51 protein-coding genes and 1 tRNA gene (1 of these 52 only partly in view) are annotated in these 55,929 nt (G+C 63.4%); 32 read left to right on the forward strand and 20 right to left on the reverse strand.

Going from position 1 to position 55,929, the window contains the following annotated elements; all coding sequences use genetic code 11:
- Positions 1-190: 190 nt before the first annotated feature.
- Both BR00_RS08130 and BR00_RS08135 read right to left on the reverse strand, forming a co-directional pair.
- Positions 191-1,594: a sigma-54-dependent transcriptional regulator gene (locus BR00_RS08130; protein WP_496477091.1), complete on the reverse strand. Its 1,404-nt coding sequence runs from the start codon at positions 1,592-1,594 to the stop codon at positions 191-193.
- Positions 1,563-4,013, reverse strand: a complete 2,451-nt coding sequence (locus BR00_RS08135; RefSeq protein WP_496477092.1) for an ATP-binding protein — start codon at positions 4,011-4,013, stop codon at positions 1,563-1,565. The genes BR00_RS08130 and BR00_RS08135 overlap by 32 nt, the downstream gene beginning before the upstream one ends.
- A 125-nt stretch (positions 4,014-4,138) precedes the next feature.
- On the opposite strand from BR00_RS08135, the gene BR00_RS08140 reads away from it, so the two are divergent.
- From BR00_RS08140 to BR00_RS08165, 6 genes are all read left to right on the forward strand, one after another.
- Positions 4,139-5,029: a patatin-like phospholipase family protein gene (locus BR00_RS08140; protein ID WP_496477093.1), complete on the forward strand. Its 891-nt coding sequence runs from the start codon at positions 4,139-4,141 to the stop codon at positions 5,027-5,029.
- A gap of 112 nt (positions 5,030-5,141) precedes the next feature.
- Positions 5,142-5,807 (forward strand): TetR/AcrR family transcriptional regulator, encoded by a 666-nt coding sequence (locus tag BR00_RS08145; RefSeq protein WP_496477094.1) that lies wholly within the window; start codon positions 5,142-5,144, stop codon positions 5,805-5,807.
- Positions 5,804-6,793 carry a TRAP transporter substrate-binding protein gene (locus BR00_RS08150; protein WP_496477095.1) on the forward strand — a complete coding sequence of 330 codons (990 nt, stop codon included), beginning with the start codon at positions 5,804-5,806 and terminating at the stop codon, positions 6,791-6,793. Before BR00_RS08145 ends, BR00_RS08150 begins: the two co-directional genes overlap by 4 nt.
- Before the next feature lie 97 nt (positions 6,794-6,890).
- On the forward strand, positions 6,891-7,364 hold the full coding sequence (locus tag BR00_RS08155) for a TRAP transporter small permease (protein ID WP_496477096.1): 474 nt from the start codon (positions 6,891-6,893) through the stop codon (positions 7,362-7,364).
- Positions 7,361-8,677 carry a TRAP transporter large permease gene (locus tag BR00_RS08160; protein ID WP_496477097.1) on the forward strand — a complete coding sequence of 439 codons (1,317 nt, stop codon included), beginning with the start codon at positions 7,361-7,363 and terminating at the stop codon, positions 8,675-8,677. Before BR00_RS08155 ends, BR00_RS08160 begins: the two co-directional genes overlap by 4 nt.
- On the forward strand, positions 8,674-10,098 hold the full coding sequence (locus BR00_RS08165) for a glycosyltransferase family 39 protein (protein ID WP_496477098.1): 1,425 nt from the start codon (positions 8,674-8,676) through the stop codon (positions 10,096-10,098). Before BR00_RS08160 ends, BR00_RS08165 begins: the two co-directional genes overlap by 4 nt.
- A gap of 165 nt (positions 10,099-10,263) precedes the next feature.
- Here the strand turns inward: BR00_RS08165 and BR00_RS08170 are convergent, their stop codons facing one another.
- From BR00_RS08170 to sucD, 4 genes are read right to left on the reverse strand one after another with little or no spacing between them, the layout of a single operon-like run.
- Positions 10,264-11,457, reverse strand: a complete 1,194-nt coding sequence (locus BR00_RS08170; RefSeq protein ID WP_496477099.1) for a GAK system CofD-like protein — start codon at positions 11,455-11,457, stop codon at positions 10,264-10,266.
- A 10-nt stretch (positions 11,458-11,467) separates the two neighbouring features.
- Positions 11,468-12,913 (reverse strand): TrkH family potassium uptake protein, encoded by a 1,446-nt coding sequence (locus tag BR00_RS08175; protein ID WP_496477166.1) that lies wholly within the window; start codon positions 12,911-12,913, stop codon positions 11,468-11,470.
- Positions 12,913-14,277, reverse strand: coding sequence for a Trk system potassium transporter TrkA (gene trkA, locus BR00_RS08180; RefSeq protein ID WP_496477100.1), 1,365 nt, complete (start codon positions 14,275-14,277; stop codon positions 12,913-12,915). Before trkA ends, BR00_RS08175 begins: the two co-directional genes overlap by 1 nt.
- A gap of 60 nt (positions 14,278-14,337) precedes the next feature.
- On the reverse strand, positions 14,338-16,407 hold the full coding sequence (gene sucD, locus BR00_RS08185) for a succinate--CoA ligase subunit alpha (RefSeq protein ID WP_496477101.1): 2,070 nt from the start codon (positions 16,405-16,407) through the stop codon (positions 14,338-14,340).
- Positions 16,408-16,534: 127 nt separating this feature from the next.
- On the opposite strand from sucD, the gene BR00_RS08190 reads away from it, so the two are divergent.
- The 4 genes from BR00_RS08190 to BR00_RS08205 all read left to right on the forward strand — a co-directional run bounded on the left by BR00_RS08190 (position 16,535) and on the right by BR00_RS08205 (position 22,603).
- A complete protein-coding gene (locus tag BR00_RS08190) occupies positions 16,535-17,086 on the forward strand; it encodes a DUF4390 domain-containing protein (protein WP_496477102.1) in 552 nt (183 codons plus the stop codon).
- Positions 17,087-17,166: 80 nt separating this feature from the next.
- Entirely contained in the window at positions 17,167-19,302 is a 2,136-nt protein-coding gene (locus BR00_RS08195; protein WP_496477103.1) for a sensor histidine kinase, read from the forward strand.
- Positions 19,299-20,645, forward strand: a complete 1,347-nt coding sequence (locus tag BR00_RS08200; protein WP_496477104.1) for a sigma-54-dependent transcriptional regulator — start codon at positions 19,299-19,301, stop codon at positions 20,643-20,645. Before BR00_RS08195 ends, BR00_RS08200 begins: the two co-directional genes overlap by 4 nt.
- Positions 20,646-20,707: 62 nt before the next feature.
- A complete protein-coding gene (locus BR00_RS08205) occupies positions 20,708-22,603 on the forward strand; it encodes an Hpt domain-containing response regulator (protein ID WP_496477105.1) in 1,896 nt (631 codons plus the stop codon).
- A gap of 4 nt (positions 22,604-22,607) precedes the next feature.
- On the opposite strand, the gene BR00_RS08210 is transcribed toward BR00_RS08205, so the two are convergent.
- Positions 22,608-22,685 (reverse strand) — tRNA-Arg (locus BR00_RS08210).
- A 97-nt stretch (positions 22,686-22,782) separates the two neighbouring features.
- On the opposite strand from BR00_RS08210, the gene BR00_RS08215 reads away from it, so the two are divergent.
- Positions 22,783-24,123 carry a tetratricopeptide repeat protein gene (locus BR00_RS08215; protein ID WP_496477106.1) on the forward strand — a complete coding sequence of 447 codons (1,341 nt, stop codon included), beginning with the start codon at positions 22,783-22,785 and terminating at the stop codon, positions 24,121-24,123.
- Positions 24,124-24,176: 53 nt separating this feature from the next.
- Positions 24,177-25,817 carry a phosphoglucomutase (alpha-D-glucose-1,6-bisphosphate-dependent) gene (gene pgm / locus BR00_RS08220; protein WP_496477107.1) on the forward strand — a complete coding sequence of 547 codons (1,641 nt, stop codon included), beginning with the start codon at positions 24,177-24,179 and terminating at the stop codon, positions 25,815-25,817.
- A gap of 19 nt (positions 25,818-25,836) precedes the next feature.
- Here the strand turns inward: pgm and BR00_RS08225 are convergent, their stop codons facing one another.
- The gene (locus tag BR00_RS08225) at positions 25,837-26,514 is read right to left on the reverse strand and encodes a Smr/MutS family protein (RefSeq protein WP_496477108.1); all 678 of its coding nucleotides are present in this window, start codon (positions 26,512-26,514) and stop codon (positions 25,837-25,839) included.
- Positions 26,515-26,586: 72 nt separating this feature from the next.
- On the opposite strand from BR00_RS08225, the gene BR00_RS08230 reads away from it, so the two are divergent.
- Complete coding sequence (locus tag BR00_RS08230; RefSeq protein ID WP_496477109.1) at positions 26,587-27,552, forward strand: response regulator transcription factor; 966 nt, start codon at positions 26,587-26,589, stop codon at positions 27,550-27,552.
- 87 nt (positions 27,553-27,639) lie between these two features.
- On the opposite strand, the gene BR00_RS08235 is transcribed toward BR00_RS08230, so the two are convergent.
- The 9 genes from BR00_RS08235 to BR00_RS08275 form a co-directional block, all read right to left on the reverse strand.
- On the reverse strand, positions 27,640-29,049 hold the full coding sequence (locus BR00_RS08235; protein WP_496477110.1) for an aspartate kinase: 1,410 nt from the start codon (positions 29,047-29,049) through the stop codon (positions 27,640-27,642).
- A 68-nt stretch (positions 29,050-29,117) separates the two neighbouring features.
- Entirely contained in the window at positions 29,118-30,509 is a 1,392-nt protein-coding gene (locus tag BR00_RS08240; protein WP_496477111.1) for an MATE family efflux transporter, read from the reverse strand.
- Positions 30,510-30,521: 12 nt separating this feature from the next.
- Positions 30,522-30,998: a chemotaxis protein CheX gene (locus tag BR00_RS08245; protein ID WP_496477112.1), complete on the reverse strand. Its 477-nt coding sequence runs from the start codon at positions 30,996-30,998 to the stop codon at positions 30,522-30,524.
- A gap of 55 nt (positions 30,999-31,053) precedes the next feature.
- Positions 31,054-31,422 (reverse strand): response regulator, encoded by a 369-nt coding sequence (locus BR00_RS08250; protein ID WP_496477113.1) that lies wholly within the window; start codon positions 31,420-31,422, stop codon positions 31,054-31,056.
- The gene (locus BR00_RS08255; RefSeq protein WP_496477114.1) at positions 31,400-33,301 is read right to left on the reverse strand and encodes an ATP-binding protein; all 1,902 of its coding nucleotides are present in this window, start codon (positions 33,299-33,301) and stop codon (positions 31,400-31,402) included. The genes BR00_RS08250 and BR00_RS08255 overlap by 23 nt, the downstream gene beginning before the upstream one ends.
- Positions 33,298-34,221: a phosphate/phosphite/phosphonate ABC transporter substrate-binding protein gene (locus BR00_RS08260; protein ID WP_496477115.1), complete on the reverse strand. Its 924-nt coding sequence runs from the start codon at positions 34,219-34,221 to the stop codon at positions 33,298-33,300. Before BR00_RS08260 ends, BR00_RS08255 begins: the two co-directional genes overlap by 4 nt.
- A gap of 131 nt (positions 34,222-34,352) precedes the next feature.
- Entirely contained in the window at positions 34,353-35,138 is a 786-nt protein-coding gene (locus BR00_RS08265) for an ABC transporter ATP-binding protein (protein ID WP_496477116.1), read from the reverse strand.
- Entirely contained in the window at positions 35,135-36,019 is an 885-nt protein-coding gene (locus tag BR00_RS08270; protein WP_496477117.1) for an ABC transporter permease, read from the reverse strand. Before BR00_RS08270 ends, BR00_RS08265 begins: the two co-directional genes overlap by 4 nt.
- Positions 36,016-36,612, reverse strand: coding sequence for a TetR/AcrR family transcriptional regulator (locus BR00_RS08275; RefSeq protein WP_496477118.1), 597 nt, complete (start codon positions 36,610-36,612; stop codon positions 36,016-36,018). The genes BR00_RS08270 and BR00_RS08275 overlap by 4 nt, the downstream gene beginning before the upstream one ends.
- 137 nt (positions 36,613-36,749) lie before the next feature.
- Between BR00_RS08275 and BR00_RS08280 the strand changes: the two genes are divergently transcribed.
- Genes BR00_RS08280 through BR00_RS08315 form a run of 8 tightly spaced genes read left to right on the forward strand, consistent with a single transcriptional unit; the run spans position 36,750 to position 43,866 of the window.
- Positions 36,750-37,691, forward strand: coding sequence for a cation diffusion facilitator family transporter (locus tag BR00_RS08280; RefSeq protein WP_496477119.1), 942 nt, complete (start codon positions 36,750-36,752; stop codon positions 37,689-37,691).
- A complete protein-coding gene (locus BR00_RS08285; protein WP_496477120.1) occupies positions 37,652-37,804 on the forward strand; it encodes a hypothetical protein in 153 nt (50 codons plus the stop codon). Before BR00_RS08280 ends, BR00_RS08285 begins: the two co-directional genes overlap by 40 nt.
- A 39-nt stretch (positions 37,805-37,843) precedes the next feature.
- Positions 37,844-38,344: a peptidylprolyl isomerase gene (locus BR00_RS08290; protein ID WP_496477121.1), complete on the forward strand. Its 501-nt coding sequence runs from the start codon at positions 37,844-37,846 to the stop codon at positions 38,342-38,344.
- Between the two features lie 9 nt (positions 38,345-38,353).
- Positions 38,354-39,541 (forward strand): S1 RNA-binding domain-containing protein, encoded by a 1,188-nt coding sequence (locus BR00_RS08295; protein ID WP_496477122.1) that lies wholly within the window; start codon positions 38,354-38,356, stop codon positions 39,539-39,541.
- A gap of 9 nt (positions 39,542-39,550) precedes the next feature.
- Entirely contained in the window at positions 39,551-39,709 is a 159-nt protein-coding gene (locus BR00_RS08300) for a rubredoxin (protein WP_496477167.1), read from the forward strand.
- Positions 39,710-39,762: 53 nt separating this feature from the next.
- The gene (locus BR00_RS08305; protein WP_496477123.1) at positions 39,763-41,133 is read left to right on the forward strand and encodes an aminopeptidase; all 1,371 of its coding nucleotides are present in this window, start codon (positions 39,763-39,765) and stop codon (positions 41,131-41,133) included.
- Positions 41,124-43,028: a selenocysteine-specific translation elongation factor gene (gene selB / locus BR00_RS08310; RefSeq protein WP_496477124.1), complete on the forward strand. Its 1,905-nt coding sequence runs from the start codon at positions 41,124-41,126 to the stop codon at positions 43,026-43,028. The genes BR00_RS08305 and selB overlap by 10 nt, the downstream gene beginning before the upstream one ends.
- Positions 43,029-43,077: 49 nt before the next feature.
- Positions 43,078-43,866 (forward strand): histidine racemase CntK family protein, encoded by a 789-nt coding sequence (locus tag BR00_RS08315; RefSeq protein ID WP_496477125.1) that lies wholly within the window; start codon positions 43,078-43,080, stop codon positions 43,864-43,866.
- On the opposite strand, the gene BR00_RS08320 is transcribed toward BR00_RS08315, so the two are convergent.
- Entirely contained in the window at positions 43,863-45,389 is a 1,527-nt protein-coding gene (locus BR00_RS08320) for a flagellar hook protein FlgE (protein WP_496477126.1), read from the reverse strand. The two genes, BR00_RS08315 and BR00_RS08320, sit on opposite strands and share 4 nt — an antisense overlap.
- A gap of 179 nt (positions 45,390-45,568) precedes the next feature.
- On the opposite strand from BR00_RS08320, the gene pilM reads away from it, so the two are divergent.
- The 5 genes from pilM (at position 45,569) to BR00_RS08345 (ending at position 50,462) form a co-directional block, all read left to right on the forward strand.
- Complete coding sequence (pilM, locus tag BR00_RS08325) at positions 45,569-46,624, forward strand: type IV pilus assembly protein PilM (RefSeq protein ID WP_496477127.1); 1,056 nt, start codon at positions 45,569-45,571, stop codon at positions 46,622-46,624.
- On the forward strand, positions 46,621-47,208 hold the full coding sequence (locus BR00_RS08330; RefSeq protein WP_496477128.1) for a PilN domain-containing protein: 588 nt from the start codon (positions 46,621-46,623) through the stop codon (positions 47,206-47,208). The genes pilM and BR00_RS08330 overlap by 4 nt, the downstream gene beginning before the upstream one ends.
- Complete coding sequence (locus BR00_RS08335) at positions 47,201-47,824, forward strand: type IV pilus inner membrane component PilO (RefSeq protein ID WP_496477129.1); 624 nt, start codon at positions 47,201-47,203, stop codon at positions 47,822-47,824. Before BR00_RS08330 ends, BR00_RS08335 begins: the two co-directional genes overlap by 8 nt.
- Positions 47,821-48,345, forward strand: a complete 525-nt coding sequence (locus tag BR00_RS08340; protein WP_496477130.1) for a pilus assembly protein PilP — start codon at positions 47,821-47,823, stop codon at positions 48,343-48,345. The genes BR00_RS08335 and BR00_RS08340 overlap by 4 nt, the downstream gene beginning before the upstream one ends.
- A gap of 182 nt (positions 48,346-48,527) precedes the next feature.
- Entirely contained in the window at positions 48,528-50,462 is a 1,935-nt protein-coding gene (locus BR00_RS08345; protein ID WP_496477131.1) for a type IV pilus secretin PilQ, read from the forward strand.
- A gap of 90 nt (positions 50,463-50,552) precedes the next feature.
- Here BR00_RS08345 and BR00_RS08350 read toward each other — a convergent pair whose 3' ends face one another.
- On the reverse strand, positions 50,553-51,398 hold the full coding sequence (locus BR00_RS08350; RefSeq protein WP_496477132.1) for an HDOD domain-containing protein: 846 nt from the start codon (positions 51,396-51,398) through the stop codon (positions 50,553-50,555).
- A 99-nt stretch (positions 51,399-51,497) separates the two neighbouring features.
- Here BR00_RS08350 and BR00_RS08355 point away from each other — a divergent pair, with 99 nt between their 5' ends.
- From BR00_RS08355 to miaA, 4 genes are read left to right on the forward strand one after another with little or no spacing between them, the layout of a single operon-like run.
- Positions 51,498-53,147: an MBL fold metallo-hydrolase RNA specificity domain-containing protein gene (locus BR00_RS08355; RefSeq protein WP_496477133.1), complete on the forward strand. Its 1,650-nt coding sequence runs from the start codon at positions 51,498-51,500 to the stop codon at positions 53,145-53,147.
- Complete coding sequence (gene rsmD, locus BR00_RS08360) at positions 53,148-53,690, forward strand: 16S rRNA (guanine(966)-N(2))-methyltransferase RsmD (protein WP_496477134.1); 543 nt, start codon at positions 53,148-53,150, stop codon at positions 53,688-53,690.
- Positions 53,675-54,166 (forward strand): pantetheine-phosphate adenylyltransferase, encoded by a 492-nt coding sequence (coaD, locus tag BR00_RS08365; RefSeq protein ID WP_496477135.1) that lies wholly within the window; start codon positions 53,675-53,677, stop codon positions 54,164-54,166. The genes rsmD and coaD overlap by 16 nt, the downstream gene beginning before the upstream one ends.
- Positions 54,163-55,083 carry a tRNA (adenosine(37)-N6)-dimethylallyltransferase MiaA gene (gene miaA / locus BR00_RS08370; protein ID WP_496477136.1) on the forward strand — a complete coding sequence of 307 codons (921 nt, stop codon included), beginning with the start codon at positions 54,163-54,165 and terminating at the stop codon, positions 55,081-55,083. Before coaD ends, miaA begins: the two co-directional genes overlap by 4 nt.
- A 34-nt stretch (positions 55,084-55,117) precedes the next feature.
- Here miaA and BR00_RS08375 read toward each other — a convergent pair whose 3' ends face one another.
- Positions 55,118-55,315, reverse strand: a complete 198-nt coding sequence (locus BR00_RS08375; protein ID WP_496477137.1) for a twin-arginine translocase TatA/TatE family subunit — start codon at positions 55,313-55,315, stop codon at positions 55,118-55,120.
- A gap of 148 nt (positions 55,316-55,463) precedes the next feature.
- Here BR00_RS08375 and BR00_RS08380 point away from each other — a divergent pair, with 148 nt between their 5' ends.
- Both BR00_RS08380 and BR00_RS08385 read left to right on the forward strand, forming a co-directional pair.
- On the forward strand, positions 55,464-55,826 hold the full coding sequence (locus BR00_RS08380; RefSeq protein WP_496477138.1) for a hypothetical protein: 363 nt from the start codon (positions 55,464-55,466) through the stop codon (positions 55,824-55,826).
- A gap of 74 nt (positions 55,827-55,900) precedes the next feature.
- On the forward strand, positions 55,901-55,929 hold the start of the coding sequence (locus tag BR00_RS08385; protein WP_496477139.1) for a hypothetical protein. It continues 667 nt past the right edge of the window; only the first 29 of its 696 coding nucleotides appear in the window; its start codon is at positions 55,901-55,903; its stop codon lies off the right edge, out of view.

Below are 55,929 nucleotides of genomic sequence, written 5' to 3' on the forward strand. Positions count from 1 at the left end.
CGACCTTAACATCTCTGAATGCATGGCCCGAGTTGAGGGGGTGAAGACGCAAGAGACGGAAACTTCGTGTGCGTTTCCTCTCCTTGGTCTTGGGATGCTTCAAAGCCCAGAGGACCTCTGCGTTGCGCAGGGGTTTTCTGGGCTTTTTCAGTTGGTGGCCGTGTGGAGCGTTGGCCGGGGGGGATGGCTGTTATTCGGGAAAAGGCGAAGCGCTGTCGTGACCTTTGTCCGGGGCTGTCAGCAGTTTGGCGCGGCGGTAGCGGAAGGTGTCTCGGGTGAGCTGCAGCAGGCGGGCGGCTTGAGATTCGTTGCCCTGGGCGAGGGCCAGGGCCTGGGAGAGGTAGTGGCGCTCCACCTGGGCAAGCAACCGGGGCAGATCCAACCCCTCTGGCGGCAGCGGCGGCAAGGCGGCTGCCGGGTGCCGGGAGGGCGTTTCGATCCCCAGGTCCTCGGGGGTGATTTGGGGCCCGCGGGCCAGTAGTGCGGCGCGCTCCATGAGGTTTTTGAGTTCGCGCACGTTGCCGGGCCAGGAGTGGGCAAGCAGGCAGGCTTCGGCCTCCGGCGTCAGCCCGGCAAGTTCCTTGCCGAACTTGGAGGCGAATTCGTGGAGAAAGGCTCGGGCCATGGGGAGGATGTCTCCTTGGCGCTCCGCCAAGGAGGGCACGCGGATGCGCACCACTGCCAGGCGGAAGAAGAGGTCCTGGCGGAAGGTGCCTTGGGCGACGCACTCTTCGAGGTTACGGTTGGTGGCGGCGATGATGCGGGTTTGCACCGTGCGCGGCCGCGTGGCGCCCACGGGGTAGAATTCGCCGCTTTGCACGAAGCGCAGGAGCTTGGCCTGGACCTCCAGGGGCAGTTCCCCCACTTCGTCGAGAAACAGGGTGCCGCCGTCGGCCGTGGCCACGAGTCCGGCCTTGCCGCGGCGTTCCGCCCCGCTGAAGGCGCCGGGCGCGTAGCCGAAGAGTTCGCTTTCCACCAAATCCCGCGGGATGGCCGCGCAGTTGAGGCTCACCAGCGGGCCGCGGAAAAGCGGGCTGCGCAGGTGGATGGCGCTGGCGAGGAGTTCTTTGCCCGTGCCGGTCTCGCCCTCTACGAGCACCGGGGTGTCCGGGCTTTGAGCCACGCGGCCCACCAGGTCCATGACTGCGGTGATGGCGTCGCTTTCGGCGATGAAAAAGGGCATGTGCTCGCGCAGCGCCCGCTCCTGGAGCAGCCGCGCTTCTTTGCCCAGGCGCAGGAAACTGGCGGTGCGGCCAAGGGCGGCGGAAAGGGCCTCCAGGCGCACGGGTTTGACCAGGTAGTCCACGGCCCCGGCCTTCATGGCGCTGATGGCCGTGCGCACGTCTTCGTAGGCCGTGATGACGATGATGGCCGCGTGCGGGGCGGATTGCCGCAGTTCGGGCATGATTTCCAGGCCGCTTTGGTCCGGCAATCCAATATCGAGGAGCACGATGTCCGGAGGGTCCTTGCGGGCGAGTTCCAGGCCCTGGCCGGCCGTGGCCGCGGTGGCCACCTGGTAGTCCCGGCCCAGGGTCAGGGCGAGGCTGTCGCGGATGGACTCTTCATCGTCGATGATCAGAATGCTCATGCGCATGGGGCACGTCCGTTTCGGGTTGGAGGCGTGGGGGCGCGGCGGATGCGGTGGGGAGATCCACCACGAAAGCCGCGCCGCCCAGGGGACTGTCGGTGACCTGGACTGCGCCGCCGTGGTCCGCCAGGATGCGCTGCACGATGGAGAGCCCGATGCCGGTGCCGTCCACGGCGGTGGTGTAGAAGGGGTCGAAGATGCGCTCCCTCTCTTGGATGGGCACCCCGGGGCCGCTGTCTTCCACGCTGATGCGGGCATGGGCTGCGTCTTTTCCCACCGTGATGCGGATGCGTGGGCGTCGGCCAGGGACTCCTCGGGCCGCCCGGGCGGCGTTGTCGGCGAGGTTGACCACCAATTGCTCGAGCAGCGTGGGGTCGCCCCGCACCCAGACGGGTTCGGGGGGCAGTTCGGTCTGGAGTTCGACCCCGTGCTTGCGCAGCGTGGTGGCCATGAGCCCCACGGCCTCGGTGACGGGATTGCGCAGGTCGAGGTGCTGAAAATGGGGCGTCGAAGGCTTGGAGAAGTCGAGGACCCGGCGGATGACCGCCTCGATCTTGCCGGCAGCGGCGCCAAGTTTGGCGGTGAGGGAGCCAAGCGTGCGCGCCGTCTCTTCGGGAAGCTCCTGCGCCATGGCCTCCAGGGCATAGAGGTAGCCGAGGATGCCGGAGAGGGGGTTTCGGATCTCATGGGCCAGCCCTGCGGCCATGCGGCCGAGGGAGGTGATCTTGTCCAACAGCAGGACCTGGCGGGCGAGGCGTCGGGTCTCGGTGACGTCGGCCAGGAAGACGGCCAGGCGTCCGCCGGCGCTGTCCTGGGTGCGCACCAAAGTGACGCGGACATCGTAGTCTTGGGGAGGGCCGGTTTGGCTCACGCTTTGGACTTCGCCGGTGGCGAGCGCCCTGGCCATGGCCGTGTGACAGGTGGCGGCCAGGGCTTCGTCGAGCACGTCCGCAAGACGCATGCCCAGGAGCGACTCGCGGTTGCCGCCGATGCGCTGGGCCGCGGCGTCGTTGATCTCGAGGATGACGCCGTCTTCGTCCACCAGGAACAGGGACTCGGAGGGGGCGTCGAGCAAGGCCCGGGCCTTGGCCTCGCGGTCGCGCAGCAAGGCCTCGGTCTGGCGGCGCTGTTCGATTTCGAAGGCCAGGTCCCGGGTGCGGCGTTCCACTTCGATGGTGAGCCCGGCCTGGGCCTTGCGCAGGGCGTTTTCCGCCTGGATGCGCTCGGCCACCTCCCGCTCCAGTTCGGCGTTGGCCTCGCGCAGGTGGCGGGTGCGTTCGGCCACCGCCAACTCCAGGTGAGCGGCATGGCGCTCCAGGGCCGCTTGGGAGGCGCGCCGCAGGCGCAAGGCCAGCATGGACAGGGCGAGCATGGCACACAAAAGCGCCACCCCGAGGGCGGCGGCCCAGGTCCATTCCTTGGGGATGCTGTAGAATCGAGGCGGCGCGAAGAGGATGCGGGAATTGGGGGGGAGTTTGGCGTGCGGGATGTCGAAGCGGAGCAGTTGGCGGTCGTCGAACATGGGCACCGTGGGGGTCTTTTCCACCACCGGCGGCAGGGCGCCGGTGCCAAGGACCTCCGTAGCCATGACTCCGGCGGCGTGGCCGTGGGCGTAGGCCTCGATCATGACGCCGCCAAGACAGCCGCTGCCCAGCTCGAAGTCCCAGAAGCCGTAGATGGGGACCTGGGCGTACTGGGCGAGAAAACGGTTTTTGTCCCGGTAATCGAGGAGGATGCCCTCTTCATTGCGCAGTACGCCGTGCACCAGGATCACCTGGCCTGCGCTGAGAGTGGGCAGGCGCCGGCGCAGGGTGGCGGCGTCCAGGTTGTTCCAGAAGGTGAAGGTGACGGGTGCAAATTGGGGGGCCGTGGCGCGGAGCTCCCGGTCCGTGATGTCGTCCGGGGAGACCTGATCGCCGCCGATGATGACAAACTCCCGGGTGCCCGGATGCAGGCGGAGCGCCAGACGGATGGTCTCGGCCAGGGCCGGAGTTTCCGCCAGGCCCGTGACGCGGGCAAGGCCGGCGAGCATGTGTGGCGTAAAGCCATTGACTCCGCAAAAGACTACCGCGGCCTGCGGAAAGTGCGGGGCCAGCTCGGTGCGCACGAAGTCCAAGGCCACATTGTCGCAGGCCAGGATGAGATCGAAGCGCTGGCCACGGAGCTTGGCGCGTAAGAGTTCGGCCAGTCGGGTAAGGTATTCGGGGCTGGGGTTGCGTTTGGTGTCGAGGTATTCCACCCACAAGAGGGCTTCGGGGAGCTTTTCGTGAAAGGCATCGAGGATGCCGCGGGTGAGCTCGTCGGTCCAGGTGAGTCCGGGATGATAGGATTGGAGCACGAGCACACTGGGCCGCGCCGCGTGCGTCACAGCGGCTGGGGCGAGCAGCATGAGGAGGACGGCGAAACACCAGAGAAACCGCGCCATGGCCGCAGACGTACGGGCTTTGGCCGCAGGCTTCAAGGTCCGAGGTCATTGACCTGATGCAGAAAGCGGGTACGGAGCCGCACAGCATTTTTGCTGCAGAGTCGTGGAACACATAAGGAGAGAGCATGGCGCCAACATGGGCAGTCGCCTTGGGCGGCGGGGCGGCCCGGGGATGGGTGCATATCGGCGTGCTGCAGGCCCTTGTCGAGGCGGGCCTGGCGCCGCAGGTGGTGTGCGGCACCTCCATCGGAGCGGTGGTGGGCGCGGCGTACGCAAGCGGCAACCTGGAACGCCTGACCGCGTGGGTGACGTCGTTGACCAAGCTGGAGGTGGCGCGGTTCTTCGAGCTGGATTTTTCCCTGCGCGGCGTGGTGGATACAGATCGCCTGCGCCGTTTCCTCGCCCAGCATGTGGCGTCGGAGGACTTGGATATCGCCGATCTTCCGGTGCGTTTCGCCACCGTGGCCACGGACATGGAGAACGGGCGGGAAATCTGGCTCAAAAAAGGCGGCGTACTGGACGCTGTGTGGGCTTCCATCGCCTTGCCGGGGCTTTTCCCGGCCATTCGCCACCGTGGCCGGTGGCTGGTGGACGGCGGGTTGGTGAACCCGGTGCCGGTATCCGTATGCCGGGCCTTGGGGGCGGAGGTGGTCTTGGCCGTGAACCTCAACGCCGACATCGTGGGCAAACACCTTCGCCGCCGCAAGGCGGAGTCCGGCAAAAACGGTCGCTTTCCGGCGTGGATCACCGAGTACGCCAAAAGCGTCTTTCCCGGCATGGCCGCGGACGACCCGCCGAGCCTTTTCGAGGCCGTGGCCGCCAGCGTCAACATCATCCAGGACCGCATCACCCGCAGCCGCATGGCGGGGGACCCGCCGGAGGTCCTGCTCGCTCCCAGGCTTGGGCATTTGGGGCTGTTGGAGTTCCATCGCGCCTCCGAGGCCATTGCCGAGGGCCGACGCGTGGCGCAGCGGGCCATCGAGGAACTCCAGCGCCTCCTTGCCGCCGACGCGTAGTACGCCTCGCACGGCGTGCCCCAGGCGCGTGATTTTTGTGTTTGACAGCTTTGGGGACCGCACGGTAACGCGGGTCATCTTTTGACCGATGGTCATTTTTTGACGAGGCGTCATGGCACGACGGCAGCAGGAAAAATCCGCCCAGACCCAGCAGGAGCTTTTGGAGGCTGCGGAGCGGCTCTTTGTGGAGAAGGGCTATCTCGCCACCACGGTGCAGGAGATCACCGAGGCCGCAGGCTATGCCAAGGGTAATTTCTACCGCTACTGGGCGAGCAAGGACGAACTCATGCTGGAGATCATCGCCAGCAAGATGCGGCAGTACCGCGCCATGCGCGACGCGCGGGTGCGTGAGGCCCGCAGCCTTGCCGAGGTGATGGACGGCGTCCTCGATTTTCTCGCCCGCATCCACCAGGATCGCGGCTGGTCTTTGGTGTTTTTGGAGTTCACCATCTATGCGGCGCGCAAGCCTGAGCTGCGCGCCCGTCTCTCGGAGGCGCACTACCGCCTCTCCAACGAAATCTTTGCCGCGCTCGTGGGTCCGTTTCTGCCGCCGGGGTGCGATGGTCAGGCCATGGGCGCCCTCAACACGGCGTTGTTCGAAGGTTTTGTGATTCATGAACTCATGGGCACCGGCGTACTCCATTGGGAGGATTTTTGTCGGGTCGCCCGGAAGTTGGCCTTGGAATGTGCGGCGTCCCGCACCCTTTGCCCTGAGGCAGAGGCTTCCCCAAACCGTCCGGTCGTGGGGCCGGGCACTGTTTCTTCGGAGGAATCATGATGGCGCGGATCGTTTTTCTGCTGCTGGCGGTAAGCGCCGCAGCTTCGGCATGGGCGGAGCCCATCCGGTTGACCTACAGCAATTTTTTCCCCCCCACCCATGTGCAGTCCAAGCTGGCGGAAGAGTGGTGTCAGGAAGTGGCGCGACGCACCGGCGGCGCCGTAGTCATCGACTACTACCCCGGCGGCACGCTGACCAAGCCGCAAAACGCCTATGACGGCGTGGTGGAAGGGATTTCGGATATCGCCATGTCCGCGTTCGCCTATACCAAGGGGCGTTTCCCGTTGCTCTCGGGGCTGGATTTGCCCTTGGGCTACCCCACCGGGGCCTTGGCCACCCGCGTCGCCAATGAGGCCTTGGCCCGCTTTGCGCCCAAGGAAGTGAACGATGTCCATGTGCTGTACCTGCACGCCCATGGCCCGGGGATTCTCCATACCGTGGCCAAGCCCGTGACCCGCTTGGAGGACGTCTCCGGCCTCAAGATCCGTGCCACGGGCTCCAGTGCCGCCGTGGTGGCGGCCTTGGGCGCAAGTCCGGTGGCCATGCCCATGAACGACGCCTATCAGGCCCTGCAAAAGCGGGTGGTGGACGGGAGCATGTATCCCGTGGAGACCAACAAGGGCTGGAAGATGGCCGAGGTGGTGGATTTCATGATCGACACCCGGGCCACGGCCTACACCACGGTCTTCTTCGTGGCCATGAACAAGGCCGCCTGGGACCGCATCCCTGTCGAGCACCAGCGCACCATCACCGCCCTCTGCCAGGAATGGGCCGCCAAGCATGGCGCGGCCTGGGACGAAAGCGACCGGGAAGGCCGGAAGTTCTTTTTGGAAAAAGGCAAAAAGATCATCACCCTGAGCGCGGAAGAAGAAGGGCGGTGGCGGGCGGCCATGGAGCCGGTGCTTGCCCAGTACATCGAAGCCTGTCAGAAGGCGGGCCTCGACGGCGCGGGGCTGGTGTCTTTCGTGCAGGAGCGGCTGCGCTGAAACGTGTGCGCCGGCGGCCTGAACGCTGACGAGAACAGACAAAACCATGCGGCAGGGGACTTCCTCTGCCGCATGTGCGTGAGGGGAATTCGAGGGGATGCAGAAAGTGCAGGAGATGGTGGTCCGCCTGACTCGCGCTGTGGCCACGGCCGCGGTGCTCCTCATGATGGCTGTCACCGTGGTGAGCGTGGTGGGGCGGCTTGTCGGCGTGCCGCTCTTTGGTGCGGAAGAGATGGTGGCCTTTCTGTGTGTGGCCGTGGTGGCGGCGAGTCTCCCCTATTGCCAGGAGCACCGGGCGCATATCGGGGTGGAGCTCGTGGTGCGGCGCCTGTCGCCGCGCTGGCAGCGGCGCCTGAAATTTGTCCGTGATCTCGGTTCGTTGGGACTCTGGCTGGCCATGGCTTGGGCGGTGGGGGCCTATGCCGTGGCCAAGTGCCGATCCAGTGAGGTCTCGCTCAACCTGGGCTGGCCGGAAGGCGCTGTGGTGGGGCTGCTTGCCGCAGGCCTTGCGGTGACCGCGCTCCTCATGGTCGCCGAGTTCATCCACTGGCTGCGCAGGAGGGATGCATGACCCCGGCATGGACGGGATGTGTGGGCATCGTGGTGATGCTCGTGCTCTTTGCCACGCGTATGCCCGTGGCCTTTGCCATGACCCTGGTGGGGACCGCAGGCTTTGCGGTGCTCATCTCGCCCTCGGCAAGCCTCGGTATGCTTGCCCGCAGTCTCTACACGACCTTTGCTTCGTACGATCTCTCCACGGTGCCGCTTTTCGTGCTCATGGGGCAACTTGCCTTCAACGCCGGGATCAGCCGGCGTCTTTTTGCCTGCGCGTACCGCTTTTTGGGACACGTCCACGGCGGACTGGCCATGGCCACGGTGGTCTCCTGCACCGCTTTTGGCGCGGTGTGCGGATCGAGTCCGGCCACGGCGGCCACCATGGCCACGGTGGCCTTCCCGGAGATGAAGCGCTTCGGCTACCGCAACCGTCTGTCCGCCGGTGCGGTGGCGGCGGGCGGCGGGCTCGGCATGATCATGCCGCCGAGCGTGGTTCTGATCGTCTACGGCGTGCTCACCCAGCAGTCCATCGGCGCGCTCTTCGTGGCCGGAATCTTGCCGGCCCTTCTCATCACGCTGCTTTTCCTCGTGGCCATCGCTTGGGTGTGCTGGCGCGACCCCTCTCTGGGCCCGCCTGGAGAGCGCTCTTCCTGGGCCGAGCGGCTGCGCTCCCTCGGGGGGCTCGTGGACATCGTGGTGGTCTTTGGCGTGGTCATGACCGGGCTTTTCCGCGGTTGGTTCACGCCCACCGAGGCTGCGGCCGTAGGCGCCTTTGCGGTGCTCGTGCTGGGACTCGTCCAAGGGCAGCTCTCCTGGGCCTTGATCGTGAAGTCCGTGCACGAGACTCTGCGCACCTCCGCCATGGTGCTCTTTTTGGTGGCCGGCGCCACGGTGTTCGGCAAGTTTTTGGCGGTTACCCGCATCCCCTTCGATGTGGCGGGCTGGATTGGCGGCCTTGCCCTGCCGCCGGTGCTGATCCTTGCGGTCATCGTGGCGGTGTATTTCGTGGGCGGCTGCTTCATGGATTCCCTTGCCCTGGTCATGCTCACCATCCCGGTGTTCTACCCCGTGATCACGGGCTTGGGATATGACCCCATCTGGTTTGGGGTGCTCATTGTCCTGGTGACCGAGATGGGAGTCATCACCCCGCCGGTGGGCATCAACGTGTACGTCGTCTATGGAGCCATCACCGGCATGCGCGAGCTCATCACCCTGGAGGCCATCTTCCGCGGTATCGTGCCGTTTTTGGCGGCGGTGCTGGCGGGGATCGTGCTCATCACCGTGTGGCCGGAAATCGTCTTGGTGCTTCCCCGATGGCTGCATCCATGACGCCGAAGCCTTGGAGCGACACCCCTGCCGCCGCGCAGCCGTGGCTCGCGCAGCACCCGGTGGCCGCCTGGCTAGCCTTGGCCGCGGTGGCGGTGATCGTGGCCTTGGGCGCGAACCTCTCCCGCGGGCTCTTGGAGACCACTGAAGGCCGCTACGTCCTGTGCGCCCAGGAGATGCTGCAAAGCGGCCAGTGGCTGGAGCCCACCTTGGACGGCAGGCCGCACTGGACCAAACCGCCGTTCACCTATTGGGTGCTGGCCGCGGGCATGGCCGCCGTGGGTCAGGTGGAGGAGGGCGCACGCCTGGCCCAGGCCGTGGTGTTTTTGGCCCTTGTGGGGGCCGTGGCGCTCCTTGCCCGGCAATGGGGGGACGCTCGGTGTGCGTGGTGGGCGGTGGCGGCGACTTTGACCTCGCTCTTGCCGGTGCTCGGCGTGACTTTTCTTTCCACGGACCTCTTGCTCACCTTGTGGGAGACCTTGGCTGTGGCCTGCTATCTGGCGAGCCTGCAGCGGCCTCGGCCGCACATCTGGCTTGCCGGCATGGGGCTTTTCTGGGGCCTGGCCTTTCTCACCAAGGGGCCGCCGGCCCTGGTGCCGCTTGTGGCCATCCTCCCGTGGCATTGGTGGCGCCGCCGTCATCGGCCTGTGGTCACTGCGGCGGGGCTCGGCCTTTTTGCGGTGGCGGGGCTCGGCTGGTACGTTTTCGAGGCCCTGCGGCATCCGGAGTTGGTCTCCTATTGGCTGGGGCAGGAAGTGGTGGCGCGTCTTACCTCGGACACCTTCCACCGGAATCCCCAGTGGTGGAAGCCTTTTGTCCTCTACCTGCCGCTTCTGGCCGCAGGACCGTTGCCGTGGATGGCGCTCACCCGTGTTCCTGTGCGGCAATGGTGGCAGCAGGGGGCACGGCCCGACCGGGATTTTTTGGCCTTGTGGGTGCTCGTTCCCCTCGTGATCTTCTTTGTGGCCAAGAGCCGCTTGCCGCTCTATGTCCTGCCCCTTTCCATCCCTTTGGCCGTGATGCTGGCCGGCACCCTGACACACGTGCCGCTGTCCGGGAGGGCTGTGGCCGGGATGCTGGCAGGCGTGCTGATCGTTACCCTCGCCGGCCGTCTCGTGCTGACATATGTGCCGCTCACCCCCAACATGCGCCAGCTTTTCAGCGTGGTGCAGTCCTTTGCGCCCCAGAAGGTGCTGCTCGTGGAGGAAAACAAACTCTACGGTTTGCAGGCCTACGCCAATGCTGCCGGCATTCCGGTGCAGCGGGTCTCGGCCAACGCCCTGGGGCCACTTGCTCCGGGCAGTGTGGCCGTGGTGGCGCGCAAGTGGGCCGCCCTGGTGCAGGAGCGCCTGCAGGCGGCGGATCTGCACACCGAGTCGTGGGCCGGATGGGTGGTCATGGCGGTTTCTGATAGGACCGACTGAAGGCGCATGCCTCAGGCGGCGGTTTCGTTTCCCCGTTTTTTCCAAGAGCGCCCCAGCGAAGTGTTGGGGGCAGACGCTTGCCAGAGGCCATCCCCTGGGCTTTCTTCCTGCTGGGGACGGCGGTTTTTTGTCTTCCTGAGTCGTCGTTTGAGCCCCTGGAGCGCGCTAGTGAGCGACGTTCGCGGCAATACAGCGCGTCGTCGTGCGTCCCTCCTGGGCGAGGGACACGAGGATGCGGCACAACTTCTGCGGATCGGCGCGGCCGTCGGGGGCGGTGAAGGGGATGCCCAGCACCTCCACGCGCAGCGAGCGGGCATAGGAGACGGCCTCGGCGCGGCCGGGATACGCGACGGCGGGGTCGAGGAGGACGGCGTTGAGGGCGTGCTGCGCTGGGATGTGCGGAGGGCAGGCGGAACGGATGAGCAGGCGTAATTGGTCGGCCAAGGTGATGCGGCTGGTTTCTGGATCCGGCAGGGGATTAGGGATGAAGATCTTGGGGCAATGGGCTGCGGCGATGGCTTCGGCCACACCCTGGGGGAGGAGATTGGCGATGACGGAGGTAAAAAAGCTCCCCACCGGGTAGCAGATGAGGTCTGCGCTGTGGATGCAGCGCGCTCCCTGGTCGTCGATGGCTATGGTTGCGGGGCGGCCGCTTGCATCCACGAGGTCGAGATGCGCGATGGGGACCTCCAGCGGCGGCGCCTCCTTGCCGGTCAGCCGGTGTTGGCCGATGACGACCTGACCATCCCGGAGACGGGCGCGCAGATGGGCGTTGGCGTTGGCCGTGAGCCGTACGTGTCCTTGAGCGCGGAGGAGCCCGGCGCATTGGGTGACGATGGGGTCCATGTCTCGGCCGGCGTCGAGGTATCCGGCGGCGAGGACGAGGTTGCCGATGCTCGCCCGTCTGAGATCGAAACGGGCGTCGATGCGCTCGGCAAAGGAACGCAGGTGCTGGCAGAGGACGGTGCGTGCGGGCTCGGGGACCTGGCGGATACGGGGGTGGCTTCCTTCGGCCAGGGCGCGGAGCGTGGCATGCAGTTCGTGGGCTGGGGCGTCGTGCGGCAGGCGGAAGGCCAAAAGCTGGGCGGTGGCCGCTGCGCAGGGGTGATCGGGGTCCGCTAGAGCGAGGAGGCGGTTGCGCAGGTCACCCACCGCAGGCATGCCGAAGGCACGACGCAGCACCGCGGAACTGCCCCCGGAATCGAAGGGAGTGATGAGGTGGATGGAGTTGTGGGTCCACGCGGTGAGGGCGCGGCTTATCTCCCGCAGGGCTGTCCCGCCGGAAAAAAAGAGGATGCGTGGTCCGCTGTGGGGCGCGGTGCGGTGCGGCGGGGCGTGACAGGAGGACGCATGGCTCATGGAGCCCTCCCTAATGGCGCCAAAACTCGGGGACGAGGAGCACGAGGACCGTATAGATCTCCAGGCGTCCCAGGAGCATACACAGGGAAAGCAGCCACTTGGCGGCCGTGGGCAGGTGGGCGAAGTTCTCTGCCGGCCCCACGGTGCCAAGGCCTGGGCCGATGTTGCCCAGAGTGGCCGCCACTGCGGTGAACGCCGTGGCCAAATCCTGACCCATACAGGCAAGAAGGGTGCTGGCGGTCACGAATACCAGCGCATAGAGGGTGAAAAATCCCCAGACACTGGCCTGCACGTCCGCGGGTACGGGTTTGCCGCCGAGCTTGATCTGCGCCACGCTGCGCGGGTGGATGAGGCGGAAGAGCTCCCGCAGACTTTGCTTGGCCAGGAGTATGAGGCGCATGGTCTTGATGCCGCCGCCGGTGCTGCCGGTGGAGGCGCCGAAAAACATGCACAGGACGAGCAGGGTTTGGGAAAGGGGCGGCCAGGACTCGAAATCCGCGGTGGCAAATCCGGTAGTGGTGATGATGGAGACTACCTGAAATGCGGCGTAGCGCAGACTCTCCAGGAGGGACGGGTACACGCTTGTCCAGATATCCCAGGTGCACATGGCGGTAAGCAGGGCGACGATACCCAGAAAGCAGCGGCACTCCGGGTCGCGCCATAGGGCCAAGGGGCGCCCCTGGATGGCTTGGAAGTAGAGGGCGAAGTTGATCCCCGAGGCGAGCATGAAGACCGTGATGACTGCGTCGATGGCAGGGCTCGCGTAGTAGGCCACCGAGGTGTTCTTGGTGGAAAAGCCGCCTGTGGCCAGGGTGCCGAAGGTGTGGCACACGGCGTCGAAGCCTTCCATGCCGCAGAGCATGAGAAGGAGGATTTCGATGCCACTCAAGGCTACGTACACTTTCCAGAGGCTTGCGGCGGTGTCCCGGATACGGGGTTGGAGTTTGTCGGGCACCGGGGAGGGCACTTCGGCCTTGTAGAGCTGCATGCCGCCCACCCCGAGAAAGGGGAGGATGGCGAGCGACAGCACGATGATCCCCATGCCGCCCAGCCAATGGGTGGTGCTGCGCCATAACAGCAGACTGCGCGGCAGGGCTTCGATGTCGGTGAGGATGGAGGAGCCCGTGGTGGTGAATCCGGACATGGATTCGAAATAGGCATCCGTGAAGGAAAGCTGCGTACCATGCCATAACGGGAAGGCCCCGAGGGCGGCAACGACCACCCAGCCCAAGGTGACGATGAGCATGCCTTCGCGGTGGGAGATGTTCGTGGGCCGCGCCGTACGCCATGGAATAAAGAGCCCGCCACCGCTGAGTGCTGCCACGGCCATGGCGGTGAAGAGGGCCTTTGCGCCGGCGTCGTCCTCCACGGCCCCCAGGACAGCGGCAGGGAGCATGGACGCGCCCACACAGAGGATGAGCGCCCCCAAAATCCGGCAGACGATACTGAGGCGGATCATGGCCGCTGCCCCGCTGCGCCAAAGGCCGCTTCCATGGCTGCGATCCGGTTCCGCCGGCACAGTACCACGGCATGGTCTCCAGGCCGGATCACGGTGTCTCCCTGGGGAATGATGGCCTCTTTTCCGCGCAGTACCGCGAGTACGAGGACGCCTCGGGGAAGCAGCAGATGGCGCAGGGCCGTGGTCGTCACGGGCGCGCCGTCTTCCACCTCGATTTCCTGGACCTCGACGTCTTCGGTCTTGAGGGAGGAGAGGGAGAAGATCTTGCTTTGGCGCATGTGGCGCAGCACGGAGTCGATGGCGGCCAGCCTCGGATTGACCACATGGCCCAGGCCGATGGCCTGGACAATGGGCATGTACGCGAATTTACTGATGCGGGTGATGACCATACCCGCCCCCAGGCGCCGGGCCAGAAGCGAGCAGAGGATATTGGTTTCTTCATCGCCGGTAAGGGTCACCACCAGATCGAGCTCGCCCACGTTTTCTTCCTGGAGGAGCTCTTGGTCCGTGCCGTCGCCGTGGAGGATGACGGTGCGGTGCAGGACTGACGAAAGATGTTCGCAGCGGACGGGATCACGCTCCACCAGGCGGACATGCATGGCAGTGGATTCCAGGCGTTGGGCCAGGCGCAGGCCGATGTCGCCGCCGCCCACGATGAGCGCCGATGCCGGAGGTTGGCTTCGGTAGCCGAAAATTTTCAAGGTGGGGGCAAGGTCGGTGCTCCGGCACACGAGGTAGACGAGGTCTCCGGGCTGGAGGGTGTCTTCCCCGGAGGGCACGATGAGGCGCTCTTCCCGAAAAATGGCCGCCACCACCAATGGGGCGGTGGCGGGATGTTGACGCAGCTCGGCGAGGTTCTGTCCGGTGACCGCGGCCTCAGCCCGGAGTCGAAGCCCCACCACCTTGAGACGGCCGCCGGCGAATTCCAGGACGTCTTCTGCGTCCGGCACCGCCATGAGGCGCTCGATGGCACGCACGGCCTCTTCGTCCGGATTGACCACGGTGTCGAGCCCCAGGGTGCGCTGGAGGAAATCCGGTGCAAAGGAGGTGTAGGTGTCGTTGCGGATGCGGGCCAGTTTGCGGATTCCTGGGGATAGGCTGTGGGCGAACATGCAGGCGATGAGATTGGTCTCGTCGCTGTCGGTGACTGCAAGAAGCACCTGGGAGTCACGCACTCCGGCTTGCATCAGCACGTGCGGGTCACTGCCGGAGCCTTCCATGGCTTGGACATCCAAGAGCTCCGCGCAGCGCTTGAGCGCCGCGGGGTTGGTGTCCACCACCACGACTTCTTTGTCTTCCTGGGCCAGGCGCTGGGCGGTTTGGAATCCCACCTCGCCAGCGCCGATGATGAGGATACGCATGGATTCTCCTCCCGAAGCGTCGTTTGGGGGCGCGGCCTGTGCCGTGGTCTTGGCCTTGGGTCAAGGGGCGGTAAGCAGGCTGGCGACCAGCTGGGGGATGTGGTCCAGGGTGGGAGCCATGGTGTAGCCCCGCTGTTGCATACGAAGGATCTTCGCTTCCGGGCCAGGGTCGGTGTCTTCGAGGATGGCGCCGGCGTGTCCCAGACGCTTGCCCCGGGGTGCGGTCCGGCCGGCGACAAAACCCACCAGGGGAATGCCAATGCCGACCTTCTTCAGGAATTCTCCCAGTTCTTCTTCGGCGCTGCCGCCGATTTCGCCAAGGACCACGAGGGCCTGCACGTCCGGGTCCGCCACCACAAGCGGGGCGAGGTCGGTAAAGCTGGAGCCCACGAAGGGGTCACCGCCCACGCCGATGCAGACCTTTTGCCCCAACCCCGCGGCGGAGAGTCGGGCCACGGTCTCGTAGGTGAGGGTGCCGCTGCGTGAGAGCACGGCGATGGGGCCGGGGCTGAAGATGGAGGCGGGCATGATGCCGATCTTGGTGCCCCCAGGGACGATGAGTCCGGGGCAATTGGGCCCGATGATGCGGCAGCCCAGGGAGCGGGTTTTTTCCAGCACGCGCAGCATGTCCTGCTGGGGGATGCCGTCGGTGATGCATACGATCCAGGGGATGCCGCAGGCCGCGGCCTCGAGTATGGCGTCCGGGGCCAGGGGCGCGGGCACGAAGAGGATGGAGGCGTCGATGGCATGCCGGGCGCAGGCCGCTTCCACGGTATGGTATACCGGCACGCCGAGAACGGTGGTCCCGCCTTTGCCCGGCGTCACCCCAGCCACCACCTGCGTGCCGTATTCCTGCATGAGTCGGGTGTGGAGTTGGCCCTGTTTGCCGGTGATGCCTTGGACGAGCACTCGGGTGCCGGCGCCCAGGGGAAAGGGCGCGGGGGATGCAGGTGGTGTGCGTCGCGTCGGGGCCGGCGGTATATCCGTATGTGCGTGGGCCGGAGCGCGGACCCCGGTGAGGGTGTGGAGCTTTTCCATGGCCGCGTCCAAGGTCTCTACCGGGTGGACGTTGGCGATGCGGGCGGTATCCAGGAGGCGCAGTCCCTCTTCGGCGCGGTTTCCCGAAAGCCGCACCACCACGGGTTTGGCGGGAGGATTGCTTGCCACCGCGCCCACCAGGGCCTTGGCCACCTCCGCGCACGAGAGGATGCCGCCGAAGATGTTGACGCAGACGGCCTCCACCTTCGGGTCTTCCAGGAGCAGATCCAGCGCCTGACGCATGGCGGCGGCGTCCGCCCCGCCTCCGAGATCGAGAAAATTGGCCGCCGGCAGACCGTGGGCGTGGAGGATGTCCATGGTGGCCATGGCAAGGCCGGCGCCGTTGACCATCATCCCTATCCGGCCTTGGAGCGTATGAAAGCTGAGACCCGCTTGTCTGGCCCGGACCTCCAGGGGGTCGTCGTGACGGGGATCCACGAGGGCTGCAAGCCGGGGGGATTGGATCACGCGGTGGTCGTCGGCTTCGACCTTGGCGTCCAGGGCGACGAGTTTTCCTTCGGCCGTGACGGCCAGAGGGTTGATCTCCAGCACCAGCAGCCGTTCTTCGAGAAAGAGGCGGGCCAGGGCGCGTACGAGGTCCGCAAAGGGGCGCAGCAGCGCTATGGGAAGGTCCAGATGGAAAAAGAGGTTGCGGATTTGGTATTCTTCCAGCCCCAAGGCCGCGGAAAAAGGTTCGACGCGCAGGGAGTCCTTGGGGGCGGACTCCACCTCGATCCCCCCGTGGCGCCCCGCGGTGGCGAGAAGCCGGGCGCTTGCCCGGTGCACTGTGAGCGAGAGGTACATCTCCCGTTCCACCTTGAGGCACGGTTCCACCCGGATGGCCGTGGGCTTTTTGCCGCCGATGGTGCGCCCCAGGATGGCGCTCCGCGCCGCTTCGGCCTCTTCCATGCTCTGGACGATGCGCACGCCGCCCGCCTTGCCGCGGCCGCCGGTGAGGACTTGGGCCTTGAGCACCCACGGCAAGGAAAAAGGGGCGGTGAGTGGACCGTGCTCTGGGGCGAGCAGACCGGGAGGCACGGGGACGCCGACCTGCTCCAGAAGGACTTTGCTTGCATGTTCGTCGAAACGCATGGGAACTCCGCTCCTCGCCTTTGGTTGTCAAAAGAGAGACCATGGCATATCACCTTGGGGTGCCGGTCCTGGCCCATACATGGCCTTGGCCCAAAAAGAAACTCTTCTTCCCGAGGCAGCCTCCCCTATGCCTTTGATCGTGGCCTTGCTCGCATCGCTGAGTGTGTTCTCCTGTATGGGAGCCGTTGCTGCCCCCTTGGAACTGCGGAACCTTGGGGTGTCCGCAGACGCCCAGGGACTCCACCTCGGATTTGATGTGGAGGTGGTGGAGGCCGCGCCGCTTTTGACCCTCTTGCAGCGTGGGGAAGCCGTGGAAATCCGGGTGGACGCCACCGCCAGTCGCACGCGCCTGGGGCTGTGGGGGCAGGAAGTGGGCAGGGCCCAATACCGGGCCCGCGTGCAGGCCGATCCCGTGCGCCAGGAGTGTGTGATGACCGAGGCCGACCAGACGCATGCCTTCGCCTGTGGGGAACTGGCGCGCGCCTTGCCGCGCCTGTGGCGCCATCGGAATCTCTTGCTCGGCCCCTTCGATCCTTCCTTGCGCCAGCAGCAGTACACCGTTCAGGTGGATTTTCGGGTGGTGCGTTCGGACATGCCGGTGTGGCTGACGGTCCCGCTCTTTTTTCTGGATTGGGACTTGGTCCCGCGCGTGCGCTATGATCTGACCTTCGACTATTGATCCCTATGGCAGCCGTATTCCGTCGTCCGCATCGAATATCGCGTCTCGATTCCAAAGAGCGCAGCAAGCGGCGGCGTGAGATGGCCTTGGTGGTTGCCGCCGTTGTCCTGGTGGTGGCCCTCACCTGGGCGGAATTGCGTTTTCTTGGGGTCAATTCGTATCTCTTTCTCGCCCTCTTCAATATCAATCTGATCCTCCTCATTGTGGTCCTCTTCGTCGTGGGCCGCAATGTGGTGAAGCTGCTTCTCGAGCGCCGCCGCCGAGTCCTGGGTTCTGGGCTCCGGGCCAAGCTGGTGGGGGTATTCATGCTCCTCTCCTTTGTCCCCACGCTGGTCATGTTCCTTTTGTCCGTGCGCTTTGTGCAGACTTCCATTGACTATTGGTTTCGGGCTCAGGTGGAGACCTCCATGGAGCAGGCCTTGAGCGTGGGCCAGACCGCCTACTCCCAGATGCGCGCCCAATTGGAGCGTCAGGCCGCCTTCCTGGCCCAAGACCTCCAGAATCATCGCCGCGAGGGCCAGGCCCTGGAGGAATGGCTTGCGCGCAAACGCGAGGAGTATGGGCTTTCGCTGTGCGGAATCCTGGGCCCGGACCGCTTTCGTCAGGTGTGGATTGCCGCCCCGGAATGGGGCAAGCGCTGGGCGGAGTTGGAGCCGGAAGTGCCGTGGGCGGAGCTGGAGCCGGGACGTCTGTGGGTGGGGACCAAGCGAGGAAAGCACGCCGATGTGCTCGGCGGGGTGTGGGCCCGCCCCGGCGGTCGGGACGGATTTTTGGTGCTGGGCATCAGCGTGGAGCCGGGGCTCATGGCCCGCTTGGACCAAGTGGGCCAAGGGGTGGGGGAGTATCGGCAGTTGCAAAACTTGAAGTATCCGTTGAAGATCACCCTGTATCTCGTCCTTGCCCTCATGAGCCTTTTGGTCCTTCTGGGGGCGCTCTGGTTCGGCTTCCGCCTGGCGCGGGAGATCTCCGCTCCGGTCCAGGCCTTGGCCCAGGCCACGGAGCGCATCGCTCAGGGAGATCTCTCGGTGCGCATCCAGGACGATTCCCGGGATGAGCTCGGGCTTTTGGTGCATTCCTTCAACCGCATGGCGGAAGACCTGGAGGCGAGCCACGCCCGGGTGAGCGCCGCCAATGAGCAGCTCGCCCGGCAATACATGGCCCTGGAAGCGCAAAACCGCTACATCCAGGCCATCCTCGACAACGTGACTGCCGGGGTGCTTTCCTTGGATAGCCAGGGACGGGTGGTGACACTGAATCCTGCGGCGGAGCGCATCCTCGGGCGGGACGCCGAAAGCGCGCGCGGGGTGTCGGTGCTCGAGGTTTTGGGGGAAGAACAGCGTGGCGCCATCGAGGAGGCCCGACGGGTGCTGCGCGGCTCCTTGGGGTCGCAGTGGCAGCGGCGCATGCAAGTCCAAACTCCGGTGGGGCCGCTGCGGCTTTTGGTTACCGCGGTCTCCATCATGGATGCTCAAGGCGGTGACGGCGGGGTAGTGGTGGTGTTTGAGGACATTTCGGAGCTGGAAAAGATGCAGCGCCTCGACGCCTGGAAGGAAGTGGCCCGGCGCATTGCCCACGAAATCAAGAATCCCCTGACCCCCATCAAACTTTCGGCCCAGCGTTTGGAGCGGAAGTTCGGTTTTGAGGTGGATGATCCCGAGGTGTTTTCCCAGTGCACGGGCCTTATCGTGCGTCAGGTGGAGGCCTTGCAGGCCATGGTGACGGAGTTTTCCGCCTTCGCCAAGTTGCCGGAGATCCAGATCCAGGAAATGGACCTTCCCCCTGTCGTGCAGGAAACCGTGGAGGTGTTTCGGGGCAGCCATCCGCATATCGGTTGGGAATGTGTGGCTGCCCCGGTGCGTCCCATTTTGGGGGACCCCGAAGCCTTGCGCCGGGTATTCTTCAATCTGGTGCTCAATGCGGCGGAGGCCCTGTCCGAAATCGAAGACCCTCGGGTCCAGGTGCGTATCTATGCGGCCCGGCAGCGGGTATGCGTGGACGTGGCGGACAACGGCCCTGGGATCGATCCCGGTGAGCAGGAACGGGTGTTCGAGCCGTATTATTCCACCAAACGCGGAGGAACGGGCTTGGGGCTGGCCATTGTCAAATCCTTGGTGACCGAGCACCATGGCCGCGTTTCGGTGCGGCCGGCCCGGCCCCGGGGGACGATTTTCACCGTGGAGCTTCCCGTAGCGCGGCGTGCAGGTGGCAGGGCATGAACACTACGATTCTCATCATCGACGACGAAGCCGATGTCCGTTTGTCCTTGCGGGGGATCCTCGAGGACGAGGGGCACGGCGTCCTGGAGGCCGCCTCGGGCGAAGAGGGGCTCGCCACGGCCTTGGCCGAGGACGTGGATCTCATCTTTCTCGATATCTGGATGCCGGGCATGGATGGCATGGAGACCCTGGCCGCCCTCAAGGCCAAAGGGTGTGATGCGCCGGTGGTGGTCATCTCGGGCCATGGCAATGTGGAGAGCGCGGTGCGCGCCATGAAGATGGGGGCGTTTGATTTCATCGAGAAGCCGCTGTCTTTGGATGCCGTGCTCATGGCCGCGGCCAAAGCCTTGGAGGTGGCGCGGCTCAAGCGGGAAAACCGGGAACTGCGGCGTTTTCGGGAAGAGGAGCCGCAGCTCATCGGTGTTTCCCCGGCCATGGTGGAGCTGCGGACGCTCATCGCGCAGGTGGCCCCTACCGATGCCACGGTGCTCCTTTGCGGAGAAAACGGCACCGGCAAGGAAGTGGCGGCGCGGAGCATCCACGCCTTGAGCCCCCGCAGTCAGCGGCCCATGGTGTGCGTCAATTGCGCCGCCATTCCTGAAGAGCTCATCGAGTCCGAGCTCTTCGGGCACGAAAAGGGGGCCTTTACCGGGGCGGACAAGGCGCGGCGCGGCAAGTTCGAGCTGGCGGACAAAGGGACCTTGTTCCTGGACGAAATTGGTGACATGAGCCTCAAGACGCAGGCCAAAGTGTTGCGGGTGCTTCAGGAGCGACGCCTGGAGCGTGTGGGCGGTTCCAAGACGTTGGAGGTGGACGTGCGTGTCATCGCGGCCACCAACAAGGACTTACGGGAGGAGATGGCGCAGGGGCGCTTTCGGAGCGACTTGTTTTATCGGCTCAATGTCTTTCCGCTTTCGCTTGCGCCGTTGCGTCAACGTGTCGAAGACATTGCCTTGCTCCTCGCCCATTTTGTCGAAGTCTTGGGGCGCCAGCGTGGGGGAGCCATCGCCTTTGCGCCTGATGCGGTGGAGGCCTTGATGGCCTATGGATGGCCGGGCAATGTGCGGGAGCTCAAAAATATGGTGGAGCGGCTCTGCATCCTGTACCCCGGCCAAACCATCACCAAGGCTATGCTCCCGCCCGAGTATCGCCAGGGGTACGGCGCGGCGGCAGGAGAAGACGTGCTGTCTCTTCCCTTCAAGGAGGCGCGCGCTCGCTTCGAAGAGCAGTACCTGCGTACCGCCTATGCGCGGTTCGGGACGAACATGACCCACATGGCGGAAGCCATTGGGCTTGAGCGCACGTATTTGTATCGAAAACTCAAGACGTATGGTATTGCGTGAGTGTCTGGTATGGTTTTCGGCGGGGGACATCACCAGCGACGCAGCGGTCAGGGGAGAACACCATGACACAGGAAAGCCAGCAGCGGTTGCACGAAGAATTGGCCCGGGCATGTGCCGAACGCGATGCAGTGCAGAATCGTTTGGTGCGCATTCGCGAAAAGGTGGAGCGGCATTTGCAAACCAACATGGCAGCACTCGTGGCCATGCTCGATTTGCTGCAGGACTCGGGGCTTGGAGCGGCCCAGGTGGAGTATGTGCTCACCGCCCGGCGCTCCGCAGAAGCCATCCGTTCGGTGCTCAGCGCCTTGCTGGATGAAACGGACCTCTCGCCGCGCTCCCGCCTTGGGGCGGCGCAGACCTTCGACCTGCGCCTGGTGGTGGATGACATCATGCAATTGTGCCACCTGCAGGGGGCGCGCCTGTCGGAGACCGGGTGCTCGGTGGCCATCGACGAGGCTGTTCCTGGCCTGGTGCGGGGATATCCGGGGCTTTTGCGCCGCATGATTGGATCGATTGCCCAGCGGATCGTGGGGGGGCTGCGACGGGGCCAGATGCGTTGTGTGGTGCGGCTGATGCACGCTCAAGGCGAAGAGGTCATGGTCCGTGTGACCTTGGAGGTGCGCGGCGAAGTGCGGGGGCTGGACGATATGAGCCCCTTTGCCGACGCCTCCACCGCGCACAAGGCGCAGGAGGCGCATATCGTGGCTGCGGTGGTCGAACATCCACAAGGCTTTGATGTCTCTTGGGATATTCCTCTCGGACTCCCGCAGTCCGGATCGCCGGATCTCCCTGCTCCGGTGTCTATCGCCGGCAGACGGATCCTGGTGGTGGATCAAGAAGAGTCTTGGCGGCAGGTGTTGCGGGAGTATGCGTATTTGTGGGGATGCACCCTGGAAGAGGTGGCCTCGGGCAAAGAGGCGGTGCAGTCTTTGCATCGCGCCCGGGAAGCGGGGCAGAGTTTTCATGTGGTGGTGGTGGACGATCCGGAAGACATGCCTGCCGAGGACCTGGCTCGAAGTATTCGTCGGGACTCCGCGTGGGAGGGGATGCGTTTGGTGCGCCTGGCCTCGGCTTCCCGGCCCGGTGATGCCCAGCGTATGCATGACGCCGGCTTTGACGGCTACTTCGTCAAGCCCATGGACCGCGATAGCCTGCGCGAGGCCCTGGAACTGGTGCTCGGCAGCGCCGCTGTGCACCAGAGTCCGATGCTCATTACGCGCCATACCGTGGCCGAGGCCCGTAAATGGCGGCGGGGAGCACTGGTGGTGGCGCGAGGGGCTGCGGCCCGACAGCTCGAACTCTTGCTCACTCAGGCGGAATTCTCTTTTCAGACTGTGGATTCTTGGAATGCGGCGGTGCTGCGCCTTGCCCAGGAGCGCCCGGGCATTGTCTTTTGGGTGGAGGAAGAGGGCGGCCCGGAAGTGGATGCCTCGCTGCGGGCGCTGCGCCAAAGCGGGCGGGATGTGCCCGTGGTGCTGGTGCGCTCCCACCCCGGCGCTGTGCCGCCGGAATGCGCCGCTGCTTTGACCCTTCCCATCGATGTGGTGGAATTTGCTCGGGTGCTGGACGCTGTGGTGCCGGTCGTCGGCGGGGAGCGGGGGGAGCGCACCCGAGAGTCCGTACTCGACGTGGAAGCGCTCTTGCAGCAACTGGATCAGGACCGCACCACCTTGCGGGATATCGTGCAGGATTTCGTGCACGAGGCGGCAGCGCGCATCGACGAACTGGCCCTGGCGGTTTCCCGGGAAGACTTTGCCGCGGCTACGGAGAAGGCGTGGTCCTTGCGGGGCATGGCCGGGAACGTGCGGGCCTCCACTATGGCCTTGCGGGCGGAGATGGTCGAGCTGGCGGCGCGGCGTGGTGATGGCCGCAAGTGTCTGGCTTTGCTTCAGGATTTGTGTAGCGAATTGGAGCGGGTCCGGGCAGTGGTGGAGGCCCTGGGCGGAGAGACGAAGTAAGCAATGGCGCCCCCACCAGGATTCGAACCTGGGCAAACCGGGATTAGGAATCCCGTGCTCTCTCCACCTGAGCTATGGGGGCGCGGAAGCGCATGCCTACTCGAGAGGCCGGGGCAAATCAAGGGTGCTATCTTCCCTGGGGACCGGTGGGCGGAACGCGCTTTGGGGAGGGACCGGAGATGAACGACACCAAGCTGGATAAAGCCGAACTTTACGCCAACACGGTGCGTTCCTTTGCCCGGACCGGCGGTGTGGTCTTCTTGTTGAGCACGGACGCCATCTTTGCCGATGTGCTGCGCCGGGCATTGGACATGGTGCAGGCCCCGCGGCAGATTTTGCGCCACCATCGCAGTGTGGAGACCTTTTTGACCGACCTGCGCGAGGAGGCCCACAATCGGGTGTTGGTGTTTTTGGAGCGTATGCTCTCCGGTCAGTCCTTGGCCCCACTTCTGGGCAGTATCGGGCAGATTTGCGGGGAGGCGGCCATCATTGTCCTCACCACGGAGATCGACCAGGGGAGCGCGGCGCTGCTCATTGAATATGGAGCGCACAATATCATCACCAAGCCTATCTCCGTGGCTTCGGTGATTGAGAAGATGGCGTTCACCATCGCCCCCCAGGGGCAGATGGGCCGCTACATCGACCGGGCCCGGCGCAGCCTGGAAATGGGCTCCTACGAAGAAGCCATGCGCATCGCCTCGGTGGTGCTCCAGCTCAAGCCGGAGAGCGCCGTGGCCTACATGCTCATGGGCGATGCCTACAAGGGCATGGGGCTGACCTCCAAGGCGGAGGAGATGTATCTCAAGGCCTCGGAAGTGGCCAAGCTCTACATCCAGCCGCTCAAGCGCCTGTCCAGCCTGTACGAAGAGGCGGGAGACAAGTCCAAGCAACTGGAAGCCCTCAAGCGGCTGCATGAGATCAGTCCCCTCAATACCCAGCGGCTCCTCGAAATGGGGGCCTTGGAGATGGAAGTCGGTGACCCGACGGCGGCGGAGGGCTATTTCGAGCAGGCCATGCAGACCGCCAGGCGCGAGGCGGCGGAGCATCTTTCGCGGCTTTCGGCCAAGATCGCCGAGGCGTGCATGTCCCACAATCCCGGCTTGGCCATTCGCTATTCCCGCCAAGCCTTGGATGCCAAAGGCAGGGAGCTCTCCAGCGCCGATGTGGAGACCTTCAACCTGTTGGGTTTGGCCTTGCGTCGTCAAGGCCGCTGGCGGGAGGCGGTGGCGGAATACCGCCGCGCCTTGGCGGTGGAGCCCGGTCATCCGGTGGTGCTCTACAACATGGCCTTGGCCTATGCTGAAGGCGGGGCGTTTGCGGATGCGGCAAGCGCCTTGGAAGATGCCTTGCAGGCGGCTCCACACCTGGCGCAGGAAAACCCCAATGTGGCAGCCTCCATGCGGACCATTTTTACCCGTGCCGGTCGGGACGTTCCTCCCGGCTTGTCTGCCCTGGACAACGAAGTCCATGATGGTTCGGCGGGGAGCGATATCGCGTCGCAACCATCTGCAATGCAATGATGTTTTTTTACGACATGCGGCAGAATTTCCGCATCCGTTAAGGAGGAGGACTCATGCATCCCTTGGCAGGCCAAAGGCCACCCGAATCGTACCGTATCAATATCCCTCGCCTCGTGACGCAGTATTATACCACGACGCCGGATCCGGCCGATCCCGCCCAGCGGGTGGCCTTTGGCACCTCCGGGCATCGGGGCAGCGCGGCCCGTGGCTCCTTCACCGATCGGCACGTGGCGGCCATTGTTCAGGCCATCTGTGAGTATCGTCAAAGTCAAGGCACGCGTGGCCCCCTTTTTGTAGGCATGGACACCCATGCCCTCTCCGAACCGGCGCTGGTGACGACCCTCGAGGTCCTGGCCGGCAATGCGGTGGCGTGCCGCTACCAGGAAGGGATGGGGTATACCCCGACCCCGGTGGTTTCCCACACCATCCTGGCCTACAATCGCACCCACAGCGACCAAGCCGACGGCATCGTGATCACTCCGTCCCACAATCCGCCGGAGGACGGGGGCATCAAATACAACCCGCCCCACGGAGGGCCGGCGGGCACCGAGGTCACCAAGGCCATCGAGGCCCGGGCCAATGTGCTGCTGACCCAGCCGGAAGCCATCCGCCGTCTGCCGTGGGCGCGCGCCCTGAAGTCTTCGTGGTGTCGGCCGTTTGATTTCATCACCCCGTACGTGGAGGGGCTGCGCTCCGTGGTGGCCATGGACCGGATCCGGGAGGCGGGGATCTGTGTGGGGGTGGATCCTCTGGGGGGCAGCAGCCTCGCCTACTGGGAACGGATCGCTGATGCGTATGGCCTGGATCTCCAGTTGGTCTCGCGCATCATCGATCCCACCTTCATGTTCATGGCGGTGGACAAGGACGGCAAGATCCGCATGGACTGTTCGTCTCCTGCGGCCATGACCCCGCTGGTGAGTTTGAAGGACCGCTTTGCCTTGGGGCTCGCCAATGACCCGGATGCGGATCGGCACGGCATCGTCACTCAGGGGCACGGGCTCATGAATCCCAACCATTATCTTGCCGTGGCCGTGGACTATCTTTTGGCCCATCGTCCCGGATGGCCTCAGGGGGCGCGCATCGGCAAGACCTTGGTGACCAGTGCCATGGTGGACCGGGTGGCCGCATTCCATGGTCGCAGCGCGTATGAAACCCCGGTGGGGTTCAAATGGTTCGTGGACGGGCTTTTGGCCGGAGATCTCTGCTTTGGCGGAGAAGAGAGCGCTGGGGCTTCGTTTTTGGCCATGGACGGCACCCCGTGGTCCACGGACAAGGACGGCATCATCTTGGGGCTTTTGGCGGCGGAGATGCGTGCGGTTACCGGCGTGGATCCGGGGGATGCCTACCGGAGTCTGGAAGCCCGCCATGGATCGGCCTGCTACCGCCGCATGGACGCCCCGGCATCCCGCGCCCAAAAAGAGGCCTTGATGCGCTTGCGGCCCGAGGATGTGCAGGCCCGGGAACTGGCGGGCGAGCCCATCGAGGCGGTGCTCACCCATGCTCCGGGCAATGGTGCTTCCATCGGCGGGCTCAAGGTGGTGACCGCCAGCGGCTGGTTTGCGGCCCGACCCTCGGGCACGGAAGATGTCTATAAGATCTATGCCGAGAGCTTTGAGGGGGAAGCGCACCTGGCGCGTCTGCAGGAAGAGGCCCAGGCCTTGGTGGCGGCCGCCTTTGCCCGTGCTGGGATTTGAGAAAACAGCAGGGACGGGGCTAGCCGTCCACGTCCAGGAGCAGTTCGTCCCAGATGATCTTGCCTTTACCTTTGCGCAGCTGCCGCAAGAGCACGTATACGGCGCCGGCGCCGCCGTGGCGCGGCTGGGCCGTGGCAAAGCAGAGCACGATGCGCTTGAGTGGGGCTTGGGTGAGCCACAGGGAGAGCTCCTCGCGCAGCACGCTGGTGCCGCCCTCGGAATTCTTGCCCCGCCCCGGCACCAGAAGTACGCAGCGCATGCCCTGGAGAAAGCAGGATCGTAAAAAATCGGCCACAGCGAGCTTGGCCTGGCGGCGGTTCATGCCGTGCAGATCCAGGTGGGCCTCGATGCTCATCTGGCCGGAGCGGAGCTGCTGGAAGATACGCGGGTCCAGGTCATGCACCTTGCCGTGGAGATATTCGTGGGAGAGCTCGATATCAAAGTCGGTGTTCTCCGCCAACAGGTCGGCGAAGGCCTTGCGGCGTCGTTCTTTGGGGACAGGCGGCGGACTTTTGGGCACTCGGGGACCGCTTTGGGATAGCGGGGTGACGCCGCGCATGGCCTGGTGGAAGAGGTCTTCTTCGGAGACCGCGGCGCGGGCGTGTTTTCCCTTGGCCTCCCGCTGAGCCAAGAGCAGGCGCACCCGGGGATGGCGGGGGAGGTCGCGAAACGAGGTGAACTTCATGAATACACGCATAGCGCAAATGGCGCTCCAGGGCAAAGGGCGGCGCGTGGACAAGCCTGCTGGGTGTAGGCTACGGGAGTCTTCATGACACAAGCCCTTGGCCTCCCCTTTCGGGTCCTGCTCGTGGAGCCGGACGATGCGGCGTGTGCATACCTTTTGCCTCTACTCACTGCCCACGGGGCTTCTGTGGACCGGGTGCGGGAAGGGTTGCTGGGATTTATGCGCGTTCAGGACGAGCCGTATGATGCCGTTTGGGTGGCCTGGCATGGGCTGGACGTGGAGGGCGCCACGGTATGCTCCATGATTCGCTCGTGGGAGCGACGCTCCGCAGAGATGTCCCGATTCGTGCTGCTCTTGGGCCGGGAGGCGGACCGTGAGGAACTCGTGGCAGCGGCGGAGTGCGGGGCCGACGACTATCTCGTGGGCTGCTGGTCTTCGCCGGAGATCGCCTGGAAGCTGCGGCTGGCGCGGGAAATCGTGGCCCTGCGGCGGATTGCCCACCTCCATGGCGATCGCGGTGGACTGCTTTCCGCCCAGGAACTCCGCTCCTTCATGGCCGAGGAGGTCAACCGGGTGGGCCGTCGAAGCGGCTGGCTGTCGTTGGCGGTGCTTGGCATTCCGGCGTTTTCGGGCCTGCAGATAAGCTATGGCAAGGCGTGGACCGAGTGGTTTGCCGGCGGGGTGTGGGCATCGGTGCGGGGGCGGCTCCGCAATTACGACCGCATGGGGGTGTTGGAAAACGGTGCGGTGTGCTTGGTGGCCCCGGACTTGGATATGGCGGGGATGAGCGGACTCTTGGAACGGCTTTCCCGCATGGTGGCTGAGTACCACGTGGCGGGGGTGGATGCGTCTTTACCGCTGGCCTTGGCCGCACGTGCCTTGAGTGTGCGTATCACCGCGTCGTACGCCGAATTCGATGCGGTGGCCGGTGCTTTATGGGGATGGATTGAGGAGCAGGCGGCCTTGCCTGCATCCGAAGGAGTGCTTGCCTTCGTGGGCACGGCGGACCCTGTATTTCACGCGGCGTTGGCCGTGGAAGGAATCGGATGAACGGCGCATTGTGATCGGATGCACCGCGGCCCGCATCTTCCGTGTGAAGGATGCGGGCCGCATTGGTATCGACGAGCGCGTGCTTCCCTACATGCACAGAGAGTCATGCAGGGCCTGCTGGGCAGTGGCGAAATGTTCCCGCTCCACCACGAACTGCATATTGGTCTGGCGCACGGTTTGCGATATGGCCAGGATGTTGATGCCTCGCTCGGCCAGGGCGTTGGCGGCTTTGGCGAGGATGCCGGGTTGGGCGATGTTGGAGCCGATGGCGCAGACGATGGCTACAGGGATGGCCTGCACCTGCTCGAAGCGGGAGCGCAGGTCGGTCAGGAGGGTCTCTCGGCAGTCCCGGTCGTTGATGATGACGTCGATGGTGTTGGCGTTGGTGGCCTTGCAGATGAACGATACTCCGTGTTCGGCGAGGACCTGCATGATACGCAGGTCGAAGCCCACTTCGCCCACCATGCGCGTGTCGTGGATTTCGATGCACGTCACCTTGGCTGAGCCTGTGACGATCTCCACCTTGGAGCGCGGGGCGATGAAGTCCTTGGTGATGAGCGTTCCGGCGTGATCCGGATCAAAGGCGTTTTTCACGCGGATGGGAATGTTGCGGATTTCCAGAGGTTTCGATGCCTTGGGATGGATGGCCTCCATGCCCACATCGGCCAGTTGGTCGGCTACGTCGAAGTTGGTGTTGCATACGGGGCGGATCTTGTCGAGGCCGATGATGAGCGGATCCCCGGAACACAGATGGTATTCTTTGTGGATGACCGCCTCGGACGCCCCGAGGATGACCGCCACCTTGGAGAAGGTCACTTCGGAGTAGCCGCGGTCGAACTCGCGCATGATGCCTTCCGTGCCTTTGGTATAGCCGGTGGCAAAGCAAATGGTGCGGAACGGATCGATATTTTGAAAACTTTCGTGGATGCGTTCGTCGATGGTGAGCTGACGGCTGTCTTCCCAGCCGCTCAAATCCACGAAAGTGGCATCATAGCCGCGGTTTTGCAGGATGTTGGTGGAATTGAAGGCGCTGTGCATCTCGCCGATGGAGGCGAGCAGTTCGCGCGCCGCGAGGAGGAGCTCGGTGCGGGAGACATAGCCCGAGGCGAGCACGTTTTCCATGCTGCGCAGGATATTGATGGTGAGGTCGATGTGATCGGCGATGAATTCGTCGGCCACCTGGAGATCGAGACCAATGGGCGCAAAGGAGGCGTTGATCTCGCAGAGATGGTCCCGCAGATCGAGCAGGGCCCGGATGTAGTTGCCCTGGTTTTTGAAAAGGGTATAAACTCCGGGATCTCCGGTCTTTTTGTGTTCCAAAAGCCTGTTGGTGACGCCGCCGTAGGCCGAAACCACATAGATACGGCCATAGATGTCCTCGGGATTGCGGAGGATGACGTTGTCGATGACCTCGGCAAATCGGGACATGGTGGTGCCGCCGATTTTTTCCACGCGTAGGGCGCGCTGGGTGGAGGTGGGGGAAGGGCACGTAGGCATGGCAAGTCTTCCACTGGTTGGAGTTGGAAAATTTGGTGGGTTGTAAAGAGCGCGGCCTGAAGCGTCAACTAAAGCGGGCGCGGGCGCCGCTCTTTGCGCAAGGTGAACCGCCACCACGGAGTCTTGAGGTAGAACCAGAACATGGCGGCGCATTGGACGAGGATGGAGACGAGCATGGCCATCCAGACGCCCTCGGCGCTGCCAAGAAGGCGGTGGCCGAGGAAATAGGCCAGGGGAAGGCGCACGAGCCAGGCTGCGCCGCCGAAGATCAGGGCTTGGTACAAAGTAGCCCCTGCGCCCACGAAGGCGCCGCTCAAGATCAGGGCCGCCAGCATGGGCGGTGTTCCGGCCATGTTGTAGGCGAGGTAGGAAATGGCATGGGGCGCTGCGGTGGGATCTGGCGCGATGAAGGCCACGATGGGCTCGATTACCAGCCACAGCAGCAGGGTGAGGACCGAGATGGCGAAGACCCCGAGCTTCATGATGCGCAGCCCCATGCGTCGGGCGTCCTCCACCCGGCCTTGCCCGAGGAGGTGGCCGATGAGGATCGAAGCGGTGAAATTGAAGGAAAACCCAGGGAGGAACAAGAACGACTCCACGCGCATGCCGGCGCTCATACCCGCCATGGCGGCAACACTGTCGCGGGGCAGGCTCGCCACCAGGGCGAAAAGCACCATATAGGCCGAGTGCCAAACAATCTGCATGAGCCCCGCAGGCCAGGCCACGGCCACCAGATAGGGCAGGGCGCGGCGGGACCAGCGCAGCGTGGGAAAGCTGCGGCGGGTCAGCGTGCCCCGGCGCACCAGCATGGCGACATTGAAGAGCGTGCCGCAGAGGATGGAGCCAAAGGTGGACCAGGCGAGCCCAAGGTGCCCCAGGCGGGGGAGCCCCCACCACCCCAGGCCGAGTCCAAAATCCCCCAGGGCGTTGATGGCGGTCACGAGCATCATGCCCCATAGGGGCGTGATGACGTCTTTGCTGGCGCGAAACAGAGCGTTGCTGACGGTCAAGAGGTAGTAGCCGGGGAGGATGAGGAGAAAGATGTGCAGCAGGTCCGCAGCCACGGGAAAGACCGCCGGAGGAAGCTGGAGCAGGCGTAAAAATACCCGATCCAGCGCCTGTCCCGCTGCGAGCATTATGGCGCCGAGCCCCATGGCCAGGCCGATTCCCAGTCCTGCAAAACGCTGCACGCGGCGGGTGAGCCCGGCCCCGGCGCTTTGGCTTACCGCCGCCACGCTGCCGTTGGCCACGGCCACTGCCACCACGAGAAAGAAAAACATGGCCTGGGTCATGAACCCCACGGCGGCTTGAACTTCGCGGCCCAACCGGCCTGCCACCCACACATCGGCAAAGCCGATGAGGAAGTGGAACACCATCATCAGGGCCTGGGGCCAGGTCAGAGAGAAAATAGCGGCATACGGCGCCGTGTCGAGGCGCCGATCCAAGGTGACGTTCGCCATCGTGGCCAGGATTCAGCTAAAGCACACTTCCACCATGATGGGGCCATGGGGAGTGTCAAAGGGGATGGCCAGGATGGCATTGGTGGACACGTGGCGGATAGTGTGCCCCTGGCCCGTGACCACCGAGGGGATGGCGCCTTCGAAGACAAGCCCCAGTTCCACCAGCCCCTTGCGTGCTTGCCCCGAGATCATGTTGGTGAGCTCGCCCACGGCGTCTTCCACTTCCGGCGTGATCTCGGTGAGCTCTTCAAAGAGCATACCGCCGATGATCCCCAAGGCCGCCTGCTTGGTGAAGGTGATGGACATGGTCCCTTTGCTTTTGCCTTTGGGGTTGGAAAAGCCAATGACCCCGGTGATGTCGCCTTGGGCTACGGAGTCTTTTTTGACGTAGGGGGCCTTGGGGGTGACCGGAGTATTGGCCATGGTGCCGAGCACGCTGGCCGTGGCGTCCACGAATTGTTTGATGATGCCTTGGATGGTGTCGTTCACGATGTCCTCCCGGGAAGGGCCGTGTAGCTCAGGGCGCGGGGAAAGGCTAGTATCTTCACGCCTGGGGTTCGGCCAGGACTCGCGCTACGGTGTCTTCCAGTTCCGTCTTGTCGATGGGTTTGACGCAATACGCGCTGGCCCCCAGCCGCAGCGCGGCGTGCGCTGTGTCCAGCGTTGGATAGCCGGTCAGCATAATGGCTTTGAGCGCGGGGCGGAAGGCTTTCATTTTGCGCAGCACGTCCACACCGCTCATGCGTTTGAGCTTCATATCCAAAATGACCATGTCCACGGGCTGAGTTTTCACGTAGCGAATGGCGTCGTCTTCATCAGTCATGGCTTTGACGGTGTGGCCGCGCCGCTCCAGGATGCGGCGGATCAAGACCGCGGCGTCCGAGACGTCATCAAGGGCGAGGATATGGGCCATGGTCGTCCTCCAGGGAAGCATGATCAAGGGGGATGGTTACGGTAAACAGGGTGCCGGGGCCGCGATGCGGTCCGTCCACAGGCACAGGCCAGGCAAAGGTCTCGGGTACCGGGCTGTGTACCTGGATGTGCCCTCGATGTTTTTCGATGATGCTATAGCTCACCGAGAGCCCCAGACCCGTGCCTTGTCCCACGGGCTTGGTGGTGAAGAATGGGTCAAACACCTTGGAGAGGCTTGCGGCGTCGATGCCGATGCCCGTGTCCGCCACTTCCAGGCGCACGCAGCTCTCCGCACGCAGCAAGGTGGTGCGCACGGCGATGATGCCCCCTTTGGGGAGGGCGTCTCGGGCATTGGTGAGGAGATTGACCCACACTTGCTTGAGCTCTTCGGGGTCCCCGTAGATGATGGGAAAGGAGTCGTCCAGGTCTGTGGCGATGGTCACCTGGTCCAGGGAAAAGGTGTGGCGCACCAGGGAGATCGCTTCCATGACGGAATTGTTGAAGCACATCTCCACCTTTTCCGAGGTGGAGGCATGGGAGAACTCCAGGAGATCGGCCACGATCTTGCGGCAGGCCTTGGTGTGGCGCTCGATGGTGCGCAGGTCTTCCGCTATGGAGGAGTCTGCGGGCACGTCGTCGAGGAGCAGTTGGGTGGTGCCGAGGATGATGCCCAGCGGGGTGTTGATCTCGTGGGCCACGCCGCCGGCGAGCTTGCCCAGGGATTCGATTTTTTGGGACTGGATGAGTTGGCGTTCATAGTCTTTCATGGCCGTGATATCCCGCTCCATGCGGAGCAGGCCGAGGATGCGGCCTTGCGACCCGCGCACAGGGATTTGGATGACGTGGAACCAGCGTGCATCCTGGGAGGTCGTTTCCTGCTCTTGACGTTCCATGCGCTGGCCGCTGGTGAGCACGTCCCGGCCTTCCAGGTGGCGGCGTTCGGCCTCGTCTTCGGCAAAGAGGTCGAAATCGGTGCAGCCGGGGATGTCCTTCTTGGCAACCCCGACGGCCTGGCAGAAGGCTTCGTTGGCGGCGTGGTAGATCATGCGGGTGTCGCGTAGACAGATGCGGTCCGGGTTGGCGTCGAGCACCGTGGAGAGCAGGCGGGTCTGTTCTTCCAGGCGGCGCTGGGTTTGGAGGAGCTCGTTCATCCGGTGGTCAAGTTCGTGGGCCATGGCGGAAAAGGCGTGCTCCAGGGCGCTGATTTCGTCCCCATGTCCGGGTGGCTTGGGATGCGCGGGGGAAGGCTCGGATAGATGGCGTTGCCGCAAGGCTTCGGCCCGGGATTGGAGACGATCCAAGCGGGAGGTGATGGTGCGGGCAAAGAGGGTCCCGGCGGCGGAGGCCAAGGTAAGGCCGGTGAGGAAGATGATCATGAGGGTGGCCACGAGGTGATCGAGGATCTCGGAGGCGGTGCGTCGGGAAAGTCCCAGCCGCACGGTACCGATGGGCTCGTCGTGCACGCGGATCAGGGCGGCGATGTCGTCGATGCGCTCCATGCCGTTATCGATGAGTTGGATGTGGATGGGCTTCTGTGGGGTGGCATGGTTGGCGGCCGCAAGATCCACGGGAAAATCGGGGCCGAAGGAGTGGGCGAGGACGCGGCCGGCCCGGTCTTGGACGAAGATGTAGGTCACGTCCTGAGGTTCGGCCACCAACTCCTGCAGGCGTAAAAAGTCGAGGGCGAGCAGCGGGTCCACGGCGCGGGCAGCCAGGGCAACCGCGGTGTCCACGCCGCGTTTGCGGTGTTCCTCCAAGAGGGCGTCCTTGGTGATGCTCGCCACAAAAGGCAGCAGGGCCAGGGCCATGGTGGCGATGATGGCGGTGATGCCGAGATTGAGTTTGGTCTCGAAGGAGAGTCGGCTGAGGAGTCCCTTCATGGGAGCGTTTCCATCCCGAGTGTGTGCATGAGTTTTTCGATGGGACGGTAGTCGGCGTGGGTGGCGGGGATGATGGCTGTGAGCCCTGCGGGCGTCAGGATGTCTGCGTCGTCGGGGAGACGCAGAGCGACCAGGGCCCGGGCGACTTGGTCCACGACCTCTGGGGCAAGATCTTTGCGGGCGCAGAAAAGCCATCCCGGATAGGGGGGCGTTTCCGCCAACACTCGAATGGCGGAGGTATCGTAGCGCCGGGCGACGATGTTCAGGGTGCCTTTGCGGATGGTGCCGATGTCGTAGGCGCCGGAAAGCACGGCGAGCACCACCTGCTCCTGCTTGCCGCCGACGCCGCGGGCGAACTCCACGCGGGCGAATTGGTCGAGGGTGATGCCGTGTTCGTGGAACAGGGCCAAGGGGAAGAGGTAGCCGCCGGCAGAGGTGGGCTCTACTGCGATCCAGGTCTTGCCCCGACAGTCGTCCAGGGTGGTGACGGCAGCGTTGTCCGCGCGGACGATGATCTGGCCCTGAAAGTCCGCGCCGCCTTCCTCTTCCACGGCTCGGGCAAAAACCTGCGCCCCGGCGCGGTGGTGGAGGAGGACGTACACAAAGGGGTTGGTGAAGGAGATGTCGATGTCTCCGCGCTCCACCATGGCCATGTGCTCGGCAAAGGTGGAGCGGAAGACCTGGCGGAAAGGCAGCCCCGTGGCTTGCCGCAAGTATTCGAGGATTCGGCGGTGGCGTTCGAAGGACACCGCATGGGTGTACTGGGGAAGATAGGCGTAGGTGATGGCTGGTTCCTGGCGCGGCAGGGCCATGGGGGCGCGTTTGTTCCAATCCACGAAACGCGCGTCTTCACCTTCGGAGCAGCCGATGCCGCTCAAGCAGACAACCAGGAGGACGGCCAAACGGAGTAGGGAGCGCATGCCAGACGCTCTACGAAGGAGCGGACCTCAGGGCAAGGGCGGGATGTGCGGAACGGCTGGGTTTCCGCACGGCAAGTACGTGTCTCAATTTCTCCTGGGCACGGACGGTTGGGGCTCGGCGTCGGGGCGGCTTAGCTGAGGATCATCCGGTCCGAAGCGGCATTGAGGTCGTGGAAGCGGTCGAGGAGGGCGGTGACGGTGAGCGCGGCCTTTTCCGCGCCGCGGGTCTCCAGCACGATGCGGCCGTGGTGCATCATCACGAGGCGGTTTCCCAGGGCGATGGCGTGGGCCATGTTGTGGGTGACCATGAGGGTGGTGATGCCGTGCTCCGCCACAGTGCGCTCGGTAAGCTCCAGGATATGCGCCGCGGTCTTGGGATCCAGGGCTGCGGTATGCTCGTCGAGCAGCAGAAGCTCCGGCCGGCGCAGGGTGGCCATGACCATGGTGAGGGCTTGGCGCTGGCCGCCGGACAGCAGCGCCACGCGGTCGTGCAGGCGGTGTTCCAAGCCGAGGCCCAGCGTGGCCAGGCGTTCCTGAAAGAAGGCCAGCTCGTGGCGGCGCACGCCGGGTCGAAGACCGCGCGGCGCTCCCCGGCGCAGGGCCAGTGCCAGGTTCTGGGCAATGGTGCCGCCGCCAAAGGTGCCGCGCAGGGGGTCTTGGAAGACCCGGGCCACCAGTCCGGCGCGGCGGTACTCGGGCCAGGAGGTGACGTCGGTGTCGTGAAAATGGATGCTGCCGGCGTCGATGCTAAGCGCCCCGGCTATGCAGGAGAGCATGGTGGATTTGCCCGCGCCGTTGGAGCCGATGATGGTGATGAAGTCTCCGGGCGCCACTTCGAGGTCTACGCCCCGCAGAGCATGGACTTCCTGCGGGGTGCCCCGGTGAAACCATTTTTGAATGCCACGTATGGAGATCACGACGAGCGCCTCCGGGTCAGCCGGGGGGAGGTCATGGCCAGCACGACCAAGATGGCGGTGACCAGGTTGAGATCGCTGGGGGAAAGCGACCATGGCCCGATGTGGATGCTGAGCGCCAGGGCAATGGCGATGCGGTAGAGGATGGAGCCGATGATCACCGCGATGCAGGCGCGGGAGACTGTAGCGGCGCCGACGACGGTCTCGCCGAGGATGACCGATGCCAGCCCGGCGACGATGGTCCCCACCCCCATGGTGACATCCGCCGAGCCTTGATTTTGGGCCACTACGGCGCCGCACAGGGCCACCAAGGCATTGGAGAGGCCAACGCCCATAAGGAGCACCCGGTCGGTGTTCACCCCCAAAGCGCGGATCATGGCCGGATTGTCGCCGGTGGCCAGCATGGCTTGGCCGTATTCGGTGCGCAGGAACCAAATGAGTCCACAGGCGATGACCAGCACCAGGGCGGCCATGGCCCACGGGGTCACCTGATAGAGGGGAAGGCCCAGGGTTTCGAGATCGTCGAGAAACGTGGGCTGGCCCAAAAGGGTGCGGTTGGGGCCGTCCATGATGCGGATATTGACGGAGTAGAGGGCGATCATGGTGAGGATGGAGGCGAGCAGGCCCAAGATCCCGAGGCGGGTGTGGAGCAGGGCGGTGCAGGCGCCGGCCATGAATCCTGCCGCACCGGCCAGGACCATGGCGCTGTAGGGGTCGATCCCGGAGCTGATGGCCACCGCTGCCACCGCCGCGCCCAGCGGCAGACTGCCGTCCACGGTGAGATCCGGAAAATCCAAGACGCGGAAGGTGATGTACACCCCGAGGGCCATGATGCCATAGAGGCATCCTTGTTCCAGGGCGGCAAGGAGGGCGGCGGTGGTCATGGCGTGGGCGCGGCGATACCGTTGATGACGAAATCGACGAGATCGTTCAGCAGGGTGGCAGTGGCATAGGGGGTGAGCAAATGGTGGCGCACCCCGCCCACCAGGTTACAGAAAATGACCCGGCTGGTGCGGAGGGGATCCACCGGCCTGATGCTGCCGTCAGCCACGCCTTTGGCCAAGGCCTCTTCCAGGAGAAGGTAGAGTTTGTGGAAATCGCGCTCCATGACTTCCCGCTCCGCCATCCCTTTGAGATCGCTAAACGGCGAACAGCGGATGAGGATGAGGAAATGGCGGTCCGGGTCTGTGGCAAAGGCAAAGTAGGTCTCTGCAAAGATGCGTACCGCTTCCAGCCCGGTTTGGGCCTGCGCCAGGGCGGCTTCCTCGGTGCGGATGAGATCGTGGAGCACGTCGAGGCCTGCGGCCAAGAACAGGCGTTCTTTGGTGCCGAAATAATGCGTGAGCAGTCCCAGGGCTACGCCGGCCTCTTGGGCGATCTTTTTGAAGGTGGTTTCCGCATATCCGTGCATGCCAAAAAGGACTTTGGCCGCGGCGAGGAGGGATTCTTTTCGGGATGAGGCTATTTTTGCGCACATAGTGGGAGATTTCCGGAGTGGGAGATTTCCGGAGTTGAAAAACGCGGCGCTCTCGGTCACACTCATCTGCCGCCGTGAGCACCGATGGCTCGCGTGCATGCCGGGGGGTGTGGGTTTTGTCAACGCAAGGAGAATTTATGCTGGTGGTGCTGGATCGGTACGCCTTCGTGTCCATGGCGGCGGCGTTGGCGACCATGGGGATCAAGGTGGCGGGGTATTTGGGGACTGCCTCGGTGGGACTTCTTGCCGATGCCCTGGAATCCACGGTCAACCTCGCCGCTGCAATGCTTCTGCTCTTTGCTTTGCGCGGGGCGCGCAAGCCGGCGGACCGCACTCACGCCTACGGCCATGGGAAATTGGAATTTTTGGTCAGCGGCGTGGAAGGACTGCTCGTGCTCGCTGCCGCAGGCGGCATCGCCCTGGCGGCCTTCGAGCGGGTGCAGCAACCGGTGCCCCTCACTTCCCTGGACCTCGGCATGGGGTGTGTGCTCCTGGCTGCAGGAATCAACGGCGTCGTAGGGTGGATGCTTTTGCGTGCAGGCCGGCGCCACCGCTCGCTGGCCTTGGAGGCCGATGCCCGTCATCTGTTCACGGATGTGGCGTCTTCGGCGGGGCTTTTCGTGGCCCTGGCCGTCATGAGGGTGCGTCCAGAGTGGTGGATGGTGGATCCTGTCGTCGCCTGGCTGCTTGCAGCGCATATCGCCTGGACCGGCGGGGACATTTTGGTGCGTTCCATCCACGGCCTGCTGGACGCCGGGCTCGACGACGATGAACTTCAGGCCCTTGACGACGTGCTGCGGGATGCCGACGTGGACTACCACGCCTTGCGCACGCGGCGGGCAGGACGCCAGCGTTTTGTGGACTTTCACCTGCTCGTTCCCGGGCATATGAGTGTGCAGGAATCTCACGCCTTGTGCTCGCAACTGGAGGCGTCCATTGAGCGGCGGTTGCCCGGAACCCAGACAGTCATCCATGTGGAACCGCGCGACGACGGGCACGTGGAAAACGTGCAGCGTCCCGGGGTACAGGAGGAAGAATCATGCGATACCACCAAATCCTCGTCGGCATCGTGCTCGTAATGCTGGTGGCGGGCTGCGCCGCCATGGGAGAATGGACCGGCAAGGCGGTGCGGACCACGCACGAGGCGGTCCAGGATTTCAAGACTGGATATGCCAAGGGGCGCGGGCAATGATTTTGGGATGTTTCGATATCATCAAGGAGAAGAAAAGATATGAGTAATCCTATTGTGTTGGTGGATACCACCAAAGGAGAGTTTTTGGTAGAACTCTTTGCGGACAAGGCGCCGCAGACGGTTGCCAATTTTTTGCGCTACGTGGATGAAGATTTTTACGTGGGCACATTGTTTCACCGCGTCATCCGAGGATTTATGATTCAAGGCGGTGGACTGGACAATATGATGCGGGAAAAGCCTACGCATCCTCCAATTCCCAACGAAGCCCATAATGGACTCAAAAATCTTGAAGGCACCATTGCCATGGCCCGTACTGCGGATCCCCATAGCGCTACTTCCCAGTTTTTTATCAATACAGTGGATAATCCTGATCTCGATTATGTGGATGAGTCCAATTACGGATACTGCGTCTTTGGTCAGGTCATCGATGGCATGGATGTCGTCAAGAAGATCGAAAAAGTTCGGGTGCGTCCTTTTGCTGGGCATGAACACGTCCCTGCGGATCAGGTTTCCATCAATAGTATCTCTCGTTTTGAGTAAGAGGTTGTCATGAGTGAGGATTTTGCTTCCCTGCTCGCCCAGTACGAAGGTCAGGGCGCAGGAGCGCGGCCGAAGGTCGGGGACCGGGTGCGGGCCACAGTGGTGGCCATTGGCGAGCACGCCGTGTTCGTGGACGTGGGCGCTGGTGTGGACGGCGTGGTGTTGCGGGAAGACGTACTGGACGCACAGGGAGAGCTTGCTGTCGCCGAAGGCGACGTGCTCGACCTGTACGTGGTGGCTGCGGGGGAGTCGGAACTGCGTCTGGCGCGGTCGCTCTCTGGTGTTGCCGGGCTGGGACTCCTGGAAGAGGCCTTTGCCTCGGGGGTGCCTGTGGAAGGCCGGGTGAGCGCGGTGGTCAAGGGCGGCGTGGAGGTCCAGGTGGCCGGCCGTCGTGCCTTTTGTCCGGCATCGCAGATCGGGGATCGCTCTGTGGAGGATCTCTCGACCCTGGTGGGACAGACTTTTCGTTTTGTGATTACTACGTTGGGCGAGCGTGGCCGCAATATTGTGCTTTCTCGGCGCAAACTCTTGGAGGAGGAGCGCCGCCAGAGTCAGGAGTCCTTTTTTGCCCGCGTGCGTGAGGGCGACGTGGTGGAGGGGACCGTGACGCGTTTGGCCTCCTTTGGGGCCTTTGTGGAAGTGGCTCCGGGTTTGGAGGGGTTGGTGCACATCTCCGAGCTTTCCTGGAGCCGAGGGGTACAGCCGGAAGACATCCTGTCCGTGGGCGAGCGGGTGCGTGTGAAGTTTTTGGGTCGCAGCCAGGACGCCAAGAGCGGGGACGAGCGCATTTCCCTTTCCCTCAAGCAAGCGGGCGAAGACCCGTGGCAGCGGGTGACGCAGGCAGTGCACGAAGGGGAGGTCTCTGCAGGGACGGTCACCCGCTTGGCGGATTTCGGCGCCTTCGTGGAGCTCTGGCCGGGCGTGGAAGGCCTGGTCCATGTGAGCGAGATGGGGCGGCGGGTACGGCGCCCCGACGAGGTGGTACGGCCTGGAGACGCGGTGCGCGTGCGGATTTTAGCCGTGGACGTGGAAGCGCGCAGACTTTCTCTGGCCTTGGTGGAAAGCCCCACAGGGACGCCCGCAAGCGAAGGTCGCAGCGACGATTGGCGTCGGTATGCTTCCTCGCGATCTCAAGGGCTTGGAAATCTGGGGCACGCGTTGGCCAAGGCCATGCACCAGAAAAACCGTAAGGAGTAGGCTATGGCGATGGAGCGTTGGGAATGTCCATGTGGCTATGTGTACGACCCTGCTGAAGGCGACGCGGAGCACAACATCCAGGCGGGCACCGCCTTCGAAGACCTGCCTGAGGATTGGGTCTGCCCCAAGTGCGGGGCGGAGAAGTCCTACTTCGAAAAAATCGATTGATACGTATCCGGCCTGCTCCCCGCTGGAGGGCAGGCCGCAATGGTGAGGAAAGCATGGTACAGACATGGGAGTATCAGCCGGTGAATGCCTGGCGCCGGTATGCATCGTCCACGCATGAAGCGCGGCGTGAGGAACTCGCCCGGGAGTGCGCGGCGTTTCTTTCCCAGTGCAAGACCGAGCGCGAGACTGTGCATTGGTTGTTGGCGCAGGCGGCCTCTCATGGATTTCCCCAGGGCATAGGTGAGGGCACGGCCTGTATCTCGTTTCGCGACAAGGCGGTCATCCTTGCCCGTCGGGGCCGCCGCTCGCTTGCCCATGGAGTGCGTCTGATGGCGGCCCACGGGGATACCCCGCACTTGGATCTCAAGCAGCGCCCCTTGGTGGAAGAGGCCCAGGTGGCCCTCTTCAAGACCCACTATTATGGCGGCATTAAGAAATACCAATGGCTGGCCCGGCCGCTGGCCCTGCATGGGGTGGTGGTGACTCGTGACGGGGTCGTGCATCCCGTGGTGGTGGGCGAAGCCCCGGAAGATCCGGTGTTCACCATCCTGGATCTTTTGCCCCATTTGGCCAAGGCCCAAAAAGAGCAGACCGTGGACAAGGCCTTTGAGGGCGAGAAGCTCAATCTCGCCGTGGGGCACCACCCTGGAGGAGCGGAAGGAGAAGGCGTCCGCCCTGCCGTGCTTGCCCTGCTGTACGACCGTTTTGGTTTCGGGGAGGAGGACCTCATGAGCGCGGAACTCCAGGCCGTGCCAGCAGGGCCTGCCCGGCGGGTCGGGCTTGATGGCTCCATGCTCGGCGCCTACGGCCAGGACGACCGGCTCTGCGTCTTTGCTGCGGCTACGGCGTTTTTTGCCGTGCCGGACCCGGAATTTTCTCAAGTGCTCGTGGTATGGGATCGGGAGGAGATCGGTTCGGAAGGGGCCAGTGGTGCAAAATCCCGGTTTTTACACTATACTTTCGAAGACTTGGTGGATGCCTGGGCCCCAGGGACTCCGCTGCGGCGGGTGTTTTTGGCGAGCCTGGCGGTGTCTGCGGATGTGCATTGCCCGTTGGACCCGGACTATCAGGACGTGCACGACAAGGCCAATGCCTCCCTGCTCGGGCACGGGCCGGTGTTTTCCAAATACACCGGTCATGGGGGCAAATACGGCGCCAGCGAGGCAGACGCTGAATACGTCGCCTGGTTTCGCCAGATCCTTGGGGATATCCCCTGGCAGATGGCGGTCATGGGCAAGGTGGACGCCGGCGGCGGAGGCACGGTGGCCAAGGATCTGGCGGCCTACGGCATGCGGGTGGTGGATTTAGGTCCCGGCGTGCTTTCCATGCATAGCCCCTTTGAGGTGAGCTCTGTGGCCGATCTTCTCGCCACGGTGGATGCGTATACGGCGTTTTATGGCTCGGGAGGCTTCCCATGCCGGTGATCATGGGTACAGCCGGGCATATCGACCATGGCAAGACCTCGCTCATCAAGGCCCTGACCGGTATCGACTGCGACCGCCTGGCGGAGGAGCAGAAGCGCGGCATCACCATCGAGCTGGGCTTTGCCTATCTCGATGTGGATCCGCAGACGCGCGTCGGCATCGTGGACGTGCCGGGCCATGAGCGTTTCGTGAAGAACATGGTGGCCGGGGCGGCGGGCATCGATTTCGTGCTCCTGGTGGTGGCCGCCGATGAGGGGGTCATGCCTCAGACCCGGGAACACGTGGAAATCTGCACGCTTTTGGGGATCCGCACCGGTATCGTGGCCCTGACCAAAGTGGACGCCGTGGAGCCCGAATGGCTGGAATTGGTGCAGGACGAGGTGCGCGGCTACCTGGCGGGGACTTTTTTGGCCGACGCCCCGATGATCGCCGTGTCGGCGCATTCCGGCCAGGGCTTGGACGCCTTGCGTGCGGCCATTGCGCAGGTGGCGGCACGCTTTGGGCCGTACCGCCGCTCCGATCTCTTTCGGCTGCCTGTGGATCGGGTGTTCACCATGAAGGGGCACGGCACCGTGGTGACCGGGACGTCCATCTCGGGGGCGCTGCGCGTGGGAGAAGAGGTCCGTATCTATCCTGGGGCGCAAGTGGCTAAGGTCCGCGCCATTCAGGTGCATGGACAGGCGGCGGAGACCGCCTTGGCCGGCGAGCGGACGGCCATCAATCTCCAAGGGGTGGAGGTGGCGGATGTCGCACGCGGTGACGTGCTCGCTGCTCCGGATTCCTTGTTTCCTGCGGCGGTGTGGGACGTGGAGCTCTCGTGCTTGCCTTCGGCGCCGCGGGGTATTCGCCATCGTACCGAGGTGCACTTGCATCACGGTGCCCGGGAGGTCTTGGCTCGGGTGCACCTTGTGGATCGGGACCGGCTTTTGCCGGGAGAGCGGGCCATGGCCCAGATCCATCTGCCGGATCCCCTGCCTGCGGTCTTTGGAGACCGCTGCATCGTGCGTTCTTTTTCTCCGTTGCGCACCATCGCGGGCGGGCGCATCATCAACCCCCTGGGTCGGCGCTTGCGGCGCAAGCCCGAGGCCGTAGCCGCCCTGGAGGCCTTGGCCCAGGCTGAAGGCGAAGAACTCATTGTGGCCCAATTGAATCTGGCCGCAGAAGCGGGCCGAAGCTTTGCAGAACTCCGCGTGCTTACGGATGTGGAGACCAAGGCCTTGGATCGGGCGCTGCAGCTTTTGGCCAGCCGCCAGCAGGCCTTTCTCTTCGACCGGGACGATCGGCGTTGGATCGGGGCCGCGGCGCAGGCCCGGCTCGAAACCGAGTGCCTGGCGGCGGTGGCGGCTATTCACGCCAAGGAACCTTTGCGGGCGACGATTTCCCGGGCTGAGCTCACCTCCAGTTGGGGCCGAGGGCTTTCTCCGCGTCTCGCCCATTTCGTGATCGAGCGCTTGGTGCGGAGCGGGGCGCTGGCGGCCGAAGGGGACGGAGTGCGGCTGCCGTCGCACCAGGTGGAGTTGGGGGAGAGCCAAAGCGAGCTCAAGGAACGCTTGGTGCGCCTTTTTGCAGAGACGGCGCTTATGCCGCCCAGTCTCAAGGCCCTTGGCGAGCACGACATCGACCCCAAGGCTGCAGCCCCCATGGTGCGCATGCTGGTGGAGGAGGGCACGCTCATCAAGGTCAGTGAGGATTTGGTGTTTTACGCCCCGGCCGTGGCGGCTTTGGTGGAGCGGGTACAGGCCTATCTCACAGAACATGCCGATATGGGACCTGCGGAGTTTCGCGAGCTCAGCGGCGGTATTACCCGCAAATATTCCATCCCGCTTTTGGAGTACCTGGATAAGGTCAAGATCACCTTGCGGGTAGGGGACCGGCGGCAGCTTCGGCGCCGTTGAGCGGTATCGGGCCGGGCTTCTGGCCCTTTTTTCTTTTTGGGGAGAAGTCATGGAATTGGACTGCGTGAAGATCGTGCCTGGGGGAAATCCCACGGTGCTGGTGCGTACCCCGGTGCCCAGCGAGCTGCGGGCAGCGGCGGCGCTGTGGATCATGGGAGACTTGGGCATCGGCGGGGAGCAGGTCGGGTTTGTGGACCTTACAGGCTCAGTGCCACAGCTTGCCATGATGGGCGGAGAATTTTGTGGAAATGCCTGCCGGGCGCTGGCGGTGCTGCTGGCGGAGGAAGGGGTGGCGGCCCCAGGTGAGGAAGTCGTGGTCCACGCTGCAGGGGCTTTGGAACCGGTGGCGCTGCGGGCGAGCCTCCATGACGGCGTGTGGCAGGCATGGGTGCGTCTTCCCTCGGGAGCGGGGCGGGCGCGGCAAGTGGAACCGGGGGCATGGCTGGTGCGGCTTCCCGGGATTGTCCACCTCCTTTTGGATGCAGAGCGCTTTCTCTTTTCCGCGCAGACCTGCGTGGAAGACGCCGCCCAGTGGCGTATGCGCTTGGGCTTGGAAACCGAGGCCGCTGTGGGGTGTATCTGGTTTTCTCATGCGGGCGGCGTGCTGCGTATCCAGCCTGTGGTTTGGGTGCAGGCCACGGGTACCGCCCTCTTGGAGACGGCGTGTGGCTCCGGCACCATGGCCTTGGCGTCCGTGCTCCCGCATTTGCCGTGGGCGCACGGCGTGGAGGTGCTGCAGCCCAGCGGCGCAGCTTTGGAGCTTACGGCAACACCTGCCGGATGGTGGCTCGGTGGCCCGGCCCGGGTGACCGCCCGGGCGCGGCTTTTTTGGGATTAGACGCGTTTGCTCTGGATGGCGGTCTGGATGACCTGGTCTGCGGTGGTGATGACCTTGGCATTGGCCTCGATACCTTTCTGGTAGATGATCATGTGGACGAACTCCGTGGCCAGGTCCACGTTGGCTTGTTCCAAGGTGCTGCCCCGCACCTGCCCCAGTCGCCCGGTACCGGCAAAACCGTAGCGAATGCTGCCCGCTTCGGGCACGGCAGAGAAAAGATTGCCGCCTTCACTGCGCAGTCCCTGGGGGTTGGTGAAGTCCGCCAGCACCAATTGGGCAAGGTCGAGATCCTGGCCGTTGGAATACTTGCCCACCAGGGTGCCGTCTGCCCGCACGAAAACGTCTTGAAGATAGCCCACGGCAAAACCATCCTGGGATTGGGTGATGGTGGCCGAAGGGGCCATATAATTGGTCATGGCCAGGGCCTTTTTGCTGGCGGATCCCAGCGTGGGGAGGTTCGCCGCATCGGTCCCCAGGCTTGCCAGGGTGGCGGTGGGATTGATCCAGCCGGGTTGTGTTTGGGCATCGCGCAGGCCCATGTCCAGGCGGATGTTTTGCGGCTCGGCCCCGGAAAATGTCGCCGGCAGCAGCGGATAGCCTTCTTCGTCCAAAGGCACCGGGGTCCAGGCTGCGGGGTCATCGCTGGTGCCGGAAAAAAGGCTCATGGAAAGGAGGTTGCCTTCCGGGGAAAAGGTGAGGGTGCCTGCGCCGAGGACGCCCAACTTGGTGTTCTTGCCGGTGTTTCCGTCGTGCGTGGGGTCTGTGGTGACGAGAAACTCCATGATCCGCTGTCCGTTTTGCAGCGGCTGGGCATCGCCGGCAGGGTCGAAGATCAGGGAAATATCGTGGGCCGCGCCCGTGGAATCGTAAACAGTCATGCTGGAAAGGTAGGCCCCGCTGGGAAGCGTGTTGGTGCTGGCATCCCAGGTGTCGAAGAGGGCGGTGAAGGGCGCGGTGCTCGACGGGACATTGTCCTGACTTGCGGCGTTGAGGTTGGCAGCGAAGGTGATGGCGCTCGTGACCTGTCCGGGAGAGGCGGCGACACTGGCCGTGGGATCCTGCGGATCGGGGCTGAGGGTGAGACGGATGGGTTCTCCTGTGCCTGCTTGGGTGGATCCTGCTGGCACCCCGTGCACCATGAGCCCCGCCGGATTGCGCAGATACCCATCGTTGTCGAAGCGGAAATTGCCCGCCCGGGAGTAGCGTATGGCGCCGGTCTCGTCGGCAAGGACAAACCAGCCATATTCACCGCCAACGGCCACGTCTGTGCCGATGCTCGTGGTCTCCAGTGGGCCCACGTCCATGTCACGTAGAATGGAACTCACTGAAGCCCCTTGGCCCACTTGATGGAATGCAGAAGTCCCTGTGGGAATGGTTTCGCTTATCAGGGTCGCGAAGTGCGCGGTGGATGCCTTGAATCCGGTGGTATTCATGTTGGCGATATTGTGGGACACCACATCCAATCCGGTTTGGTGCGTCATGATGCCGGTTGCACCGACATAGAGGGATGGGGACAAACCCATGGGAGACCTCCACTGGGAAAAAGATGCCGCTGGAAGACCCTAAGCAGGGGGCATGCCAGAAAGACGTATTTTTGGCTTTCTTTCGGGTTCCTGCTTGCATTGCGTGCCGACACTTGCTAGCAACGCCCTAGCTTGCATCGGTAGTGTTCGGGAATGTTTGGCCGAGGAGAGATATCTTCGTGAAAGGACTCAGTTTTTTCTCCAAGACGCAAGTCGGTCTCGGCGTGGACCTCGGCAGCGAATGGCTGAAGGTCCTCAAGATTTCGGTGCGCGGCAGTCAGGTGCGTCTGGAACATCTGGCGCGGGCGCCGTGGTCGCCTGGAGAGTTGGATACCCCGGGGACGGCGGGGGCCAAGGTGGCGGCCTTGCTCCAGCACTTGGAGATCAAAGACCAGGTCGTTGTATCCTCGGTGGCCGGCCACTCGGTCATCGTGAAACGGGTGATGTGTGAGGCCGAGTCCCCCAAGCTCTTGGGGGAGGTCGTGCATCGGGACGCCCGGCAGTACATCCCCTTTGACATTACCGATGTCTTTCTCGACTACCAGTATCTCTCTCCGGGAACCAAGGAAAAGACCCACGAAGTGCTTTTGGTGGCGAGCAAGAAAAAGGCGGTGCAGGGCCTGGGAGAGACTATGACTCAGGCCGGTCTTTCTTTGAGTGTGGTGGACGTGGACGCCTTTGCCGTGTGTAATGCCTTTGAGTTCAATTACCCGGAATTCAAGACCAAACCTGCATACCTTCTGGACATCGGCGGGACCCAGAGTGTCGTGTGCGTGCTCATGGGGTTTGAGCCGGTGTTTTTGCGTGAAGTGGGCTTCGGCGGCCGAAGCCTGTCGGAAGCCATCGCCAAGCGGCAGGGGATCAGTCGCAGTGAGGCGGAGCGTTTGAAGCTTCACGGTATTGATGGAGGGACGGCTGCGGACAAGGAGGCGGTCGCCCAGGTGGTGCGGCAGACCATCTCGGGGTGGTGCGATGAGGTCAAACGCCTCATCGGCTTTTACGAATCCTCAACGCCGGAGGCCGTGGTGGCGGAGCAGCTCTTTCTCTCGGGCGGCGGGGCCCTTTTGCCGGGCATTGCCGATGCCTTTGCTGCGGAGATGGGGGTCTCGGTGGAACTGCTTGATCCCTTCCGACGGGTGGATGTGCCGGAGTCGCGCTTTCAGCCGGCGTTTGTGCGTGCCGTGGCGCCGCAATTCGTGGTGCCTTTTGGTTTGTCCCTGCGGGGGATTGCATGATTACCATCAATCTTTTGCCACAGCCCAAGCGGGCGAAGGTCTCGGACAAGGCACGAATCATTTTTGTGGCGGTGTTGGGCCTTGTGGTGGTCGGAGGGCTCTTGGCGGGCTCGTATTGGTATTTCGATGTCCAGGTTCAGGCGCTGCAGCAAGCGGTGCAGGAACGCAGTCAGACCAAGAAGCTCCTTTTGGCGCAGATCGGCAAGGCCAATCAGTACGTGGATGAGCTCAAGGCCATTGAGCAGCGCATCCAGGTCATCAAGGAAGTGCGTATGCGCCAGGGGCTGCCGGTGCGTTTCCTCGACGCTTTGGTCGCCACCATGCCGCCGGAGCGATTGTGGTTTGAATCCCTATCCCTGGGCGCTGGCGGGCAGATGAATCTTTCCGGCGTGGCCCTCGATAACCAGGCCTTTGCCGCGTATGTGGAGGCGCTGCGGCAATCGCCGTTCATCGCTCGGGTGGACATTCAACGGACCTCGCGGCGCGATGTGCAAGGCCGTGGCCTGGTGGCCTTTGTCTGTTCTGTGGTGGGGAAAGACCCAGGAGACGAAGCATCGGTCTCGAAGGATGGCACCCATGGATAAAGCGGCATTGCAGGCAGCCTGGCAGGGGCTTTCCTGGTGGAAAAAGATCTTGGTGGGCTTGGGCGCTCTCGCGCTTTTGGGGGCAGGATGGTGGTATTTCGTCATCGATCCCCAAGTGGCGGAAATCGCCCAACTGCAGCGCCAGGTGGAGGCATTGGACGGGGAGATCGCCAAATACCGTTTGCAGGCGGCCAAGCTCCCGGAGTTGGAGCGGGACGTCAAGCGCCGGCAGATGGAGTTTCTCTATGCCAAAACGTTGCTGCCCGAGGATGCCCAGGCGCTGGAGCGACTTTTGGCATCGTTTGAGAAGCTGGGGCGGGACGAGGGGATCGAGTTTTTGCTGTTTCAGCCAGGAAGTGAGACGCAAGCGGATTTTTACGCCACGAGATCGGTTTCCATTCAGGTCTCGGGACCGTTCCATCGTCTGATGAGCTATTTCGATAAGCTGGCGCGCTTAGATCGTCTGGTGGCTATTCAAAGCGTGCAGTTCGCTCCAGTGGCGGATTTTTCCCCGACGGAAAAGCGCCTCAACGCCAATGTCAGTCTGGTGGTGTATCGGGCGCTCACCGATGCTGAAATGGAAGCGCGCAAAAAGCAACAGGGAAAGAAGCAATGATACGTTGCCTTGTTGTCGGTCTGCTTATTCTCCCGGGATTGGTATGGGCTGCGGACCCCATCCCCGAGGCCGCCGGGGTGCAGGATTCCGGGAATGTTACGGAAAACGCCACTGAGGTGCCCCTGCCGTCGTGGATCCATCCACGTTTTGCCCCGTATGATCCCGCGGGCCGCACGGACCCGTTCATGTCGTTTATCCAGCTCCGCGCCGTGGAGCAGGCCCGGAGCGCCATGCAAAGGCAGCAGGAGAAGCGGGAGCCTGCAACCCCGCTGGAAACCGTGGACCTGCGCACGCTCAAACTTGTGGGCGTGATGACTCCCAAAGGCGGTGGGGCTGTGGGTGTGGTTCAGATGCCTGACGGCAAGAGCTTCATCGTGCGTCCAGGGATGGGTATTGGCCTTTATGGGGGCATTATCAAAGAGATTCGTGACGGAGCCCTCATTGTGGAAGAAAAGACCTATGATATTCTTGGCGAAGAGCAGACCCAGACGGTGACGCTCTCGCTGCGTCCAAGCGAATAGGGGTGTGGGGTATGCAGAAGATATACACATGGGCTGTGATGGTGGCGTTTTTTTGGGTTTGCGGGTGCACAACCGTTCGCCCTGTTGGGCCTACGCCGGAAGGGGAGGTGCATGCTGCAGAGCGTGCGGCATCTGTAAGCCAAGCCAGTTCGGACGTTGCGTCCCGCCCTCTGTTGGAAGCCATGACGTTGCAGAAGGTGGCGGAAGGCACGTTGCTGGAATTCCCTGCCCCGACGCCTTCGGAAGTGTTCGTCGACTATGACATGGGCCGGCGCTTTGTGGTGCATTTTACCCCGGCGGTCCCGGAATTTATTCCCGCCGCGCCTGCCGGCGTGGTCCAGCGGGTAGGCCTCGATGCACGGGACGGGATGGTCTCTTCCGTGACCGTCGATCTTATGGAGCCGGTACGTTACCTCTTGTCTCGAGAGGGCGCTCGGGCGCGTCTTTTGCTTGCCCCGGCAGAGGCCGAACGAGAGACGGTTCCGCCGCCTGCCTCCACCAAACCAGCGCTCGTGGACGCCGTGGAATTTGCCACCTCGGAGCACGATTTCTCCGTTCTGCTTTCCTCTTCGGCACCGATTCGGGTAACCCCCGGGCCCAAGGGTGAGGCGTTTGCCGTCGTCCTGCCTGGGGCGCAGTTTTCGCCTGCAGTGGCCAAGGTGTACCGCATCGAGGGGGGACAACCCATCGAGCGGGTGCAGGCCCTCAACGTGGGGAGTGACGCGCAGCTGGTGTTCACCGGAGTCACTCGGCCGGCCTTCACCGTAGCCCGGGAAGGCGGGGTCACGCGGTTGCGTCTGGCCGTGGAGCGCGGTGGATCTCCTTCGGTGGGGACAGCTCAGAAAATGGCCATCCCCGCTGCCACGGCCGCGTCCGAGCCTCAAGATCCAGGCACCATCTTTCCCGGCATGAAAAAAGAGTACCACGGAACGCCCATTACTTTGGACCTTCAGGAAGCCAAGGTGGAGCATGTACTGCGACTGCTCAGTGAAATCGCGGGCTACAACCTCATCCTCGACGAAGGTGTCACCGGGACGATTTCTCTGAAGCTGGTGGATATTCCTTGGGATCAGGCGCTCGATTTGATCTTGCTGCAAAAGAATTTGGGCATGGTGAAGCAGGGAAATTTATTGCGCATTGCTACATTAGAGCAACTGCGACGGGAAAACGAAGAGTTACAGCGGGCACGTGAGGCTGAAGCTAGGGCTAGAGAGAGTCTGGAAAATGTTCTCCCTACACGTACGGAGTTTATCCAGATCAACTACAGTACTGCGGCGGAGTTCGAGTCGAAGGTGCGGGAACTGCTTTCTCCTCGAGGTAAGATTTCTGCCGATAGTCGTACAAATACCTTGATTGTGACAGATATTGATCCCGTATTGCAAAAGGTACAGAGTTATATCGCCAAGCTCGACCGTCCGGAACGGCAGGTGCTCATCGAGGCGCGTCTCGTGTATGCCACCGATGACTTTCAGCGGGATATTGGCATCAAGTGGGGCGCGACCATGCAGGACGAGTCTGCGCGGGACGACGAGCAGTATCAGTGGGATACATCGGCCTCGGGATTCAATACGCCTTTTGGCACCACAGGCCTTGGCCTGGCGGGAAATATTGGTAAGATCCTGGGCAAGGATTTGTGGTCCTTGGACGCCTCGTTGCGTCTTGGCGAGACCAAGAACTTGGTGAAAACGGTTTCCTCCCCGCGGATTGTGACTCTCAACAACAACCGCGCCGAGATCAAGCAGGGCATCAAGCTTGCCACGAGCGGGGAGTCGGAGAGCGGCGGCACCACCACGGAGTACACGGACGCGGTGCTCAAGATTTCGGTCCAGCCTCAGATTACTCCGGACAACAAGCTTATCCTGGATGTGGAGATCAGCGACGATAGTCCCACGGCCACCGGGCGGGACATTGAAACCAAGTCGGCCCGCACCAAGATGATCGTCGGTGACCGCGAGACCATTGTCATCGGCGGGGTGCTCAAGGCATCGGATCGCTCGGCGACGGAAAAGATTCCAGGGTTGGGGGACGTTCCGGTCTTGGGGCGGCTCTTCCGGCAGGATGAAACCGCCTCGTCCAAGCAGGAGCTCTTGATCTTCCTGCATCCACGCATCCTGTAAGGTGAGGGTCTCTCGATACACCCAGGGCTCTTCCTCCGCGGAAGGGCCTTTTTTTGTTGGAGGAAAGGCCGGGAAGAGATCTTGGCGGCCCTAGTGCATTTGGCCCAGGAGCGCGTCGGTTTTGATGCTCACGTCCTGGATGGTGGGGGTAAAGTCCACCGAGAAGAGTTTCTCGGGGATGGTGGCTCGTTTTTGGAGGGGGCTGATGGCGGGATTGAAAACATAACCACCTTCGGTGGCGAGGCAATCGGCGAGTTTAAGGAGAAAAATGGCGGCCGGTGCGTCTTCCCGCACCAGTCGGTGATGGCCATAGACCGCAAGCTGGATTTCCTTGGAAAACCCCCACAATTTGAGAGCCTTGGCGCTCACCACCGGGTGCGTCATGCCGAAGAGGCGTTCTTCGGCATCCAGCGGTGGTTCTTCGGCCGTGATCCAGATGGTCATGAGTTCCGCAAAGGCCTCGGGCGCCAATTTTGCCATGATGAGGTAGCCGATGTCATGGAGCAGGCCAGTGAGGTACGCACTTTCTCGCTCTTCTTCGGTCAAAGGGAGGAGGGCGGGAAAGTAGCCAGGGATTTGCTGGCACAAATAGGCCGTGGCGAGACTATGCCCCCAGAGTTTCCGGAGAGGAAAACCTTGGGGAAGCCCTGCCTCAGAAAGGGATTGGGTCAGGGTGAGGTAGTAGACGATGCCGCGGACTTCCCGTAGCCCCAGGCGCACCAATGCCTTGTGGGGGGAGGTGATTTTTTCCACTCCTCGGTACAGGGGCGAGTTGGCGATGGCCATGATGCGGGCGCAGAGCACGGGTTCGGCACTCATGGCCTCGGAGATCTCGCTCAGGGTGGCGTTGCGGGAACCGAGAAGTTGCCATAAGCGAAGGACCGCCGGCTTGATGGGCGGCAGATCGTGGTCGTTTAAAGCGTCGAGACGAAGCATGCGGTTTCCTTGAATGGACAACGAAGGTGCGGTCAAGTGTAGGTGCCTTGGGTGTGAAGCTCAAGGGGTTATGATGGACTCATGGCTGAGGAGCGACGGATGAAAGTAACGTTTTTGGGGGCGGCACGAACGGTGACGGGTTCGTGCTATGTATTGGAAGCGGGGGAAACCCGTTTTGCCGTGGATTGCGGCATGCACCAGGGGAACCGGGCCATGGAGCTGCGCAACTGGGACGAGGCGGGGATGTATCGCCCGGGAGAGCTGGATTTCATCCTCCTCACGCATGCCCATGTGGACCATTGCGGTCTCTTGCCGCGTTTGGTGCAGCAGGGCTTTGTTGGTCCTGTGTACACCACCGCGCCCAGCCGGGATCTGGTGGAAATCCTTTTACAGGATAGTGCGCACATCCAGGAGATGGAAGCCCGTTGGCGCAGCACGAAGAAACAGCGTGCAGGAGGCCTGCCTGAGGAACCGCTCTATACCGCGAACGACGCCCTGGCTGCGGTGCGGAGGCTCCAGGTGGTGGAGTATGACCGCGAGTTCTCCCCCAAGCCTGGGGTGCGGGTGGTCTTTCGTAATGCTGGGCATATCCTGGGTTCCGCTTTTGTGGAGATTTGGGTGCAGGATGGAGGGCGCGAGACCAAGTGCGTGTTTTCTGGCGATTTGGGCCGACCTCATCAGCTCTTGGTCCCGGACCCCTGGACCATCGACCAGGCGGATTTTCTGTTTTTGGAATCCACCTACGGCAATCGCGACCACAAAAACGAGGATTCCAGTCGCCAGGAGTTGGCGGAGGCCATCGCCTATAGCTACCGTCACGGCCAGAAGGTCCTGATCCCGAGTTTTGCCGTGGAGCGCACCCAAGAGATCCTGTTTGCCCTGCACATCCTTGCCAAAGAAGGAAAGCTGCCGGCGGACATGCCGGTGTTTCTGGATAGTCCTCTGGCCATCAAGGCTACAGAGATCTTCCGCAAGCATGCCCGGTTTTACGATGATGAGGCGCGTGCCGTGCTCGACGCCGGAGAGGATCCGCTCTCGGTCCCGGGCCTGCAGCTTGCCCAGACCGTGGAAGAGTCGCGCAATATCAACGCGCAGCAGGGCCCTGCCATTGTCATTGCCGGCAGCGGCATGGCCAATGCCGGACGCATCAAACACCATCTGCGGCACAACATCTGGCGGGAAGGCGCGTCCGTGGTTTTCGTGGGCTTTCAGGCCCAGGGCACTCCGGGGCGGCGTATCGTGGACGGTGCTTCGTCCATCCGTATCTTGGGCGAGCAATTGGCCGTGCGGGCAAAGGTGTTCACCATCGGCGGGTTTTCCGCCCATGCGGGGCGGAGCCAGCTTTTGGACTGGCTGGGGCATTTTCGTTCGCCGTCCATGCAGGTGTATTTGGTCCATGGTGAGTACACGGCGCAGCAGGAGTTCGCTCGGATCATCCAGGAGCGCTTTGGCTACGCCGTGCACATCCCCGACTATTTGGACGAGTGCACCTTGGAACCGGGCGGTGTCTTCCAACTCACCTCCCGCCACGATCTTGCCCCGCGCATCGATTGGGATTTTCTGCTGGAAGAGACGCAGAGCAAGCTTGCCCAGGTGCAGGACCGGGTGCGGCATTTGGATCGGCTGGGGCATACCAGCCAGGTGGAAATCCGAGGGACCATTGTGGATATCAACTCCAAGCTCCTCGAAATTCTGTCCGAGCTGCGCATGGCGGAGGCGGCGCCCCAGTCCTCAGGAGCGGATGCCTAGATGCGGATCATTGCCGGTGTGTTCAAGGGGAGGGTGCTGCGCACCGCCTGTGGGCCGGGCTACCGTCCTGCCACCGGGAGGGTGCGGGAGGCGCTCTTTTCAACCCTTGGATCGCTCGGGGTGTGCTGGCAGGGGGCTCAGGTGGCCGACGTCTTTGCCGGCAGCGGTGCCCTTGGTCTTGAGGCCTTGAGCCGGGGGGCGTCCCAGGCCGTCTTCGTAGAGTTGGCGGCGTCTGCGGCGCGAGTGCTGCAGGACAACATTCGCTTCTTGGGCCTGACGGCTGCGCAGGCCGTCGTGGTGCGTATGGACGCCCTGCGTTGGGTGCAGCGTGCATCCGGACCGTATCATGTGGTTTTCGTGGATCCCCCGTATGGACGTGGACTTTTGGCGCCGGTGCTTGCGGCGCTTCCTGCGCTGCTTGCTCCTGGCGCAGTGGTGGTGGCGGAGACGGAAGCTTCATTGGACGTCTCCCCCACCCCATGGAATTTGGTGCGGGACACGCTCTATGGACAAACAAGGATACGTATATGGCAGAGCGAATAGCCATCTATCCCGGGACGTTCGATCCACTGACCAATGGTCATGTGAGTATTGTGCGCCGGAGTTTGGATATTTTCGACAAGGTCATTGTTGCGGTTGCAGTGCATTCGGGAAAAAATCCGCTTTTTTCCTTGGATGAACGTGTGGAAATGGTTCGAGAGGTCTTTCAGCAAAATCCACGTGTTATTGCGGAGTCCTTTTCTGGGCTGCTCGTAGAGTATGCTCAGTCTCGTGGAGTGAATACTATTATTCGTGGATTACGTGCTGTTTCCGATTTTGAATACGAGTTTCAAATGGCGCTCATGAACCGAAAGCTCGAGCCCAACATCCATACTGTTTTTATGATGACGGATTATAAATGGCTGTATATCAGCTCGACCATCATCAAAGACGTGGCGCGTTTGGGAGGCAGCATCGAGGGGCTGGTGCCTGCAGTGGTGGCCGGGCGTATGCGGGAGCGCCTGGCGGCAACGGCATGAACCGTCCCTCTGTACTCTGCGTGGTCGGAGCCACGGGCACCGGGAAGACGGCTGCCGCCCTGGCCTTGGCCGAAGCCCTCCATGGGGCCGTGATCAACGTGGATTCGCGCCAGGTCTACGCCCATATTCCCATCGTCACTGCCCAGCCCACAGCCGAGGAGCAGGCACGGTGTCCGCATCTGCTTTATGGCTATCTGCCCCTGGACGAGCCGGTGCAGGCAGGAAGTTTTGCCCGGCAATTGGCGGATACCGTGGAGAAGGTGCGGGCCATGGGGCGGCTTCCGATCCTCGTGGGCGGCACTGGCCTGTATCTCCGCGCTTTTTTGCATGGCATTGCGCCGGTGCCGCCTATTCCCGAGGCTGTGCGTGCTGCGGTGCTTGCGCGTTGTCGAGCGTATGGCCCGGAGGCCTTGCACTGTCGTTTGGCGGAAGTGGACCCCGTGAGCGCGGCGCGCATCCATCCACGGGACAGCCAGCGGATTTGCCGGGCGCTCGAAGTCTTTGATGCCACAGGAGAACCGCTTTCGCTGTGGCATGCCCGCACCCGGCCGGTGGCCTTGGTGCGGGGCGTGGTTTTGGGCCTGGCGGCGACCTTGTCGGAGTTGACCCCCCGACTCGCCCAACGCATTCAGGCCATGCTGGCCGCCGGGGCGCTGGAAGAAATGGCACAGGCGTGGCGCATTTGCCCCAATCGCAGCGCGCCGGGGTTTTCTGGCATCGGGTGTCCGGAACTCTTGGCGGTTCTCCATGGAGAAATGGATCTGGCCACAGCGCAGGCAGCCTGGCTGGCCAACACACGCGCCTACGCGAAGCGACAGATGACGTGGTTTCGCAAAGAGAAGGTGCATTGGGTTGCGCCCACCGACCATGCACGTATGGTGGAGTGGGCGCGTCGGGCGCTGGAAAAACGGGAGTAGGTCCCGCGCCTCGCTGCTGCGGGGCGCGGGGAAGCTAGGCTTGTTTGGTTTCCGACGGGGCGTCGTCCTTTTTGGGGCTGACGTCGATTTCTTCCGGTTCGCTGGTGGCTTTTTTGAAATTTTTGATGGCCTTGCCCATGCCAGCCCCAATCTCCGGCAGCCGATTGGCGCCAAAAATGACGAGCACAATAACCAAGATGACGAGAAGCTCCGGGATGCCGATGCCGAACATGCGTACCTCCTTGGGATGAATGCCCGCTTCCTAGTGCGCCCTGGGGGCGTGGTCAATACGAGGATGTCAGCGGGAGCGCCGGAGTATTCCCGATTTTGTGACTTGGTTTTTTGCGGCAAGGTATGTATAATCGATTTTCGAGAGGAGAATGATGCCTGCTGCAGTGCTTCGTCTGTCCGGTCAGGGGTGTCAGTATTGGGTGTATGGCCATTGCTGGCTGTCCGAGGTGGAAAATCCGGGCTGGGACGAGACCGTCATTTGTGTGGTGCTGGCCGCATTGGAGCGCACCTATGACGGGGCCCTGGCAGCACAGGAGGCTGGAGTGTCCGGGGCATTGGCTGCGTGGTCGCGTTGGGGAGACCGGGTGCTGGCATCCCCGTGGGATTGTCTGGACTTCCAGGCCCAGACGGGGGATGATGGTGTTTGCCGTTTTTTGCGGCATTCGGTGTGTGTGTTGCGCCTGCCGTCATGTGCAGGACGTTGTTCACGCTTTCATCCTCGTCGTTCATAAGGAGCGGTATGCATCAGCCGACGTTCATTCATTTCCCGTGGCTCCATCCAGCCCTTATACCGTCAGGGGTGCCTGTGCAGTGCGCAGTGCTTGACCCTGGCAT

The organism is Thermodesulfomicrobium thermophilum DSM 16697, from assembly GCF_059568695.1.

Excerpts from the sequence above, each read along its gene's own strand:
- BR00_RS08130 (WP_496477091.1), bottom strand. The coding sequence starts at position 1,594 with ATGCGCATGAGCATTCTGATCATCGACGATGAAGAGTCCATCCGCGAC.
- BR00_RS08135 (WP_496477092.1), bottom strand. The coding sequence starts at position 4,013 with ATGGCGCGGTTTCTCTGGTGTTTCGCCGTCCTCCTCATGCTGCTCGCC.
- BR00_RS08140 (WP_496477093.1), top strand. The coding sequence starts at position 4,139 with ATGGCGCCAACATGGGCAGTCGCCTTGGGCGGCGGGGCGGCCCGGGGA.
- BR00_RS08145 (WP_496477094.1), top strand. The coding sequence starts at position 5,142 with ATGGCACGACGGCAGCAGGAAAAATCCGCCCAGACCCAGCAGGAGCTT.
- BR00_RS08150 (WP_496477095.1), top strand. The coding sequence starts at position 5,804 with ATGATGGCGCGGATCGTTTTTCTGCTGCTGGCGGTAAGCGCCGCAGCT.
- BR00_RS08155 (WP_496477096.1), top strand. The coding sequence starts at position 6,891 with ATGCAGAAAGTGCAGGAGATGGTGGTCCGCCTGACTCGCGCTGTGGCC.
- BR00_RS08160 (WP_496477097.1), top strand. The coding sequence starts at position 7,361 with ATGACCCCGGCATGGACGGGATGTGTGGGCATCGTGGTGATGCTCGTG.
- BR00_RS08165 (WP_496477098.1), top strand. The coding sequence starts at position 8,674 with ATGACGCCGAAGCCTTGGAGCGACACCCCTGCCGCCGCGCAGCCGTGG.
- BR00_RS08170 (WP_496477099.1), bottom strand. The coding sequence starts at position 11,457 with ATGAGCCATGCGTCCTCCTGTCACGCCCCGCCGCACCGCACCGCGCCC.
- trkA (WP_496477100.1), bottom strand. The coding sequence starts at position 14,277 with ATGCGTATCCTCATCATCGGCGCTGGCGAGGTGGGATTCCAAACCGCC.
- sucD (WP_496477101.1), bottom strand. The coding sequence starts at position 16,407 with ATGCGTTTCGACGAACATGCAAGCAAAGTCCTTCTGGAGCAGGTCGGC.
- BR00_RS08190 (WP_496477102.1), top strand. The coding sequence starts at position 16,535 with ATGCCTTTGATCGTGGCCTTGCTCGCATCGCTGAGTGTGTTCTCCTGT.
- BR00_RS08195 (WP_496477103.1), top strand. The coding sequence starts at position 17,167 with ATGGCCTTGGTGGTTGCCGCCGTTGTCCTGGTGGTGGCCCTCACCTGG.
- BR00_RS08200 (WP_496477104.1), top strand. The coding sequence starts at position 19,299 with ATGAACACTACGATTCTCATCATCGACGACGAAGCCGATGTCCGTTTG.
- BR00_RS08205 (WP_496477105.1), top strand. The coding sequence starts at position 20,708 with ATGACACAGGAAAGCCAGCAGCGGTTGCACGAAGAATTGGCCCGGGCA.
- BR00_RS08215 (WP_496477106.1), top strand. The coding sequence starts at position 22,783 with ATGAACGACACCAAGCTGGATAAAGCCGAACTTTACGCCAACACGGTG.
- pgm (WP_496477107.1), top strand. The coding sequence starts at position 24,177 with ATGCATCCCTTGGCAGGCCAAAGGCCACCCGAATCGTACCGTATCAAT.
- BR00_RS08225 (WP_496477108.1), bottom strand. The coding sequence starts at position 26,514 with ATGCGTGTATTCATGAAGTTCACCTCGTTTCGCGACCTCCCCCGCCAT.
- BR00_RS08230 (WP_496477109.1), top strand. The coding sequence starts at position 26,587 with ATGACACAAGCCCTTGGCCTCCCCTTTCGGGTCCTGCTCGTGGAGCCG.
- BR00_RS08235 (WP_496477110.1), bottom strand. The coding sequence starts at position 29,049 with ATGCCTACGTGCCCTTCCCCCACCTCCACCCAGCGCGCCCTACGCGTG.
- BR00_RS08240 (WP_496477111.1), bottom strand. The coding sequence starts at position 30,509 with ATGGCGAACGTCACCTTGGATCGGCGCCTCGACACGGCGCCGTATGCC.
- BR00_RS08250 (WP_496477113.1), bottom strand. The coding sequence starts at position 31,422 with ATGGCCCATATCCTCGCCCTTGATGACGTCTCGGACGCCGCGGTCTTG.
- BR00_RS08255 (WP_496477114.1), bottom strand. The coding sequence starts at position 33,301 with ATGAAGGGACTCCTCAGCCGACTCTCCTTCGAGACCAAACTCAATCTC.
- BR00_RS08260 (WP_496477115.1), bottom strand. The coding sequence starts at position 34,221 with ATGCGCTCCCTACTCCGTTTGGCCGTCCTCCTGGTTGTCTGCTTGAGC.
- BR00_RS08270 (WP_496477117.1), bottom strand. The coding sequence starts at position 36,019 with ATGACCACCGCCGCCCTCCTTGCCGCCCTGGAACAAGGATGCCTCTAT.
- BR00_RS08275 (WP_496477118.1), bottom strand. The coding sequence starts at position 36,612 with ATGTGCGCAAAAATAGCCTCATCCCGAAAAGAATCCCTCCTCGCCGCG.
- BR00_RS08280 (WP_496477119.1), top strand. The coding sequence starts at position 36,750 with ATGCTGGTGGTGCTGGATCGGTACGCCTTCGTGTCCATGGCGGCGGCG.
- BR00_RS08285 (WP_496477120.1), top strand. The coding sequence starts at position 37,652 with ATGCGATACCACCAAATCCTCGTCGGCATCGTGCTCGTAATGCTGGTG.
- BR00_RS08290 (WP_496477121.1), top strand. The coding sequence starts at position 37,844 with ATGAGTAATCCTATTGTGTTGGTGGATACCACCAAAGGAGAGTTTTTG.
- BR00_RS08295 (WP_496477122.1), top strand. The coding sequence starts at position 38,354 with ATGAGTGAGGATTTTGCTTCCCTGCTCGCCCAGTACGAAGGTCAGGGC.
- BR00_RS08300 (WP_496477167.1), top strand. The coding sequence starts at position 39,551 with ATGGAGCGTTGGGAATGTCCATGTGGCTATGTGTACGACCCTGCTGAA.
- BR00_RS08305 (WP_496477123.1), top strand. The coding sequence starts at position 39,763 with ATGGTACAGACATGGGAGTATCAGCCGGTGAATGCCTGGCGCCGGTAT.
- selB (WP_496477124.1), top strand. The coding sequence starts at position 41,124 with ATGCCGGTGATCATGGGTACAGCCGGGCATATCGACCATGGCAAGACC.
- BR00_RS08315 (WP_496477125.1), top strand. The coding sequence starts at position 43,078 with ATGGAATTGGACTGCGTGAAGATCGTGCCTGGGGGAAATCCCACGGTG.
- BR00_RS08320 (WP_496477126.1), bottom strand. The coding sequence starts at position 45,389 with ATGGGTTTGTCCCCATCCCTCTATGTCGGTGCAACCGGCATCATGACG.
- BR00_RS08330 (WP_496477128.1), top strand. The coding sequence starts at position 46,621 with ATGATTACCATCAATCTTTTGCCACAGCCCAAGCGGGCGAAGGTCTCG.
- BR00_RS08335 (WP_496477129.1), top strand. The coding sequence starts at position 47,201 with ATGGATAAAGCGGCATTGCAGGCAGCCTGGCAGGGGCTTTCCTGGTGG.
- BR00_RS08340 (WP_496477130.1), top strand. The coding sequence starts at position 47,821 with ATGATACGTTGCCTTGTTGTCGGTCTGCTTATTCTCCCGGGATTGGTA.
- BR00_RS08345 (WP_496477131.1), top strand. The coding sequence starts at position 48,528 with ATGACGTTGCAGAAGGTGGCGGAAGGCACGTTGCTGGAATTCCCTGCC.
- BR00_RS08350 (WP_496477132.1), bottom strand. The coding sequence starts at position 51,398 with ATGCTTCGTCTCGACGCTTTAAACGACCACGATCTGCCGCCCATCAAG.
- BR00_RS08355 (WP_496477133.1), top strand. The coding sequence starts at position 51,498 with ATGAAAGTAACGTTTTTGGGGGCGGCACGAACGGTGACGGGTTCGTGC.
- rsmD (WP_496477134.1), top strand. The coding sequence starts at position 53,148 with ATGCGGATCATTGCCGGTGTGTTCAAGGGGAGGGTGCTGCGCACCGCC.
- coaD (WP_496477135.1), top strand. The coding sequence starts at position 53,675 with ATGGCAGAGCGAATAGCCATCTATCCCGGGACGTTCGATCCACTGACC.
- miaA (WP_496477136.1), top strand. The coding sequence starts at position 54,163 with ATGAACCGTCCCTCTGTACTCTGCGTGGTCGGAGCCACGGGCACCGGG.
- BR00_RS08375 (WP_496477137.1), bottom strand. The coding sequence starts at position 55,315 with ATGTTCGGCATCGGCATCCCGGAGCTTCTCGTCATCTTGGTTATTGTG.
- BR00_RS08380 (WP_496477138.1), top strand. The coding sequence starts at position 55,464 with ATGATGCCTGCTGCAGTGCTTCGTCTGTCCGGTCAGGGGTGTCAGTAT.